Below are 55,974 nucleotides of genomic sequence, written 5' to 3' on the forward strand. Positions count from 1 at the left end.
GATACGCCCGCCGTGACGCTGCGGGTGCCGTTGCAGCAGTGGCCGCTGGTGGTGGCCGACGTGGCCGAGGGCGGCCAGGCCGCCGCCATGCGGCATGTCCGGATCGAAGGCGATGCGGAACTGGCCAATGCGGTGTCGACGCTGGCGCGCAACCTGCGTTGGGACGCGGCCGAAGACCTGTCGCGGGCGCTGCGTGGCGTGATGGGCGGCCCGGTCAGCGACAGCGTGGCCCAGCGCATGGTGGACGGGGCGCGCCAGGTGCATGAAAGTGCCACGCGCGTGGGCCGGGCACTGCTGGACAATGTGACCGAATACCTGCTCGACGAGCAGCCGACCCTCGTGCGCCATGCCGCGCTGGATGGGTTCGGTGCCGACGTGGCGCGTGTGCGGGACGACCTGGCGCGGCTGGAAAAGCGGCTCGAACGCCTGGAACGCACGGGTGGACAGGGGGAGGGGGCTTCGGGCCAGCTTCCGTCGGCCCACCGTTAATCGCCATGTCACTCTTCGCTGCCGCGTCGCGCGGCGCCGTCTTTTGAAAATCCCCGCATGACCCGCCTGCTGCGTCTCTGCAAGATTATTTTCGTCATCCTGTACTATGGGCTCGACGAGCTTGTGCTGTCCGGCTTCAAGAGTCGGCGCATCAAGTTCCTGGTGCGCGTGATCACTATCGGCCGCAAGCTGGAACAGCCGCGCGGCGAGCGCCTGCGCCTGGCGCTGACGACCCTGGGGCCGATTTTCGTCAAGTTCGGCCAGGTGCTGTCTACCCGGCGCGACCTGATGCCACCCGATATCGCCGACGAACTGGCCAAGCTGCAGGACCAGGTGCCGCCGTTCGATTCGGCGGTGGCCGTGAAGATCATCGAGAAGTCGCTGGGCCGGCCGCTGGCACAGCTGTACGAGAACTTCGAACACCAGCCCGTGGCCAGCGCGTCGATTGCGCAGGTTCACTTCGCCACGCTGCGCGGCGGCCCGAACCATGGCCGCGAGGTGGCCGTGAAGGTGCTGCGCCCCGGCATGCTGCCCGTGATCGACAGCGACCTGGCGCTGATGCGCGACATGGCCACGTGGCTGGAGCGCGTGTGGGTCGACGGTCGCCGCCTGAAGCCGCGCGAGGTGGTGGCCGAGTTCGACAAGTACCTGCACGACGAACTGGACCTGATGATCGAAGCGGCCAACGCCAGCCAGCTGCGCCGCAACTTTGCCGACAGCGACCTGCTGTGCGTGCCCGAGGTGTACTGGGACTGGTGTACCAGCACCGTCTTCACGATGGAGCGGATGCACGGCATCCCGATCTCGCGCACCGAATCGCTCAAGGCGGCCGGCGTCGACATGCACAAGCTGGCCGAGGAAGGCGTGGAGATCTTCTTCACGCAGGTGTTCCGCGACGGTTTCTTCCATGCCGACATGCACCCGGGCAACATCCTGGTGTCGGTGCAGCCGGAGACCTTCGGCCGGTATATCGCGCTGGACTTCGGCATCGTCGGCGCGCTGTCCGAGTTCGACAAGAATTACCTGGCGCAGAACTTCATCGCCTTCTTCCGCCGCGACTACCACCGGGTGGCACTGCTGCACGTGGAGTCGGGCTGGGTGCCGCCGGAGACACGCGTCGAGGAACTCGAATCGGCGGTGCGCGCCTGCTGCGAGCCGTATTTCGACAAGCCGCTGCGCGAAATCTCGCTGGGCATGGTGCTGATGCGCCTGTTCCAGACGTCACGCCGGTTCAACGTCGAAATCCAGCCACAGCTGGTGCTGCTGCAGAAGACGCTGCTCAATATCGAAGGCCTGGGCCGCCAGCTGGACCCCGATCTGGACCTCTGGAAGACCGCGAAGCCGTTCCTGGAACGCTGGATGTACGAGCAGGTCGGCTGGCAGGGCGCCTGGGAGCGCGTCAAGGTCGAGGCGCCGCAATGGGCCAAGATGCTGCCTGACTTCCCGCGGCTGGCGCATCAGTTCCTGGAGCGCCGTGCGCTGCTGAACAACGGCGAGCAGGAGCGCCTGCTGACCCAGCTGGTGCACGAGCAGCGCCGTACCAACCGCCGGCTTTCCACCGCGCTGATGCTGATGGGCGGCTTCCTGGCGGGCATCGTGATCGTCCAGGCGCTGGCCTGGGCGGGCTACTGGTAAGGCTGCGCCAGATGCCGTGCGCCCCACGCTGCACCGTGCCGGTGCGAGTGTGGGGATTTGACCGCGCCCCGGGGAATTTTTTTCATTCCGGGGGGTCTGCGTCGCTATAATCCGCGTTTTGATTCGGCTACGACCGCCTATGCCCCCTCCCGGGCGCCAGCGGCCCCGACCGATGAATTGGACTCCGGGCGGAGTCAGCCTGGCATGTTCCAAGGCATCCGGCCGGCATTCGGTTTTTCGCCACCAGGGCATTTCTGGCTATTTGGGATAGGGCAGCGGCATGCTGATCTGGTTCGTCATCATCTATTGGGTTATCTCGGTCGGCATCGGCCTGTGGGCGGCACTGCGCGTCAAGGGCACCGCCGACTTCGCCGTCGCGGGCCGCAGCCTGCCGTTCTACATCGTCACCGCCACGGTGTTTGCCACATGGTTCGGCTCTGAAACCGTGCTCGGCATCCCGGCGGTCTTCCTGAAGGAAGGCCTGTCGGGGGTGGTGTCCGACCCGTTCGGCTCGTCGCTCTGCCTGATCCTCGTCGGTCTGTTCTTCGCCCGGCCGCTGTACCGGATGAACCTGCTGACCATCGGCGACTACTATCACAACCGCTACGGCCGGCTGGCCGAAGTGCTGACCACGCTGTGCATCGTCGTGTCGTACCTGGGCTGGGTGGCGGCGCAGATCAAGGCGTTGGGCCTGGTGTTCTATACCGTGTCGGACGGCGCGCTGTCGCAGGAAGCCGGGATGATGATCGGCGCGGCCAGCGTGCTGGTCTATACGCTGTTCGGCGGTATGTGGTCGGTGGCGGTGACCGACTTCATCCAGATGATCATCATCGTGGTCGGCATGCTCTATATCGGCTACGAGGTCAGCGGCCAGGCTGGCGGCGTGACGGCCGTGGTGTCGCACGCGGCGGCGGCGGGCAAGTTCGAGTTCCTGCCGTCGCTGGATCTGGTGCAGATCATCGGGTTTGCGGCGGCGCTGTTCACCATGATGCTCGGATCGATTCCGCAGCAGGACGTGTTCCAGCGCGTGACCTCGTCGAAAACCGAACAGATCGCCGGCCGCGCGTCGGTCCTGGGCGGCGTGCTGTACTTCTTCTTTGCGTTCATCCCGATGTTCCTGGCCTATTCGGCCACGCTGATCGACCCGCAGATGGTCGAGAAGTACATCCATGCGGATTCGCAGCTGATCCTGCCGCAACTGATCCTGAACCACGCGCCGATGTTCGCGCAGGTGATGTTCTTCGGCGCGCTGCTGTCCGCCATCAAGAGCTGCGCGTCGGCCACGCTGCTGGCGCCGTCGGTGACGTTCGCGGAGAACATCCTGCGCCCGTATTTCCGCCATTTGAGCGACAAGCAGTTCCTGCGCGTGATGCAGGCGGTGGTGCTGGTCTTTACCACGCTGGTGACGCTGTTCGCGCTGAATTCGCACCTGTCGATTTTCCACATGGTGGAAAACGCCTACAAGGTGACGCTCGTGTCGGCGTTCGTGCCGCTGGCGTTCGGCCTGTTCTGGAAGCCGGCCACGCGCCAGGGCGGCCTGCTGGCCATCGTGCTGGGCCTGAGTTCGTGGCTGACCTGCGAGGTGGCGTTTGCCGACGCTACCGTGCCGCCGCAGATGGTGGGCCTGCTGTGCTCGATTGGCGGCATGGTGTTCGGCTCGCTGCTGCCGCAATGGATCAGCGACCGGCCACCCGTCCGCGAAGTGCACATTGCTTAACTTTTAAGCGCCGCGGCGATATCGTGACGATTACGCCCCCGAAAGCCCGCATTTCCAGCCCGTAGACGCCCCGCCGACGGTTTATAATCAACGGCTTTGCACCGCCGCGCGGGTATTTTCGTGCGCAGGCCCTTGTCGATCCGACCGGGCGCAGCCACTTACCTGCTTTACGTTTCAGATTCCACGAAAGAACCATGCCGATCTATGCCTACCGTTGCGACGCCTGCGGCCACGGGCGCGATGTGCTGCAGAAGATGAGCGATGCCCCGCTTACAGACTGCCCATCCTGCGGCACCGCGGGGACCTTCAAGAAACAGCTAACCGCAGCTGGCTTCCAGCTCAAGGGCTCGGGCTGGTACGTGACGGATTTCCGTGGCGGCAGCGGCGGCACCAGCGCACCGGCCAGCGCACCGGCCGGTTCGCCGGCAGCCGATGCCGCGCCGGCTCCCGCGCCTGCGGCACCGGCCACGCCGGCCGCCGGCAGCAACTGAGCGCCGGCAAGCCGTGGCTACCAAGAAAACGTCCGCCATCAAGACCTGGTTCCTGACCGGTCTGCTCGTGCTCGTGCCGCTGGGCATCACGCTGTGGGTGCTCAACCTGATCATCGGCACGATGGACCAGAGCATGGCGCTGCTGCCGCTGGCGTGGCAGCCCGAGAACATCTTCGGGCGCCGCATCCCCGGGCTGGGCGCCATCCTGACCCTGCTGTTCATCCTGCTGGTGGGCGTGCTGGCGCACAACTTCATCGGCCAGCGCCTGGTGCGCTGGTGGGAAGCGTTGTTGGGCCATATCCCGGTGGTGGGGCCGATCTATACCAGCGTGAAGCAGGTGTCGGACACGCTGCTGTCGTCGTCGGGCAACGCGTTCCGCAAGGCGCTGCTGGTGCAGTATCCGCGCGAAGGGTCATGGACGATTGCGTTTCTGACTGGACGTCCGGGCGGCGACGTGCAAAATCACCTGCAGGGCGAATACGTCAGCGTGTACGTGCCGACGACGCCGAACCCCACGTCGGGCTTCTTCCTGATGATGCCGAAGGCAGACACCATCGAGCTCGACATGACCGTTGACGCGGCGCTGAAGTACATCGTGTCGATGGGCGTGGTGGCGCCGACCGAACTGCCGCGCCGCACCGGCGGCGATGCCCGCGCGGACGACGGCGCGCTGGTTGCCGACGAAGTCGCCGACACCCATACCAACTGAATTTGCGCGCGGCTGCCTGGCGGCCGTGCATTACAGGGACTCTCTCCTATGTCTTCCATGCGTACACATTACTGCGGTCTGGTGACCGAACAACTGACCGGCCAGGAAGTGGCCCTGACGGGCTGGGTGCAGCGCCGTCGCGACCATGGCGGCGTGATCTTCGTCGATCTGCGCGACCGCGAAGGCCTGGTGCAGGTGGTGTGCGATCCGGACCGTCCGGAGATGTTCAAGGCCGCGGAAGAGATCCGAAACGAATTCTGCATCCGCGTGGTCGGCAAGGTGCGCCCGCGTCCGGCCGGTACCGAGAACAGCAACCTGACCTCGGGCAAGATCGAGGTGCTGTGCCACGAGCTGACCGTGCTGAACCCGTCGGTCACGCCGCCGTTCCAGCTGGACGACGACAACCTGTCGGAAACCACGCGCCTCACGCACCGCGTGCTGGACCTGCGCCGTCCGCAGATGCAATACAACCTGCGCCTGCGCTACAAGGTTGCCATGGAAGTGCGCAAGTACCTGGACGCACAGGGTTTCATCGACATCGAGACCCCCATGCTGGGCAAGAGCACGCCCGAAGGCGCCCGCGACTACCTGGTGCCGTCGCGCGTGAACCCGGGCCACTTCTTCGCGCTGCCGCAGTCGCCGCAGATCTTCAAGCAGATGCTGATGGTCTCGGGCTTCGACCGCTACTACCAGATCACCAAGTGCTTCCGTGACGAGGACCTGCGCGCCGACCGCCAGCCCGAATTCACCCAGATCGACTGCGAAACGTCGTTCCTGACCGAACAGGAGATCCGTGACCTGTTCGAGGACATGATGCGCACCGTGTTCAAGAACGCCATCGACGTGGACCTGGTCTCCAAGTTCCCGGTGATGGAGTTCCGCGAAGCCATGGCCCGCTTTGGCTCGGACAAGCCCGACCTGCGCGTCAAGCTGGAATTCACCGAGCTGACCGACGTCATGAAGGACGTCGATTTCAAGGTGTTCTCGGGTCCGGCCAACAGCGACAACGGTCGTGTGGTGGGCCTGCGCGTGCCGGGCGGTAGCGCCATCTCGCGCGGCGAGATCGATGCCTACACCCAGTTCGTGGCGATCTACGGTGCCAAGGGCCTGGCCTGGATCAAGGTCAACGAAGTGGCCAAGGGCCGTGATGGCCTGCAGTCGCCGATCGTGAAGAACCTGCACGACGCGTCGATTGCCGAAATCCTGAAGCGCACCGAAGCCAAGGATGGCGACATCATCTTCTTCGGGGCCGACAAGGCCAAGGTGGTCAACGACGCCATCGGCGCGCTGCGCCTGAAGATCGGCCATTCGGAATTCGGCAAGAGCACCGGCCTGTTCGAGGACACCTGGAAGCCGCTGTGGGTGATCGACTTCCCGATGTTCGAGTACGACGAGGAAGATGCCCGCTGGGTGGCCATGCACCATCCGTTCACGAGCCCCAAGGACGAGCACCTGCAGTACCTGGAAACCGACCCGGGCAAGTGCATCGCCAAGGCCTACGACATGGTGCTGAACGGCTGGGAAATGGGCGGCGGATCGGTCCGTATCTACCGCGAGGACGTGCAGAGCAAGGTGTTCCGCGCGCTGAAGATCGGCGACGAGGAAGCCCGTGCCAAGTTCGGCTACCTGCTCGACGCGCTGCAATATGGTGCGCCGCCGCACGGCGGCCTGGCCTTTGGCCTGGACCGTATCGTGACGATGATGGCCGGTGCCGATTCGATCCGCGACGTGATCGCCTTCCCGAAGACGCAACGCGCCCAGGATCTGCTGACGCAGGCCCCGAGCTCGGTCGACGAGAAGCAACTGCGCGAACTGCATATCCGTCTGCGCGCGCAAGAGCCGAAGACGACTGCCTGATCGCCCGACCCGAGACCCGATCATTCCGGTTCCGGTACGAAAGCCGCGCACCAGCGCGGCTTTTTTGTTTTCGGCGCAAGGATGCGTTTCCATTTGTTACCACTCGAAACGAAGCCACCCCGGATGATGTCTTTCTGCCTGATGCGCGCGAAGCCGGCCCACCCGAAAGGCCGGTCGTGACGTGGGAGGACAACACCAGATGCTGCAACTCGATACGGAAACGATCCGGGCCTTCGTGCTGGCCCATGCGGAAACCATCCTGACCTGGCTGGTGGCCGGGCTGCTCATGATGCTGCTGGCGCGCTTCGAGCTGCGCCGCGCCGTGCGCAAGTCGGCGCAGGCCATGTCGGAATCGGTGGCGACCACCGTGGCGGCCTGCGTGCCCGATATCGCGCATGCCGTGCAGAGCGCGCAGCCGCTCTCCGACTACGCCCAGCCCGTGCAGGGCGAAGGCCCCGTTGCCGCGCAGCGTGCCGACGCCCTGCGCAAGCTGGCGCTGGACACCGTGGCAACCGTGATGGCCCGCGGTCGCTGGCTGGAGGATGTCGGCAACCTGCGGCTGGCCGAGGACGCGTTGCTGTCGGGCCGGCGTGCCGGGGGTGCCGACCCGCTGCTCGTGGTGGCGCCGCAACCCGTGGTGCAGGCCTACCTGACCGCCCAGCGCACGTTTGACGACGAAGCGACGCGCCTGCAGACCCACCGGCGCGAGGCGCTCCGCCTGCAGGAAGCCCTGCAGCAGGTGAACGCCGAGGCCGCCCATGTCGAGCAGGAAACGGCCAGCATCGTGTTGCGCTTCGAACAGGTCAATGCCCAGGCCGCGCAAGGCGTGGAGGCGGGCGATTACCAGCGGTTCCTGATCCAGAAATACAACCAGCTCGGCATGCGCGAGAAGGAGATCGGCCAGGAACGCGCGGATCTCGCTGCCCAGGTGCGTGAAAGCACCGATGCGCTGGCCGAACATGCCCATGTGGCGTCCCAGCGTTATACCCAGGCGCTGGCGCCGCTGATGCAGCAACTGCGCGCCGCCTGGGGGCACGGCGATTCGCCCGAGGTCTTCGATACCTGGCTGGGCAGCATGCCCGGCACGGGGCCGGACGGCGTGGCCAGCCCCGTGCCCGGCGGGCACTACCTGACGCCGAGGGCGGCGGGCGAGCAGACCGTCGCGTGATTCCACATCGCGGTATTCAGACAGCGGATGACGCCGAAGGCGGCGCCGCTGCGCTATGCTTGGGGTCTGTTGCTTCCACCGCCCCATGCGCTACAAGATCCCCGAATCGGTGCTGGTCGTCATTCATACGCCAGACCTGCAAGTCCTGTTGATCGAGCGTGCCGACCGGCCAGGCTTCTGGCAATCGGTGACGGGCAGCCTCGATGCCGTCGACGAGCCGCTGATGGCGACCGCCGCCCGCGAAGTTGCCGAGGAAACCGGCATCGTGGCCAGCCACTACCAATTGACCGACTGGCAGCATACGATCGACTACGAAATCTACCCCCAATGGCGTCATCGCTATGCGCCCGGCGTCACCCGCAATACCGAGCACTGGTTCGGCCTGTGTGTACCGGAGCCGCTGCCGGTGACGCTGGCGCCCCGTGAACACCTGCGGTTCGAGTGGCTGCCATGGCAGGCAGCCGCCGAACGCTGTTTTTCCAGCAGCAATGCGGAGGCGGTGCGCCAGCTGGCCTGGCGTATGGCCGGGGCGCAGGGCGTGGAAGCCGGGGCCGTACGTGGAGAGGCGCGATGAAACTGCGCGTCGTGACCTACAACATCCACAAGGGCGTGAAGGGCTTTTCGGGCAAGCCGCGCATCCAGAGCGTGCGCACGGGCCTGCAATCGATGGACGCCGATATCGTGTTCCTGCAGGAAGTGCAGGATCGCAATGACCGCCTGATCGCCGCCGAACTGTTCGACCCCGATCACACCCAGCTCAATTACCTGGCCACCGACGCCTATCCACATTCGGTCTACGGGCGCAACGCCGTGTACGAGCACGGGCACCACGGCAACGCGATCCTGTCGCGGCATCCGATCCTGATGTCGGAAAATCTTGATATTTCGGATCATCGCTTCGAACAGCGCGGGCTGCTGCACGCCGTTGCAGACATCCACGGCGTGGAGGCGCATCTGATCTGCGTGCATTTCGGGCTGTTCGCGCGCAGCCGGGTGCGGCAGGCCAGTGCGCTGGTGGACCGGGTGCGATCCGTGGTGCCCGACCACGCGCCGCTGGTGATCGCTGGCGACTTCAACGACTGGAACCACAAGCTCGATACCCGCATCTGCAACACGCTGAATGCCGTGGAATCGGCCCACGCCAAGAACGGGCGCATTCATACCTTTCCGAGCCATATGCCGTGGTGGCAACTCGACCGCATCTACGTGCGCGGCTTCGATATCGAACGCACGCAGGCGCTGACTGGCCGTGAGTGGGCGCAGCGATCGGATCATGTGCCGCTGATGGCCGAGCTGGCGCATCGCGTGGCGATCCCGGAAGCGTAGGGCGGAAAGACAGCGCAGGGGCCGTTACGACTACTGAATCTGGCGTCAGTGCGATGCCAGGTAGTCGCGGATCCAGCGGTAGATGGCGTCCGCGTCGGCCAGGTCGATCACCGGCAGCGTCGTCTGCCCGGCCACCTGTTCCACCGCATCGGTGGCCACCGCCACCACGCCCGGCACTTCGGTCCAGAGCGGCGCCTTGCCGTTGGCCGGACGATAGATTTCCAGCTTGGGGAAATCGCTCCATTTGTAGCCCTCGACCATGACCAGGTCGGTGTCGGGCGGCAGCACGGCCAGGGCTTCGCCGATTTCCGGGGACGGCTTGTCTTCCGGATAGTGGCGCATCAGCGTCAGGTGGCGGGCACCCACCAGCACGACGTTTTCGCAGCCACCCTGGCGCATGCGCCACGAATCCTTGCCGGGGGTGTCCGGATCGAAACCGTGGTGCGTGTGCTTGATGCCGGCGACGCGCAGGCCGCCAGCCACGAAGCGGGGGATCAACTGGTCCAGCAGCGTCGTCTTGCCGCTGCCCGAAGAACCGGCGATACCGAATACCTTCACAATGCTTTCCCTGTTGGGCGTCACAATGGCCCGACAATAGCAGAGTTCGGCCGGGCCATGTGCAGGAGCCGCCCGTTGCCCGATAATCGAGCCATGTCACGGACTTACGATCGCGCCGAACCCGAATTGCCCCCGACCCCCGAGGTACCCGATGGGCGCCTGGCGCCAGTGGACGCCGCCGCGCCGCCGACGCCCGAGCCCGGCCCGAGCGGGCCCGTCCACGAGTTGCGCAGCGCCGGGGCCCATGCCAAGGCCCGGCTGATGCACTGGGTGCGCCGCCGCGGCAGCCCGGTGCCGGGCAATCGCGTCGAACTTCTCCGTAACGGCCAGGAGTTCTTTCCGGCGCTGATCGCCGCCATCGATGCGGCGCAGGGTCACGTGGTGGTGGAGACCTATATCTACGCCGACGATGCCGTGGGCGCGCGCGTGGGCGACGCGCTGATCGCGGCCGCCCGGCGTGGCGTCGATGTGAGGCTGGTGGTGGACGGGTTTGGCGCCGGCGACATGCCCGCCGCGCTGCTGGATCGCCTTCGTGCAGGCGGCGTCAATGTGGAAATCTACCGGCCGGTGCGCGGATTCAAGTTTGCGCGGCGCCACCTGCGGCGGCTCCATCGCAAGATCGCCGTGATCGACGGCAAGGTGGCGTTCGTCGGCGGCATCAATATCATCGACGACCATAACCACGGGCCGATCGACCTGCCGGAACTGGGGCCGCGCTACGACTTCGCGGTGCGCGTGCGCGGTCCGCTCGTGGCGCAGATTGCGCTGGCATCGGCCCGGCTCTGGTTCCGCATCGCACAACGGCGCGGCCTGCGTGAAACCGCGAACGCGTTTGCCGAAGTGGAGGCGCTGACGCGCGGCGCGCGGCAGGCGCGCAATGACGTCCAGCCTGATGGGGTGCCGGCCGCCTTGCTGCTGCGCGACAACCTGCGCAATCGCCGCACCATCGAACGCGAATACCTGTACGCGCTGGGCTCGGCGCGCCGCGACGTCATCCTGGCTAATGCCTACTTCCTGCCGGGCCACAAGATGCGGCGCGCGCTGCTGGCCTGCCGCGAGCGCGGCGTGCGGGTGCGGCTGCTGCTGCAGGGCATGGTCGAATACCGGCTCCAGCACTACGCCACCCACGCGCTCTACGCGCGACTGCTGGAGGCCGGCGTCGAGATCTACGAGTACGAGGAAAGCTTCCTGCACGCCAAGGTGGCGGTGGTGGACGATACGTGGGCCACGGTGGGGTCGAGCAACATGGACCCTTTCAGCCTGCTCTTGGCCCGCGAGGCGAATGTGGCGGTCTACGACGCCGCATTCGCCAATACGCTGCGGCTCAGGCTGGAGCGCGCCATGGTCCAGCGCAGCGCGCGGGTGATGCCCGAGGTGCATGCCCGGCTGCCGCGTTTGCGGCGCTTTGCCAATTGGGCGGCCTACTACGTGTTGCGTCTCGGCGTCGTCATCGCGGGCGTGACGGGGCGCTACTGAGGCGCCGACCAGGCGCCACACGGTAACATGGTGCCTTGCCGCAGTGCTGCCATACACCGTTTCGCGCGGGCCGCGATTCGATGCGGGTTTTAAGCCGTTGCTGCAATGCGCCGAACGGACGCCGCGGCCGGCCCCATCGGGGCCGCGTGTTTAGAAACACGGGTCTAATTAAATACTTGATGCCAGTCGGCCTCGCCAGAATAATCTGAACGACCGTTCTTTTTTGGCTTAGACTTCGTGCATTTGCGATGGCGGTTTGCTGTCGCGGCGCCTGCCGAAAGCAGCGTCAAGCCAGGAAACAGCATCCGCGGGATGCTGCAGAGAACGGAGAGAAAACCATGCGACACCAGTCAGTTCGTCTTGAATCCGCCGCCGCGCCCACGCCCTTGCGAAAGGGTGAGATGACGCGCGTGGCGATTCTCGATGCCGCACTGGAACTGTCGTCCCGCGACGGGCTGGAAGGGCTGACCATCGGCCTGCTCGCGGAACGCATGCAGATGAGCAAGAGCGGCGTGTTCGCGCATTTTGGTTCGCGCGAAGACCTGCAGGTGGAAGTGGTGCGCGAGTATCACCGGCGGTTCGAGCAGGAGGTGTTCTACCCCTCGCTGCAGGAGCCGCGCGGTCTGCCTCGCCTGTGGTCGATGGTGCGGCGCTGGATGGAAAAGCGCATCCAGGAAGTGACCACGGGTTGCATCTACATCAGCGGTGCGGTCGAGTACGACGACCGCGCGGAAAGCCCGGTGCGTGACGAACTGGTCAAGAGCGTCACGATCTGGCGGGCCGCGCTGTTGCGTGCCATCGACCAGGCCAAGGAAGAGGGGCACCTGCGCGCGGATTGCGATCCGCGCCTGATGCTGTTCGAGATGTACAGCCTTGAACTAGGCTTGCATCATGACGCCCGATTTCTGCGCCTGCCGGACAGTGCCGAACTTGCCATGGTCGCGCTCAACAAACTGATTCAGTCTTACCGTACCTGAGCCGCCCCCGGCAACGGCCGCACGCGTCCCCTCCAGGGCGTGCGGCACGCGCGTGTGGCGGCACCAGGCAAACCTCCAAGGAGTCTTTGATGGGCCAGTACACCGCACCGTTGCGCGACATGCAGTTCGTGCTCCACGAACTGCTCGGCGCAGAAGCCGAACTCAAGGCGATGCCGCAACACGCGGACATCGACGCGGACACCATCAACCAGGTTATCGAAGAAGCCGGCAAGTTCTGCGCGGACGTGGTGTTTCCGCTGAACCAGCCCGGCGACCGCGAAGGCTGCACCTACGTCGGCGACGGCGTGGTGCGCGCACCCAAGGGCTTCAAGGAAGCCTACCAGCAGTATGTCGAGGCCGGCTGGCCCGCGCTGGCCTGCGACCCCGAATTCGGCGGCCAGGGCCTGCCGATCGTCGTCAACAACGCGCTGTACGAGATGCTGAACTCGGCCGGCCAGGCATGGACGATGTACCCGGGCCTGTCGCACGGCGCCTACGAGGCGCTGCACGCGCACGGCACGCCGGAACTGAAGCAGACCTACCTGCCCAAGCTGGTGTCGGGCGTGTGGACGGGCACGATGTGCCTGACCGAGCCGCACTGCGGCACCGACCTGGGCATCCTGCGCTCGAAGGCCGAGCCGCAGGCCGACGGCTCGTACGCCATCACGGGCACCAAGATCTTCATCTCGGCCGGCGAGCACGACCTGGCCGAGAACATCATCCACCTGGTGCTGGCGCGCCTGCCGGACGCCCCGCAAGGCACCAAGGGCATCTCGCTGTTCGTCGTGCCGAAGTTCATCCCCGACGCCAGCGGCAACCCGGGCGAGCGCAACGGTATCAAGTGCGGCTCGATCGAGCACAAGATGGGCATCCACGGCAACGCCACCTGCGTGATGAACCTGGACGGCGCCCGCGGCTGGCTGGTCGGCGAGGCCAACAAGGGCCTCAACGCCATGTTCGTGATGATGAACGCGGCCCGCCTGGGCGTGGGCGCGCAAGGCCTGGGCCTGACCGAAGTGGCCTACCAGAACTCGCTGGCCTACGCCAAGGACCGCCTGCAGATGCGCGCGCTGACCGGCCCGAAGGCGCCCGAGAAGGCGGCCGACCCGATCATCGTGCATCCGGACGTGCGCCGCATGCTGCTCACGCAGAAGGCCTACGCCGAAGGTGGCCGCGCGTTCAGCTACTGGACCGCGCTGCAGATCGACCGCGAACTGTCGCACCCCGACGAATCCGTGCGCAAGGAAGCCGCCGATCTGGTGGCGCTGCTGACGCCGGTGATCAAGGCCTTCCTGACCGACAACGCGTTCACGTCGACCAACGAGGGCATGCAGGTGTTCGGCGGCCACGGCTACATCGCCGAATGGGGCATGGAGCAGTACGTGCGCGACGCGCGCATCAACATGATCTACGAAGGCACCAATACGATCCAGTCGCTGGACCTGCTGGGCCGCAAGATCCTGGGCGACATGGGCGCCAAGCTGAAGGCCTTCGGCAAGATCGTGCAGCAGTTCGTCGAGGAAGAGGGCACCAACGAAGCCATGCAGGAATTCGTGAACCCGCTGGCCGACATCGGCGACAAGGTGCAGAAGCTCACGATGGAAATCGGCATGAAGGCGATGGGCAACCCCGACGAGGTGGGCGCCGCCGCCGTGCCGTACCTGCGCGTAGTGGGCCACCTGGTGTTCTCGTACTTCTGGGCCCGCATGGCCAAGATCGCGCTGGAGAAGCAGGACAGCGGCGACAAGTTCTACGTCAGCAAGCTGGCCACGGCGCGCTTCTACTTTGCCAAGCTGCTGCCCGAAACGGCCGCCGAAATCCGCAAGGCGCGCGCGGGTTCGGCCACGCTGATGGCGCTGGACGCCGATCTGTTCTGATCGGGAGGTGTCTCCCCTCTCCCGCAAGGCGGGAGAGGGCAGCCGACCCAGATAGCACTGGATTTTTCTCTCCTCAAACGCTCACGACTCTAGGAGCGCGCATGTCCAATTTCATCGTCAAGAAAGTCGCCGTGCTAGGTGCCGGCGTCATGGGGGCGCAGATTGCCGCCCACCTGGTCAACGCCCGCGTGCCCGTGGTGCTGTTCGACCTGCCGGCCAAGGAAGGCCCCAAGAATGGCATCGCCATGCGTGCCATCGAGAACCTCAAGAAGCTGTCGCCGGCGCCCCTGGGCATCAAGGACGAAGCGGGCCTGATCCGCGCGGCCAACTACGAGGACGATCTCGAGCTGCTCAAGGAATGCGATGTGGTGATCGAGGCGATCGCCGAACGCATGGACTGGAAGCACGATCTCTACAAGAAGGTGGCGCCGCACCTGGCGCCGAACGCGATCTTCGCGACGAATACCTCGGGCCTGTCGATCACGTCGCTGTCCGACGGCTTCGACGCCGACCTGAAGGCACGCTTCTGCGGCGTGCACTTCTTCAATCCGCCGCGCTACATGCACCTGGTGGAACTGATCCCGACCGCCACCACGAAGCCCGAGATCCTGGACCGCCTGGAGGCCTTCCTGACCACCACGCTCGGCAAGGGCGTGGTGCGTGCCAAGGACACGCCGAACTTCATTGCCAACCGCGTGGGGATCTTCTCGATCCTGGCCGTGTTCGCCGAAGCCGAAAAGTACGGCATTCCGTTCGATATCGTCGATGACCTGACCGGCACCAAGCTGGGCCGTGCCAAGTCCGCCACGTTCCGCACCGCCGACGTGGTGGGCCTGGACACGATGGCCCACGTGATCAAGACCATGCAGGACGGCCTGGGCGGCGACCCGTTCGCGGCCGTCTACAAGACGCCGGCCGTGCTCAAGGGCCTGGTGGATGCCGGCGCGCTGGGCCAGAAGACCGGCGCGGGCTTCTACAAGAAGGAAGGCAAGGTCATCAAGGTGCTGGACGCCAAGACCGGCCAGTACGTGGATTCGGGCAAGAAGGCCGACGAGATCGTCGTGCGCATGCTCAAGAAGGACCCGGCCGAGCGCATCAGGCTGCTGCGCGAATCGACCAACCCGCAGGCGCAGTTCCTGTGGGCCGTGTTCCGCGACGTGTTCCACTACATCGGCGTCTATCTGGAGCAGATCGCCGGCTCGGCCGCCGACATCGACCTGGCGATTCGCTGGGGCTTCGGCTGGAACTCGGGTCCGTTCGAGGACTGGCAGGCCGCCGGCTGGACGCAGGTGGCGCAGTGGGTCAAGGAAGACATCGACGCAGGCAAGGCGCTGGCCAACGTGCCGCTGCCGGCCTGGGTGCTGCAAGGCCCGGTGGCCGACAACGGCGGCGTGCATACGGCACAGGGCTCGTGGTCGCCGGCGACCAGCAGCTTCGTCAAGCGTGCCGCGCTGCCGGTGTACGAGCGCCAGGTGTTCCGTGCCGCCATCAAGGGCACCGATGCGGCCGATCCGCGCCGCGCCGGCAAGACCATCGAAGAGAACGACGGTGCGCGCATCTGGACCAGCGAAGGCGCCGACGATGTGCTGGTCATCTCGTTCAAGAGCAAGATGAACACGATTGGCCCGGACGTGCTCGACACCATCGTGCGCGCCGTGGACCTTGCCGAAGCCGGGTACAAGGGCCTGGTGGTCTGGCAGCCGACGTCGCTCCAGCTGGGCGCGCCGGGCGGTCCGTTCTCGGCCGGTGCCAACCTGGAAGCCGCGATGCCGGCCTTCATGATGGGCGGCGCCAAGGGCATCGAGCCGTTCGTGAAGAAGTTCCAGGACACGATGATGCGCGTGAAGTACGCGGCGGTGCCGGTGGTGCCGGCCGTGTCCGGTATCGCGCTGGGCGGCGGCTGCGAGCTGATGCTGCATTCGGCCAAGCGCGTGGTGGCGATGGAAAGCTACGTGGGCCTGGTCGAAGTCGGCGTGGGCCTGGTGCCGGCCGGCGGCGGCCTGAAGGAAGCCGCGATTGCGGCGGCCAAGGCGGCGCAGGCTGCCGGCAGCACGAACTACCTGAACTTCGTCACCAGCCGTTTCCAGGCGGCGGCGATGGCCAAGGTGTCGACGTCGGCGCTCGATGCGCAGAAGATGGGCTACGTGCAGCCGACCGACACCATCGTCTACAACGTCCACGAACTGCTGTACGTTGCGCAGAGCGAAGTGCGTGCGCTGGCCAATGCCGGCTACCGCGCGCCGCTGCCGGGCCAGCTGATTCCGGTGGCGGGCCGCTCGGGCGTCGCCACGATCCAGGCATCGCTCGTCAACATGCGCGATGGCAATTTCATCTCGGCGCACGATTTCCTGATCGCGTCGCGCATTGCCGAAGTGGTGTGCGGCGGCGACGTGGAGGCGGGCTCGCTGGTCAGCGAAGACTGGCTGCTGGCGCTGGAACGCAAGGCGTTCATCGACCTGCTGGGCAACGGCAAGACGCAGGAGCGCATCATGGGCATGCTGCAGACGGGCAAGCCGGTGCGCAACTAATCCGCCAACGAGGAACCGACATCATGAAACAACTGCAAGACGCCTACATCGTTGCGGCTACCCGTTCGCCGATTGGCAAGGCCCCGAAGGGCGCGTTCAAGAACACCCGCCCCGACGACCTGCTGGCCTCGATCCTGAAGGCCGCGGTGGCCCAGGTGCCGGGCCTGGACCCGGCGCTGATCGAAGACGCCATTGTTGGCTGCGCCATTCCCGAAGCCCAGCAGGGCCTGAACGTGGCGCGTATCGGCGCGCTGCTGTCCGGCCTGCCCAATACGGTGGGCGGCATTACGGTGAACCGCTTCTGCGCCTCGGGCCTGTCGGCCGTGGCGATGGCGGCCGACCGCATCCGCGTGGGCGAATCGGACGTGATGATTGCCGCCGGCGTGGAATCGATGAGCATGGTGCCGATGATGGGCAACTCGCCGTCGATGTCGCCGTCGATCTTCGCGCGCGACGAGAACGTCGGCATTGCCTACGGCATGGGCCTGACCGCCGAGAAGGTGGCCACGCAATGGCAGGTGAGCCGTGAAGACCAGGACGCGTTCGCGCTGGCGTCGCACCAGAAGGCCATCGCCGCGCAGCAGGCTGGCGAATTCAACGACGAAATTACCCCGATCGAGGTAGTCGAGAAGTTTCCGGACCTTGCCACTGGCCAGGTCAGCGTCAAGACGCGTACTATCTCGCTGGACGAAGGTCCGCGCCCGGACACGTCGGTGGAAGGCCTGGCCAAGCTGCGCCCGGTGTTCGCCAACAAGGGCAGCGTGACGGCCGGCAACAGCTCGCAGACGTCGGATGGCGCCGGCGCGCTGATTCTGGTCTCGGAAAAGATCCTCAAGCAGTTCAACCTGGTGCCGCTGGCCCGTTTCGTATCGTTCGCGGTGCGGGGCGTGCCGCCGGAGATCATGGGGATCGGTCCGAAGGCCGCGATTCCGGCCGCGCTGAAGGCCGGTGGCCTGACGCAGGACCAGATCGAGTGGGTCGAGCTGAACGAGGCGTTCGCCGCGCAGTCGCTGGCGGTGATGCGCGACCTGGAACTCGATCCGGCCCGCGTGAACCGCATGGGCGGCGCCATTGCGCTGGGCCATCCGCTTGGCGCGACCGGTGCGATCCGTTCTGCCACCGTGGTGCATGCGCTGCGTCGCCACAACCTGAAGTACGGCATGGTCACCATGTGCGTGGGCACCGGCATGGGGGCCGCAGGAATCTTCGAGCGCGTCTGAACGCGCCGCAGGGACAGCCCGGGGCAGGGCTGTCCCAACCTTCGATCAGATGAAGAAATGTATGGACACGAAGATGCCAACACGTTGACGCACTGACCCGGAGGAGAACAACAACATGCAGGAGACCGCCATTCTGGCCGACGCGGCATGCGACATGCCGCGTTCGATGATGGACGCGCTGGGCGTCCGCACCATCCCGTTCCGCATCCGCGCCGGCGACCGCTTCGTGGTCGATACGCGCGACGAGGCCGCGCTGCCGGACCTCTATCACCAGTACCTGGTCGGCAAGCAGGACCACTACGCCGAATCGATCCCGCTGCTCGAACGCGAGCTGGAAGACCATCTGCTCAAGAACGTCGTGGCTGGCTGCGACCGCGCCATCCTGCTGACCATCGCCAGCAGCCGCAGCAAGCTCTACGCAAATGCCACGGGCGCCGTGGTGGGCACGGTTGCCCGCAGCTTCAAGCTGCGCAAGGACGCCGGCCGCAGCGGACTGTTCGACCTGACCGTGATCGACACCGGCGCCATCGGCCCCGGCCAGGCGCTGATCGTGCGTGAGGCGGCCCGCATGCTGGCCAATGGCGCGAAGGCATCCGAGGTGGTGGATGCCGTGGAGAGCCGTCTGCGCGACGCCGCGCACATGTTCCTGATCCCCGACGAACTGCTGTACATGTACACGCGCGCCAGGCACAAGGGCGAGAACAGCATCACCTGGAGCCGCTACATGCTGGGCAGCGCGTTCAATATCCGCCCGGTGATCCGCATGCACCAGGGCGAGACCGAGGCGATTGCCAAGGTGCGCGGGGCCGAGGACGGCGTGCGCCGCCTGCTGGGCCATGCGGAAGCCTGTATCCGGGCCAGGTGCCTGCTGACGCCCGCCGTGGCCGCCGCCTATGCGGGCGATCTGGACGAGGTGGAATCGTGGCCGGCATGGCAGTCGCTGGCCGAGACCGCCGCGAAGTATGGCGTGGAGCTGATGCTCGCGCCGATGAGCCTGACCGTCGCGCTCAACGTGGGCGCTGGCGCGTTCGGCCTCAGTTATCTTTCCGACATGCCGCCACCGTTTGTGTGAGCGGCAGTCTGCATCACGACCGAGACGAGGAAGACATGAGCATTGCCACCCGCATCGACCAGGGCATCCTGACCATTGGTTTCGATCGCATCGACAAGAAGAACGCCATTACGGCCGCCATGTACCAGACCATGGCCGACGCGCTGCGCGCCGCCGAATCCGATCACGCCGTGCGCGTGATCGTGATCGAGGGCAAGCCTGAGATCTTCACGGCCGGCAACGACCTGGAGGATTTCATGAAGCGTCCGCCGACGCAGGGCAGCGACGGCGTCCAGCCGCCGGTGTTCCAGTTCCTGCACGCCATCAGCCATGCCACCAAGCCCGTGGTGGCGTCGGTCAGTGGCGCGGCGGTGGGCATCGGCACCACGCTGCTGCTGCATTGCGATCTGGTCTACGCGTCGGACACCGCCAAGCTGTCGCTGCCGTTCGCGCAACTGGGCCTGTGCCCCGAGGCGGCGTCGAGCCTGCTGCTGCCCCGCCTGGTCGGCTATCAGCGGGCCGCCGAGAAGCTGCTGCTGGGCGAAGCGTTCAGTGCGCAGGAAGCGTTCGCGATCGGGCTGGTGACGAAGGTGCTGCCCGTGGCGGAGCTGTCGGACTACGTGCGCCAGCAGGCGGCGAAGCTGGCGGCGCTGCCGGCGTCGTCGCTGCGCGAGACCAAGCGGCTGATGAAGGGGGATGATGTGGCGACCATCGAGAGGAAGATGGCCGAGGAGGGCGAGGTGTTCCGCCGCATGCTGGTGGCGCCCGAAGCGAAGGAGGCGTTCACGGCGTTCTTCGAGAAGCGCAAGCCGGATTTCTCGAAGTTCGACTGAGGCGGCTGTCTGGGTCTGCGCCCCTCTCCCGCTCGCGGGAGAGGGCGGGCGAGAGGGAAAGCCGGTTCAGCATGCCACGACCGGCAAGCAGAAACCGATGTCAGGCAAGCAATCAGGCCGGCAACACGCGCGGCTGCCGGCTTTCGTCGGTGGCCACGTATGTCAGCGTGGCTTCCGTCACCTTGACGATCTCGTGGCTGTGGCGCATCCGTTGCGCGTAGACCTCCACGGACACCGTGATCGAGGTGCGGCCCGTCTTGACGATATCCGCATAGAAACTGACCAGGTCGCCCACGAACACCGGGTGCTTGAACAGGAACGAGTTCACCGCCACCGTGGCCACGCGGCCCTGGGCGCGCTCCACCGCCGGGATCGAGCCGGCGATGTCCACCTGTGCCATGATCCAGCCGCCGAACACGTCGCCGTGCACGTTGGCGTCGGCGGGCATCGGCACGACACGCAGGGCCGGGTTCTTGCCGGCTGGCAGTTCGGAGAGGGGGGCGGAAGTGGACATGTCGGCGATCGATGAGAGCGGGAAATACGGGGAATTCATAAGGCAACAGGACGGTGGTCTGCCGGCCGTGGCGATCTCTGCGACAATCGCGGCATTGGCACGAATTCTAACGTATGCGCCGCTATTCCACGACCGCCGAGCCCGCCCCCACGGAGCCGGCCAATGCACTGTTCAAGGGCGCCGGTGCGCCCCGCAGCGACTGGCAGACCGTCCGCAACCTGCTGCCCTACGTCTGGCACTACAAGTGGCGCGTGATGCTGGCGCTGGCCTGCCTGGTGGCCGCCAAGGTGGCCAATCTGGGCGTGCCGGTGCTGATGAAGAAGCTCGTCGACGCCATGGACATCAAGCCGGGCGACGCCACGGCGCTGCTGGTGGTGCCGGTGGGCCTGATCATTGCCTACGGGGTGCTGCGGCTGTCGGGCTCACTGTTCACCGAGTTGCGTGAAATCCTCTTTTCGAAGGTGACGCAAAGCGCGGTCCGGGAGATCGCGCTGCAAGTCTTCCGGCACCTGCACGCGCTGTCGCTGCGGTTCCACCTGGAGCGGCAGACCGGCGGCATGAGCCGCGACATCGAGCGCGGCACCCGTGGCATCCAGTCGCTGATTTCGTACTCGCTGTACAGCATCCTGCCGACGCTGGTGGAGATGTCGCTGGTCATCGGCTTCTTCTTCCTGCATTACGACATCTGGTTCGCGGCCATCACGCTGTGCGCGCTGGTGGGCTACATCGCGTTCACGATCGTCGTGACCGAGTGGCGCACGCACTTCCGGCGCAAGATGAACGAACTGGATTCGCGCGCCAACCAGAAGGCCATCGACTCGCTGCTTAACTTCGAGACGGTCAAGTACTTCGGCAACGAGGAATACGAGGCGCGCCGCTACGACGAGAACCTGCGCACCTATCGCACCGCGGCCATCCGCTCGCAGAACTCGCTGTCGTTTCTGAACTTCGGCCAGCAGGCCATCATCGCCACGGGCCTGATCCTGATCCTGTGGCGCGCCACGGTTGGCGTGGCGGCCGGCAAACTGACGCTGGGCGACCTGGTGCTGGTCAACACGCTGATGATCCAGCTGTACATCCCGCTCAACTTCCTGGGGGTGATCTACCGCGAGATCAAGCAGGCCACCACCGACATGGACCGCATGTTCGTGCTGCTGGGCACCCACCAGGAGGTGGCCGACAGCCCCGACGCGCCGCCGCTGCGCGTCAGCGGCGCCGAGGTGCGCTTTCGCCACGTCGGCTTTGGCTACGAATCGAATCGCGTGATCCTGCACGATGTGGATTTCACGATTGCGGCAGGAACCACCACGGCCGTGGTCGGCCACAGCGGATCGGGCAAGTCCACGCTGGCCCGGCTGCTGTTCCGCTTCTACGACGTGACGCAGGGCGACATCGAGGTGGACGGCCAGGACATCCGCCGCGTGCGCCAGTCCACGTTGCGTGCGTCGATCGGCATCGTCCCGCAGGATACGGTGCTGTTCAACGACAGCATCTACTACAACATCGCCTATGGCCGGCCCGAGGCCACGCGCGAGGAAGTCATCGCCGCCGCCCAGGCTGCCCAGATCGACCATTTCATCCGCGAACTGCCGCAGGGCTACGACACGCCGGTGGGCGAGCGGGGCCTGAAGCTGTCTGGCGGCGAGAAGCAGCGCGTGGCCATCGCCCGCACGCTGCTCAAGAACCCGCCGATCCTGGTGTTCGACGAGGCCACCTCGGCACTGGACTCGCGCACCGAGCAGGCCATCCAGGCCGAACTGATGCGGCTGGCGCAGAACCGCACCACGCTGCTGATCGCGCACCGGCTGTCCACCGTGGTCCACGCCGACCAGATCCTGGTGATGGACCACGGCCGCATCGTCGAGCGCGGCACCCATGCCGACCTGATGCGTGCCAACGGCCGCTACGCCGAGATGTGGCAGATCCAGGCGCGCAACGCCGCCCAGGGTTCGCCCGATGCCGACGCGCGCGACGTCGAGGTGGGCGACGCCACGCAGGACGCCTGACGATTGTCGACAATTGCTGCCGGCAACGCCTGCCGACAGCGGGCCGCGCACAATCATGGTTCGTCAATGCACCGCGCGCACGCCTTGCGCCGGTGCATGACGGGGTGGTGAAAAGCTGGCACGTCCCTTGCGAAAAGCCCTCTCCAGAGAGATCAACTACTGGAGAAGGTTCATGCCGCAAACCCCCTTGCGCCGTCATCTGCTGAAGCTGTGCACCGCGTTGGGCACCACGATGGTGCTGTCGACACTCTGCGCAGGCACCGCGCAGGCGCAGGCCCCCACGAAGATCCGCTTCCAGCTCGACTGGCGCTTCGAAGGCCCGTCGGCGCTGTTCCTGCTGGGCGAGCAGAAGGGCTACTACAAGGCCGAGAAGCTCGACGTGGCCATCGACGCCGGCAACGGGTCGGGCAACGTGGTCAACCGCGTGGCCTCGGGCACGTACGACATGGGCTTTGCCGACCTGGCGTCGGTGATGGAGTTCTACGGCAACAACCCCGACGCGAAGAACCGCCCCGTGGCCGTGATGATGGTCTACAACAACACGCCGGCCGCCGTGCTGGCGCTGAAGAAGTCGGGCATCAAGGCGCCGAAGGACCTGGCCGGCAAGAAGCTCGGCGCCCCGGTGTTCGACGCCGGCCGCCGCGCCTTCCCGATCTTCGCCAAGGCCAACGGCCTGCAGGCCGGGGCGTTCAACTGGCAGGCGATGGACCCCACGCTGCGCGAGACCATGCTGGCGCGCGGCGATCTGGACGCCATCACCGGCTTCTCATTCACGTCGATCCTGAACCTGAACGCGCGCGGCGTGAAGGACGAGGACATCGTGGTGCTGCCGTACCCGCAGTACGGCGTGAAGCTCTACGGCAACGCGGTCATCGCGTCCGAACAGTTCCTGAAGAGCAACCCCGAGGCCGTCAAGGCCTTCCTGCGCGCGTTTGCGAAATCGGCGAAGGACGTGATCGCGCGGCCGGATGACGGCGTCAAGGCCGTCAAGGCGCGCGACGGGATCATCGACGAGAAGCTGGAGCTCCGCCGCCTGAAGATCGCGCTGGACAGCGTGGTGAAGTCGCCCGACGCCAAGGCCGAAGGCTTCGGCCGCGTGAGCAAGCCGCGCCTGTCGCTGATGGCCTCGCAGGTGGCCGACGCGTTCGGCACCAAGGGCCGTATCAATCCCGATGCGCTGTGGACCGACGCCTACCTGCCTTCGGCCGCCGAACTGGACGTATTGCGATGATGGCGCGCGAAGCCCTGATGCCCGCCTCGGGCACGCCGGTCGGCGAGCAGCCCGCCAAGCCATTCGTCGATTTCAATCGCGTCTGGCTGGCCTACGACGACGAACTGGCCCGCCGCGGCGAGTTCGCGGTCGAGGATATCTCGCTGCAGGCGCGCGAAGGCGAATTCATCGCCATCGTCGGGCCGTCGGGCTGCGGAAAGTCCACGTTCATGAAGCTGGCCACCGGGCTGCGGCCGGCCACGCGCGGCGCGGTCAGCATCAACGGTGCCAAGGTGACGGGGCCGCTCAAGCAGGTGGGGATGGCCTTCCAGGCCCCTACGCTGCTGCCGTGGCGCACCACGCTCGACAACGTGATGCTGCCGCTGGAGATCGTCGAGCCGTACCGGTCGACCATGCGCAAGAAGCGCGCCGAATATGTGGAGCGCGCCCGTGCGCTGCTGAAGACGGTGGGCCTGGCCGGCTACGAGGACAAGTATCCGTGGCAGCTGTCGGGCGGCATGCAGCAGCGTGCGTCGATCTGCCGCGCGCTGATCCACGAGCCGCGCATGCTGCTGCTGGACGAGCCGTTCGGCGCGCTCGACGCCTTCACGCGCGAGGAACTCTGGTGCGTGCTGCGCGACCTCTGGCAGGCGCAACGCTTCAACGTGATCCTGGTCACGCACGACCTGCGCGAGGCCGTGTTCCTGGCCGACACCGTCTACGTGATGAGCGCGCGCCCGGGACGGATCGTGCTGCGCCGCGAGATCGACCTGCCACGTCCACGCCCGCTGGACATCACCTATACCGAACCGTTTGCCGAACGCGTGCACGAACTGCGCGAGAAAATCGGCCACAAGCCTGGCAACCACACTGACAACGCGGGACGGCCCTGAACATGACGACGATGTCTTCTCTCCAGGCGAAGCGCGTACAGCGCGTCGCCCCCTGGGTCCTGCTTGGCGCCTGCCTGTTGTTGTGGCAGGGCGCGTGCCTGGTCTTCGACGTATCCGACTTCATCCTGCCCAGCCCGTCTTCGATCGTGGCGTCGCTGTTCGAGTACGCCGGCGTGATCGCCGGACACGCGTGGCGTACGTTCTGGACCACCATGGTCGGCTTCGGCGTGGCCATCGTGGTGGGCGTGGTGCTGGGCATGCTGATGGGCTCGTCGCGGCTGGCCTACGCGGCCACGTACCCGCTGATGACGGCATTCAACGCGCTGCCCAAGGCGGCCTTCGTGCCGATCCTGGTGGTGTGGTTCGGCCTGGGCGCCGGCCCGGCCATCCTGACCGCGTTCCTGATCTCGTTCTTCCCGATCATGGTCAACATCGCCACGGGGCTGGCCACGCTGGAACCGGAACTGGAGGATGTACTACGCGTGCTGGGCGCCAAGCGGCGCGACGTGCTGATCAAGGTGGGCCTGCCGCGCGCGCTGCCGTTCTTCTTCGCGTCGCTCAAGGTAGCCATCACGCTGGCGTTCGTGGGCACCACGGTGTCGGAAATGAACGCGGCCAACGAAGGGATCGGCTACCTGCTGGTGTCGGCCGGATCGGCGATGAAGATGCCCCTGGCGTTTGCCGGCCTGGTGGTGATCGCCGTGATGGCGATGGTCATGTACGAGCTGTTTGCCGTGCTGGAAAAGCGGATGACAGGCTGGGCGCATCGGGGCTGATCGCGGCGCGCCGTCCCGCCGGGCCGGGACGGCAGCAAGACACCGCCATCTTTGGACGGATGGCGATTGTTGGCGCGTGGTCCGATACCTAGAGTTGTGCACGCCGGGGCGACTTGCCCTGGCCGTCCATCAACCAAAAACTCAAGGTTCGACCATGCCAAGAAAGAGCCAGATTTGCCGGCGAGCGGCGGCTTCGTCCGCGGCGCTGGTGTTGCTGCTGTCATCCGCGGCGAATGCCATGGCAGATTCGCCAGAACGCCCTGGCGATTGCAGCGCGATCGAGCGGTGGCAGCAGAAGAGCGAGTATCCGCTGGGAAGCTGCGTGACCTACGGCAGGTACATCTGGGCCAATGACGCCCACGCCGAAGCCGGGCAACGGCCTGGCGCCGATGACCGGCGGTGGTACAAGATCGGCGACAACACGCTGGACGACCTGAACGTGATGGTCGCTCCCAGCGCGGCTGCGCAGCCGACGGTCTTTACCTACACCGCCGAGGCGCCGTGGCATGGCTCGCGCGTCCAGTTCGTCGCCAAGGGCACCCAGCGCAAGCAGGTCGTCGCGGTGCCGCGGGACGGCTATACCGCGCTGAAGGTGCTGGCGAGCATGGAGGGCGACGCCTATGGAAACCGCGTCTATCCGCTATGGCTGCGTGCGCAGCGCAATGTCAGCGGCTCGGGGCAGGAAGGGACGCTGGGCCCGCTGGATGCCGTCGGCGGGCATGCCGGTCGCGGCACGCTGATCGTGTGGTACGACCCGGCCGACAATCCCGGGCTGCAGTCCGGCGGACGATACCGGACCAAGCCGGGCATGCGTCTGGTCATCGACGCCATCGGCACCGATCTGCCGAAGCAACCGAAGATCGGCACGTTCCGGCTCGGTGTCGATGTCGTGCATTCGCCGAAGTAGTCCCAAGGCGCTACGCGTAGTCCAGCGGTAGCGCCGTCGTGTACTTGATCTGCTCCATCGCGAAGCTGGAACTGACATCGGCCAGTTCCACGCCCTGGATCAGCTTCTTGTACACGGCGTCATAGGCGGCGATATCGGGCACCACCACGCGCAGCAGGTAGTCGGTGTCGCCCGCCATGCGGTAGAACTCGGTGACTTCCGGAATCGATGCCACGAGATCGTGGAAGGTCTTCAGCCATTTCACGTTGTGCTGGCTCGTGCGGATCGAGACAAAGACGGTCACGCCCACATTGAGCCGGGCGGCATCGAGCAGTGCCACGCGCTTGCGGATCACGCCGGACTCTTCCAGCTTCTGTACGCGGCGCCAGCAGGGCGTGGAGGTCAGGCCGACGCGTTCACCGATGTCGGCAACGGGTACGGAGGCATCTTCCTGCAGGATGCCCAGGATCTGGCGGTCATAGCGGTCCATCGTTGTCAGGTCAGGTAAGGTGGTTGGGCGCCAGCCGCAGGCCACCCTGCCAGGGCGGATGTCAGCTGACGATGGTATCCACCAGCAGGTTCACGCCGGTGGCAATGCGGTCCTGGTCCACGCCGTAGATGTGCAGTGACACGGCCACCGCGTGGCTGTCGTTGCCCAGCGCGTGGATATGCTGCAGGCCGGCCGGCACGCTGAACGTGTCGCCTGCCTTGCGCGTCGCGGCGCCGGTCTGGCTGGCCGTGCGATTCCCGGGATTCCAGCGGTAATGCCGTTCGGACAGCGTGCCGCGCAGCACCCGGTATGCGCACCAGGTGCGATGGCCGTGCACCGGGCTGTACTGGCCCGGGCGCCAGACCAGCACCATCACCGAAAAACGCTCGTAGGGATCGGCGTAGACCAGATGGCGCGTGTAGTTGTCGGGGCTGCCATCGAGCGCGCCGGGCGGCAGGCTGGCCAGCAGCGTGTCCGCGTCGGGCAGGCTGGCCGCCACGTGCGCGGCGACCATGCGGGCGCTCTGCGAGAGCGTGGCTTCCATGCCCGAGGCCAGCGAGGACAACGGGGACGGCGTGGAGCGGATGCGGGATGCGGCGGCTTCCATGGCGGGCGCGTTCTTCTTGATGTGCGATATGTGCGATAGCGTTCATCTTAAAAGCGCGTCCGGAGCACCAGCATGCGAAATGTCGTCCCAAGTTGCCCTGCATTGTAATTGCATTCCAGCAGATCGCAATTTTGTAGAATGTTTTTTCCGACTGCGCCGGCGTTGCTCCATCAGGCGATAATCCGCGCCATGGAAATCAAATGGCTTGAAGACTTCGTCAGCCTGGCCGAGACGCACAGCTTCTCGCGCTCGGCGGAACTGCGGCATGTCACGCAACCGGCGTTCTCCCGGCGTATCCAGTCGCTGGAGGCCTGGGTGGGCACCGAGCTGATCGACCGGTCGAGCTATCCCACCAGTCTCACCGAGGCTGGCAAGGTGTTCTACGAACAGGCGCTGGCGATGCTGGCGCAGGTCAGCGAAACGCGTGCACTGATGCGCGGCCAGCGGTCGGCCAACGCGCAGGTGCTGGAATTCGCGGTGCCCCACACGCTGTCGCTGACATTCTTCCCGGAATGGCTCAAAGGCGTGGAGCGCAAGCTGGGCACGCTGCCATGCCGCCTGCGTGCGCTGAATGTCCACGATGCGGTGCTGATGCTGGTGGAAGGCGGCTGCGACCTTGTGATGGTGTACCACCATCCGCGTCAGGCCATCCAGCTCGATCCGGCGCACTACGACATGCTGGTACTGGGCACGGAACGGCTGTCGCCGTACAGCGTGCCCGACGCCACGGGCCGCCCGCTGTTTCGGTTGCCGGGCACCGACAAGAAGCCGGTGCCGTTCCTCAGTTACACGCCCAATGCGTTCCTGGGCCGCATGGTGGACATGCTGCTGGCGGAATCCACCGATTCGCTCAAGCTCGACAAATGCTATGAAACCGATATGGCCGAGGCGCTCAAGGTCATGGCGCTGGCGGGCCACGGCATGGCGTTTCTGCCGGAAAGCACGGTGCGCGAGGACGTCGCCGCCGGCCGCCTGGTGCGGGCCGAAGCCGCGCGCGGCCTGCCGCAATCGATCGACATGGAAATCCGGCTCTACCGCGAGCGTCCGTCGGACGGCGGCGAACGGCGCGGCAGCCAGCTCCGGCGCAAGCGCCAGCTGGTGGACAAGGTATGGGCGACCCTGGTTGCCCCGTCAACCGCCGCCTGACAGAGGCCAGGCATCCCGACATCGTTATGCAAGTCTTGCATAACCATCGTGTGGCGGATGAGCAAACGGCATTGGATTCGGGAAAGGGGGCGCCGATATGCTCCGTGTCACCTTCACTCGGAAACCAACGATGTCTTCCGCAGCACCGACGCAAAACGTCTCCAATGCTCACGCCCTGCCTTCGTACCTGAACGCCGACAATCTCGGTCCCTGGGGCATCTACCTGCAGCAAGTCGACCGTGTCACGCCCTACCTGGGCTCGCTGGCACGCTGGGTTGAAACCCTGAAGCGCCCGAAGCGTGCGCTGATCGTCGACGTACCCATCGAACTGGACAACGGCACCATCGCCCACTTCGAGGGCTATCGGGTGCAGCACAACCTGTCGCGTGGCCCGGGCAAGGGCGGCGTGCGCTTTCACCAGGACGTGACGCTGTCCGAGGTGATGGCGCTGTCGGCGTGGATGTCGGTGAAGAACGCGGCCGTGAACGTGCCATACGGCGGCGCCAAGGGCGGCATCCGCGTGGACCCGCGCACGCTGTCGCACGGCGAGCTGGAACGCCTGACGCGCCGCTACACCAGCGAGATCAACCTCATCATCGGCCCGACCAAGGACATTCCGGCGCCGGACGTGAACACCAACGCCCAGGTCATGGCCTGGATGATGGATACCTACTCGATGAATTCTGGCAGCACGGCCACCGGCGTGGTGACCGGCAAGCCGATCTCGCTGGGCGGTTCGCTGGGCCGTCACGAGGCCACCGGCCGTGGCGTGTTCGTGGTCGGTTCCGAGGCCGCCCGCAACCTGGGCATGGACGTCAAGGGTGCACGCGTGGCCGTGCAGGGCTTCGGCAACGTGGGCGCCGTGGCCGCCAAGCTGTTCCATGAGGCCGGCGCCAAGGTGGTGGCGGTGCAGGATCACCGCACGACGCTGTTCGACCCGGCTGGCCTGGATGTGCCGGCGATGATGGAATACGCATCGCATAGCGGCACGATCGAGGGTTATCGTGCCGAAGTCATCAAGGGCGACCAGTTCTGGGAAGTGGATTGCGACATCCTGATCCCGGCCGCGCTGGAAGGCCAGATCACGGCGGAGAACGCACCGAAGATCACGGCGAAGCTGGTGATCGAGGGTGCCAACGGCCCGACCACCCCGCAGGCCGACGACATCCTGCGCGAGCGCAATATTCTGGTCTGCCCGGACGTGATCGCCAATGCCGGCGGCGTGACGGTGTCCTACTTCGAATGGGTGCAGGACTTCTCGAGCTTCTTCTGGACCGAAGAGGAAATCAACGAACGCCTGGTACGAATCATGCAAGAAGCCTTCCGGGCGATCTGGCAGGTTGCCCAGGACAACAAGGTCACGCTGCGTACGGCCGCGTTCATCGTCGCCTGCTCGCGGATCCTGCAGGCGCGCGAAATGCGCGGTCTGTATCCATGATGCAGGCGGGTCAAGGAACGGGACGCCAGGGCTGCTGCAACGCAGCAAATCTTGCACCCATCCTGATTCACTGAGAAACGGCGACCGGACTTGTTCCGGTCGCCGTTTTTCTATTGACGCCGCTTCCGGAAACTTGCAATCCGACGTTGGCAGTCGTGTCTCATTTTGGCGCATTGCCGCGAAACGCTGCCTGAAATGGCACCAGTTAGGGGAAAAACCCGTTGTCTTGGGTGACGAGCTAAGCAATACTGTTTCGCCGGCGGGACTGTCTGTTACAGTCGCGCCTTTCTCTCTTCATGGTCAAGGAGATGTTATGAATGTTGCCAAGTTGGCCGGCCTGATGATTGCGGCAGGCATGCTGTGCGCGAGCGCACAGGCAGCCGAGCCGCTGACGGGTACGCTGCAGAAGATCAAGGATACGGGTGTCATTACGCTGGGTGTGCGGGACTCTTCGATCCCGTTCAACTACAACCTGGGCGGTGTGCGCCAGGTAGGCTATTCCTACGATATCAACATGAAGATCGTGGAAGCCATCAAGGACCAGCTGAAGCTCCCGAACCTGCAGGTCAAGGAAATCCCGATCACCTCGCAGAACCGCATCACGCTGCTGCAGAACGGCACGATCGACATCGAGTGCGGCTCGACGACGAACAACCTCGAGCGCCAGAAGCAGGCCTCGTTCACCACCAGCATCTTCATCATCGGCACGCGCATCATGGTGAAGAAGGACGGCGGCATCAAGGACTGGGCCGACCTGAAGGGCAAGAACGTGGTGACCACGGCCGGTACGACGTCCGAGCGCCTGCTGCGCAAGATGAACGACGACCAGAAGCTGGGCATGAACATCATCAGCACCAAGGACCATGGCCAGTCGTTCCTGACGCTGGAATCGGGCCGTGCCGTGGCGTTCATGATGGACGACGCACTGCTGTACGGCGAGCGCGCCAAGGCCAAGAACCCGAACGACTGGATCGTGGTGGGCAAGCCGCAGTCGCGTGAATCGTACGGCTGCATGATCCGCAAGGACGACGTGCCGTTCAAGAAGCTGGCCGACCATGTGATCACCGGCCTGATGAAGGACGGCTCTATCAACCAGATGTACACCAAGTGGTTCCAGCAACCGGTGCCGCCGAAGGGCCTGAACCTGGACTTCCCGCTGTCCGAAGACATGAAGGCGCTCTTCAAGAACCCGAACGACAAGGCACTCGACTGATCTGCGCGATTGGAGCAGTGCGAAACGGAAGGAGCAGTCCTTCCGTTTCTTTTTGAGGACGCACTATGGATTACATTTTTCACTGGGGAGTCTTCCTCGAGCAGGCCGCCGCCAACGAGACGTACCTGGACTGGATGATTTCCGGTCTCAAGGTGACGATCGCGCTGGGCCTGTCCTCGTGGGTGATCGCGCTCGTCGTCGGCTCCGTGCTCGGTGTGCTGCGCACCGTGCCGAACAAGTGGCTGTCGGGTTTCGCCGCCACCTATGTCGAGATCTTCCGGAACATTCCGCTGCTGGTGCAGCTGTTCATCTGGTACTTCGTCGGTCCCGAGCTGCTGCCCGGCGGCGAGGCCATCAAGCAGATGAACCCGTTCACGCAGCAATTCCTGGCCGCCATGATCTGCCTGGGCACGTTTACCGCCGCCCGGGTTTGCGAACAGGTGCGCTCGGGTATCAATTCGCTGCCGCGCGGTCAGAAGAACGCCGGCCTGGCCATGGGCTTCACCCTGTCGCAAACGTATCGCCACGTGCTGCTGCCGATGGCGTTCCGCGTCATCGTGCCGCCGATCACGTCCGAATTCCTGAACATCTTCAAGAACTCGGCCGTGGCGTCGACGATCGGCCTGCTGGAACTGGCCGCGCAAGGCCGCCAGCTGGTGGACTACACCGCGCGCCCGTATGAATCGTTCATCGCGGTCACGCTGCTGTACGCGCTGATCAACTTCACGGTGATGTTCCTGATGCGCTGGGTGGAACGCCGTACCCGCGTGCCGGGCTTCATCGGCGGCAAGTAAGGAGCTGGAACATGGCATACGAATTCGATTTCAGCTCGATCAATGCATCGACCCTCCACGTGCTTGGCGAGGGCATGATGGTGTCGCTGAAGATCACCGTGACGGCGGTGATCGTCGGCATCGTCTGGGGCACGATCCTGGCGATGATGCGCCTGTCGTCGAGCAAGCCACTGAACTGGTTCGCGCAGGGGTACGTGACGCTGTTCCGGTCCATCCCGCTGGTGATGGTGCTGTTGTGGTTCTTCCTGATCATCCCGCAGCTGCTGCAGAAGGTGTTCAACCTGAACGCAGCGTCCGACCTGCGCATGACGTCCGCGCTGATCGCGTTCTCGCTGTTCGAGGCCGCGTACTACTCGGAAATCATCCGCGCCGGTATCCAGAGCGTGTCGCGCGGACAGATGTTCGCCGCGCAGGCGCTGGGCATGACCTATGGCCAGACCATGCGCCTGGTGGTGCTGCCGCAGGCGTTCCGCAACATGGTGCCGCTGCTGCTGACGCAGGGCATCATCCTGTTCCAGGATACGTCGCTGGTCTACGTGAGCGCGCTGGCTGATTTCTTCGGCCAGGCCTACGGCATTGGCGAGCGTGACGGCCGCATCGTGGAGATGCTGCTGTTCGCCGGCCTCGTGTACTTCATCATTTGTTTCTCCGCTTCGCTGCTGGTCAAGCGTTATCAGAAAAAGGTGGCCGTATGATCGAAATTAATAACGTTTCCAAGTGGTACGGCGCCTTCCAGGTGCTGACGGACTGCACGACCCAGGTTGCCAAGGGTGAAGTGGTGGTGGTGTGCGGCCCGTCGGGCTCGGGCAAGTCGACGCTGATCAAGACCGTGAACGCACTGGAGCCGTTCCAGAAGGGCGACATCCTGGTAGATGGCACGTCGGTGGGCAACCCGAAGACCAACCTGCCCAAGCTGCGCTCGCGCGTGGGCATGGTGTTCCAGAACTTCGAACTGTTCCCGCATCTGTCGATCACCGAGAACCTGACCATCGCCCAGATGAAGGTGCTGGGCCGCTCGAAGGAAGAGGCGACGGCCAAGGGCCTGAAGTACCTGGAGCGCGTGGGTCTGAAGAGCCAGGCATCGAAGTATCCGGGCCAGCTGTCGGGTGGCCAGCAGCAGCGCGTGGCCATCGCCCGTGCGCTGTCGATGGATCCGATCTGCATGCTGTTCGACGAGCCGACGTCGGCGCTTGACCCCGAAATGGTCAACGAAGTGCTGGATGTGATGGTTCAGCTGGCGCAGGAGGGCATGACCATGATGTGCGTGACCCACGAGATGGGCTTCGCCCGCAAGGTGGCCAACCGCGTGATCTTCATGGACGCCGGCAAGATCGTCGAAGACTGTCCGAAGGAAGAGTTCTTCGGCAACATCGACGCCCGCTCGGAGCGCGCCCGCCAGTTCCTGTCGAAGATCCTGCACCACTGAAGCAGACCGCTGGTTTGCTCCCCTCTCCCGCTGCGCGGGAGAGGGGTTGGGGGAGAGGGCGAGGGGGCGCAAAACCGACAGCCTTTTCCGGGGCCCGCGTGCTGGAACAAACCGACGGCTTCGCTCAGCGTGGCTCGTTGTTAGCCCACTCCTCTCCCGCACCCTCTCGCGCCTGAGGGGAGAGGGACCCAAGACCTCACCATCTGTCACCGCTTGGGCGTGTTCGACGGCGTTGGCCATCCAATAACAAGCAGCCCCTCAATCGTGAGGGCAGCTCGCGGACACGGAAGCAGTTCAAGTACACGCCGTATTGGCCGCGTTCTTCGCCTGCACTTCCGGCGGAATTGGCACCGTCCACGTCATGGTGGGCCTGCCGTCCTCGAACATGATCAGCTCACCCGGGGAAAACTGGGTCCACGTCTCGTTGTCGGTCAGCGGCGCGGTGGCAATCACCGCCACGCGGTCGTCAGGCGTGGTGACCTGCGAGAAGTCGATCGACAAGTCGGCATCGATCAGATGGGCCTTCGAAAACGGCCATTGCCGCACGATGTAGTACAGCCGCGTGGAGCAGTGCGCGAACAACGCCTGCCCGTTGCATAGCAAAAAGTTGAAAACGCCATGCAGCGTGATGTCGCGGGTAATGTCGGCCAGGGCATGGCCCAGCTCGTTGAGCGGTGGCTGCGACCCCGGAAATCGCTTTCTGAGCCCCTGCATCAGCGTGCAGAAGGCCAGTTCGCTGTCGGTATCGCCCACGGGCTGGTAGACCCCGGACAGGAACGGCGTGAAGCCCTTCAGGTCGCCGTTGTGGGCAAAGATCCAGTGCCGGCCCCATAGCTCGCGCATGAACGGGTGGCAATTCTCCAGCAGCACCGTTCCCTGCGTGGCCTTGCGGATATGGGAGATGACGTTCTTCGACTTGATCGGGTAGCGTTTGATCAGGTCCGCCACCGGCGACGTACCGGCCGACTGGTTATCGATGAACAGCCGGCAGGCCTTGTCCTCGAAGAACGCCACGCCGAAACCGTCGGCGTGATGGTCTGTCACGCCGCCGCGGGCGGCGAAGCCGGTAAAGGAAAACGTCACGTCGGTGGGCGTGGCGCAGTTCATGCCTAGCAGCTGGCACATGGCGAGGGCACCGTGCGGCAGGGGACTGCCGCTTTGCAATAGAATGCAGACATTATCATGCGCGTGCCCGATGCTGCCAAGCCGGGCGCCTGCGCCCCCCCGCCACCTCGCCCTTCCCAGCCATGAGTCAATACAAGATCGCTGTCATTCCCGGAGACGGAATTGGAACGGAAGTGATGCCGGAAGGCATCCGTGTCATGGACGCCGCGGCGCGGCGCTTCGGCATCGACTTCCAGTGGGACCACTTCGACTTTTCCAGCTACGCCTACTACGAGCGCCACGGCAAGATGCTGCCGGACGACTGGTTCGACACGCTGGTCAAGTACGACGCCATCTACTTCGGCGCAGTGGGCTGGCCGCAGAAGATCGCCGACCATGTGTCGCTGTGGGGCTCGCTGCTGCAGTTCCGGCGCTCGTTCGACCAGTACGTGAACCTGCGGCCCGTGCGCCTCATGCCGGGCATCAAGAGCCCGCTGGCCGACCGCAAGCCCGGCGACATCGACTTCTACGTGGTGCGCGAGAACACCGAGGGCGAATATTCCAGCATCGGCGGGCGCATGTTTCCGAATACCGACCGCGAGATCGTGGTGCAGGAAACGGTGATGAGCCGCCACGGCGTGGACCGCATCCTGAAATTCGCGTTCGAACTGGCGCAAAAACGACCGAAGAAGCATCTGACGTCGGCCACCAAGTCCAATGGCATCTCGATCACGATGCCGTACTGGGACGAGCGCGTGGAGGCGATGGCCGCCAACTACCCCGGCCTGAAGGTCGACAAGTACCACATCGACATCCTGACCGCGCACTTCGTGCAGCACCCGGACTGGTTCGACGTCGTGGTGGCCAGCAACCTGTTCGGCGACATCCTGTCAGACCTGGGCCCGGCCTGCACGGGCACGATTGGCGTGGCGCCGTCGGGCAACATCAATCCGGACAAGGTCTATCCGAGCCTGTTCGAGCCGGTGCACGGCTCGGCGCCCGATATCGCCGGCAAGGGCATCGCCAATCCGATCGGCCAGATCTGGTGCGGCGCGATGATGCTGGAACACCTGGGCCACGCCGAGGCCGGCGCAGCCGTGCTGCAGGCCATCGAAAAGGTGCTGGCGGCCGGGCCGGGACATGCGCCGCTAACGCGCGATATCGGCGGAACCGCCTCCACGGCCGATCTGGGCCAGGCCATCGCGGAGGCACTGTGAACTTCCAGGGCTGCCCCCGCACGTTGCTGCTTGAGAGCTTCCGCGCCGCCGTGGCGGCCGCCGATCCGCTGGAAATCGTCGCCAGCCACCTGCCGCCGCCCCATGCAGGCGGCCGCACGCTGGTGGTGGGTGCCGGCAAGGCGGCCGCGTCGATGGCGCTGGCGGTCGAACGGGCCTACGCCGGCCACGCCGCGCTCGAAGGCGTGGTGGTCACGCGCTACGCGCACGGCCTGCCGACCGCGCATATCCGCGTGATCGAGGCTGGCCATCCGGTGCCCGATGAAGCCGGCGAGCAGGCCGCCGCCGACATCCTGGCGCAGGTGCAGTCGCTGGGCCCCGACGACCGGCTGATCGTGCTGGTATCGGGCGGCGGATCGAGCCTGCTGTCGCTGCCGGCCGAAGGCATTCCGATGGCCGACCTGAAGGCCACCACCCGTGAGTTGCTGCGCTGTGGCGCGCCGATCACCGACATGAATATCGTGCGCAAGCATGTCTCGCGCATCCAGGGCGGACGGCTTGCGCAGGCCAGCCGGGCGCCCGTGACCACGCTGATCGTGTCCGACGTGGCGGGCGACGACCCCAGCGCGATCGCATCGGGGCCGACCGTGCCCGACCCCAGCACCTATGCCGATGCGCTGGCGATCCTCAAGCGTTACGGCGCCACGGTGCCGTCGACCGTCCAGGCGCACCTGGATCGCGGCGCACGCGGCGAGATCGCCGAAACGCCAAAGCCGGGCGATCCACTGTTCGCCAGCGTGGACAATCGCATGATCGCCACGGCCCATGGCAGTCTGGCCGCCGCCGCCGCGCAGTTCCGCCGCCAGGGCATCCAGCCCGTGCTGCTCGGCGATACCGTGACCGGCGAGGCGCAGGAGGTGGCGCGCGTCTACGCGGCACTGGTGCGCGAGATTCGCAAGTACAATGCGCCGTTCTCCGCGCCGGTGGTGCTGATTTCGGGCGGTGAATGCACGGTCACATTGCCCAGTGGTGCGTCGGAACGGGCCCGTGGCGGCCGCTGTTCGGAATTCCTGCTGTCGCTGGCGATCGAACTGGACGGCGCGGCCGATATCCACGCGATCGCGGCCGATACCGATGGGATCGACGGGTCCGAGGACAATGCCGGGGCGCTGCTCGGGCCCGATTCCCTGGCCCGTGCCGAAGCGGCCGGTGTCTCGGCACGGCAGAAGCTCGACACGCACGACGCGTGGGGCTTCTTCGACGCCGTGGGCGACCTCGTGGTGACGGGCCCCACGCGCACCAATGTGAACGATTACCGCGCCATCCTGATTCTCTAAGTTGTGCTTGTCCCCATGACCCAGAAGCTTACGATTACCCGCCCCGACGACTGGCATCTGCACGTGCGCGACGGCGCCGCGCTGTCGGCGGTGCTGCCCGACACGGCGCGCCAGTTCGCGCGCGCCATCATCATGCCGAACCTGAAGCCGCCCGTGACCACGGTCGCGCTGGCGCGTGCCTACCGCGACCGCATCCTGGCCGCGCTGCCGGCCGGTGTGGCGTTCGAGCCGCTGATGACGCTGTACCTGACCGACAACCTGCCGCCCGAGGAAATCGTCGCGGCCAAGGCCAGCGGCTTCGTGCATGCGGTGAAGCTCTACCCGGCAGGTGCCACCACCAACAGCGACGCCGGCGTGACCGATATCCGCCGCTGCTATCCGACGCTGGAAGCCATGCAGCGCGAAGGCATTCCGCTGCTGGTGCACGGCGAAGTGACCGATGGCGACATCGACATCTTCGACCGCGAAGCCGTGTTCATCGACCGTGTGATGAAGCCGCTGCGCCGCGACATGCCCGAGCTGAAGGTGGTTTTCGAGCACATCACCACGCGCGATGCCGCCCAGTACGTGGCCGAGGCCGAAGGCCCCATCGGCGCGACCATCACCGCGCACCATCTGCTCTACAACCGCAACGCCATCTTCACCGGCGGCATCCGTCCGCATTACTACTGCCTGCCGGTGCTCAAGCGCGAAATCCACCGCGACGCGCTGGTCAAGGCAGCGACGTCGGGCAGCGAACGGTTCTTCCTGGGCACCGACAGCGCCCCGCACGCTCGCGGCCTGAAGGAACACGCCTGCGGCTGCGCGGGCTGCTACACGGCACTGCACGCGATGGAGCTGTACGCCGAGGCGTTCGACACGGCCGGAGCGCTGGACAAGCTCGAAGCGTTCGCCAGCTTCAACGGCCCGGCGTTCTACGGCCTGCCGCGCAACACCGGCACGCTGACGCTGACGCGGGAAGACTGGGAACTGCCGGCCGAACTGCCGTACGGCGATACCACGCTGGTGCCGCTGCGCGCCGGCGAAACGCTGCGCTGGAAGGCGAGCTGAGCGGCTTGCTGTCCGCCATCGACTGGACGCGGCCGTGGTTCCGGCCATTTGCGGGTTCCGCCGCGTCCGCCCCGGCCTTCACCGGCGGGGACCTGCGCCAGGCGCTCAACGCGTGCGCCGCGCATCTGCCTCACCTACGGAACGCTCGCGGGTTGCCGCTGCGGTTCGTGCCGCAGGCCGACCTGCCCGAGGGCGTCGCCTACGAGGCCCATATCTACGCCTCTGGCCATGTGCCGACGCGCGATAACCTCCACGATGCGTTCAACGCACTTGTGTGGCTGCATTTCCCCGAAACCAAGCGTCTGCTGAACCGGCTGCAGGCCGAGGCCATCGCGCGCGACGGCGTCGGCCACGTGCGGGGCGGCCTGCGCGATGCAGCGACGCTGTTCGACGAGAACGCGGTCATCTTCGTCAGTCGGGATGCCTCGCTGTCCGACGCGCTGTGCGGGTTTGCGTGGCACGAGCTGTTTGTCTCGCAGCGCCACGCGTGGCATGCGCGATGTACCGTGGTGCCGTTCGGCCATGCGCTGCTGGAAAAACTGGTCCAACCGTACAAGTCGGTCACGGCCCATGCCTGGTGGATTCCGGCCGCGCCCGATACCCCGTTGGACCAGCTCGACCGGCTGCTGGCGGATTCGCTCGCCGGTGCGGCCGACGCCGGTCGCCTTGCCGGCGGCCGCAGTTTCGCGCCATTGCCGGTGTTGGGCATTCCGGGCTGGTGCGATGGCAATGCCGATCCGTCGTTCTACGCCGATACCAGCGTGTTCCGGCCGGGCCGCCGGATAGCGGTGGCGGCCACGCAGGGCTGACCGTCGCCCGCTTCGGTGTTAGACTGCGGCCCGCAAAGCAGGCCAGACAATCGCTGCTTGCCCTCGCAAGGGGGTGAGGGGAGGAAAGTCCGGACTCCACAGGGCAGGGTGTTGGCTAACAGCCATCCACGGCAACGTGCGGAATAGGGCCACAGAGACGAGTCTTGCCGCCGGCTTCGGCTGGCGGGAAGGGTGAAACGCGGTAACCTCCACCTGGAGCAATCCCAAATAGGCAGACGATGAAGCGGCCCGCCGAGTCTGCGGGTAGGGAGCTGGAGCCGTCCGGTAACGGCCGGCCTAGAGGAATGGTTGTCACATGCCGTGTGCCTGCAAAGGCATGCGGTGTGCACAGAATCCGGCTTATCGGCCTGCTTTGCTCTTTCGGATACAAAAACGCCCGGCGCAGGGAGTCCTGCGTCGGGCGTTTTGCTTTCAAGGCGGCTTTCCGGGCGGGCCCGGCTGCCGCGCGGGCCGGTCAGCCTTCGATGATCTCGGTGGTGTGGGTGATCTCAGCGGTCTTGGCCAGCATGATCGACGCCGAGCAGTACTTTTCGTGCGACAGCTCGATGGCGCGCTCCACCTTGGCCGGGTCCAAGTTCTTGCCGGTCACCGTGAAGTGGAAGTTGATCTTCGTGAAGACCTTCGGGTCGGCGTCGGCGCGTTCCGCCTCGAGCTTGACCGAGCAGCCGCGCACGTCCTGCCGGCCGCGCTTGAGGATCAGCACCACGTCATAGGCGGTGCAGCCGCCGGTGCCCAACAGCACCATCTCCATCGGACGCGGTGCCAGGTTGTTGCCACCGCCGTCGGGCGCACCGTCCATCGCCACAAGGTGTCCGCTGCCGGTCTGGGCGATGAAGCTCATGCCCTCCGGGCCCGACCATGTCACTTTGCATTCCATTTTTTTCGTTCCTCGTTACCTGATGGTGTTTTGAAGCGCGCGGCGGCGCGCGTCGTAGTGCTTGCATTCCGCGAGTATAGGGCAATCGCCACATGCGCCCTGGGTGCGGGATTACCCCTAATATTCCGAAGGTTTCCTCTAGTGTGGTGTCCATGCACCACCCCGAGATTCCATTTAACTCATTGATTTTTCAACATATTCACGGATCGTGAGAGCGGCTTTATTCATTTCACATCGTGGTGTTGCATTTCGCAGTGCAAATTTTCTTGCATCCCGGAGGGCCCCATGTATAATTCATTCCATCGAACGACGGCGCTGATGAGCGCGCCAGAGTGCGAAAGCGAAAGCCGGTAACGTACCCGAATCGCTCGCCGCACCGCCCGCCCTGACCGGCCCCGTCGATCGCCCGGTGTCTCCTCCACCCTCCTCCTTTGGTGGATTCAAACCCAAGTCCAATACGACTTGGGTTTTTTTTCGTCGATTGCAAGGTTCAGGGCCGTGGCAGCCGGTCTTTGGGACGCAAGCGGCGCTTTTTCCCGCGGCCTGGTGCTGCCTGCTTGACGAAAAGCCACAACTTTGCTTGTGCGATGGCGAGAACGCCCAGTATAATCGTCGGCTTTCCGGTCATTGCCCCCGGAAAAAGATTCAGGGAGAGCCTGCAGATACAAGCAGGAAGGCCAGGTCCAAAGGGCCGGCCGCTGACAGGACGCTAAAACGGCGACCGTCATCTCGGGCAGTTTTCAAAATCAGGAAAAAATCATGAAGACCTTTTCCGCCAAGCCTGCAGAGGTAAAGCGCGACTGGTACGTGATTGACGCGACGGACAAGGTCCTCGGCCGTGTTGCCAGCGAAGTGGCACGCCGACTGCGCGGCAAGCACAAGCCGGAATTCACTCCTCACGTCGACACCGGTGATTTCATCATCATCGTCAATGCAGCCAAGCTGCGCGTGACGGGTACCAAGGAACAGGACAAGAAGTACTACCGCCACTCGGGTTACCCGGGCGGTATCTACGAAACCACGTTCGGCAAGATGCAGCAACGTTTCCCGGGCCGCGCCCTGGAAAAGGCTGTCAAGGGCATGCTGCCGAAGGGTCCGCTGGGCTACGCGATGATCAAGAAGCTGAAGGTTTATGCCGAAGGCGAGCATCCGCATGGCGCACAGCAGCCCAAGGTGCTGGAAATCTAAAGGGGCCAATATCCATGATCGGTAACTGGAATTACGGTACTGGCCGCCGCAAGAGCGCAGTGGCTCGTGTCTTCATCAAGTCGGGCAAGGGCGACATCATCGTCAATGGCAAGCCCATCAAAGAGTATTTCGCTCGCGAAACCTCGCTGATGATCGTGCGCCAGCCGCTGGAACTGACGGCTCACGCCGAAACGTTCGACATCAAGGTCAACGTGACCGGCGGTGGCGAAACCGGCCAGGCCGGTGCTGTCCGCCACGGCATCACCCGCGCCCTGATCGACTACGATGCAACGCTGAAGTCGGCCCTGTCGAAGGCTGGCTACGTGACGCGTGACGCTCGTGAAGTCGAACGTAAGAAGGTCGGTCTGCACAAGGCACGTCGCCGGAAGCAGTTCTCGAAGCGTTAATTCGCTGTTGTCCCGATCCGGCCTCGCCGGGTCCGGCAGCCCAAAAAACCGCACGATTCGTCGTGCGGTTTTTTTTCGCCTGTTGCCCGTCCACCCGGCCCCGCGACATCGTCTCAACCCTGATGCAAACTTGCCATTTCTTACACTTTTCATTCGCGCGATGATCGCCCGGCGATACAATCACGGGCCTGCGGATCGGGGAGATAGACGATGGGTCACAGGAAAGCCTGGCGGATATCGCGATGGGGGTGAAGTACCGGCCGCTGCGCCCAAGCGGCAGGCTGCGGGCAGGGCGGGCCATTGTCCGGACCTATCGACCGTGGCGAAACTGGCTGCTCGTTGCTGTGCTGGTGGGCGTGGTCGGAGCGGTCGCGGGCCTGTCGGCCTATGAGGCCGGGCGCCGTTCGGCGCCGCTGCCCGCCACCGATGCCGGTCTGGAGGCGGCCCATCAACGGTTGCGACAGCAACTGGCAGAGGTGTCCGCCGAGCGCGACAGCCTCCGGCAGAGCACCAACACGGCCGAGGCCCGGTTGCAGATCGCGCGTACCGCGCAGGAACGCATGGCTGAACAGGTCAAGTCGGCCGAGGCTGAGGTGGCACAGCTGAAAGAGGATCTGGGATTCTTCGAATCCCTGTTGCCGGCTTCGGGGGACACGTCCGGTATCCACGTCCGCAGCTTCCGGGTGGCCATGGATGAAACGCAGCCCCGCGCCCTGCGTTACCGGCTGCTGGTCATGCAGGGTGGGTCGAAGGCCTTTGTCGAGCAGCCCGAGTTCAGAGGTGAAGTGCAATTCACAATCTCGGGAAATCGGCATGGCAAGCCGTTAACGTTGATGTTGCCGCAGCCGGGCGATGCGCCACTGCCGGCAATCCGGCTGACGCATTACCAACGCATCGAAGGCGACCTGGCGATTCCGCAGGACGCCGAAGTCCGCGCCGTATCGGTCCGCATCGTCCAGAACGGCCAGGTCCGGACGACGCAGACGGCCACGCCGTAGTCAGCGCAAAGAGGAGTACAACATGCTGTTTTCGAAGAAGAAAGGCTTGTCCATCGACACGCTGGTGGGGCAGGACGCCGCCATCGAAGGCGATGTGACCTTTTCCGGGGGATTGCGTCTGGACGGTCGCGTGCGTGGCAACGTCGTGGCCGCCGAGGGCAAGTCGAGCATGCTGGTGATCAGCGAGAAGGGCGTGGTCGAGGGCGAGGTGCGCGTGGACCACCTGATCCTGAACGGCACGGTGACCGGGCCGGTCCATGCCGCCGAACTCCTGGAGTTGCAGCCGCATGCGCGCGTCTATGGTGAAGTGCGCTATGCGGCTCTTGAAATGCATCAGGGAGCGATTGTCGAAGGCCGGCTGGTGCCGTTGGTGCAAGCTGAAATTCGTGCCTTGCCGAACCATGTACCGCCCGCCGAGGTCAAGCCAGCGCGGGCCGAGACAGTGGAAGTGACGCCGGAAGCCAATGCGGCGGAAGACAAGACGGCTGACGACGATGCGGCTGAAGCCAAGGCGAGCGAAGGCAAGGCGGTCCAAGGCGCCAGCGTGCCGGCCTGAGGTGACGCACTCGCCCAGAGACCCTTGAAAACACAGGGCTTCGGCACGATTTGTGAGTAGCCCGTAGAATACGGGCGTATCTAACCAGGAGAATTCCCCATGAACGCAGTCGCAGAGGCACCTGTTACCGAGGAAATGCCGGCACCGTTCGTCTTTACCGACAGCGCCGCCGACAAGGTCAAGCAGCTGATCGAGGAAGAGGGCAATGCCGAGCTGAAGCTGCGCGTGTTCGTGCAGGGCGGCGGTTGCTCCGGCTTCCAGTACGGCTTCACGTTCGATGAAGACGTCAATGAAGACGACACGACGCTGGTCAAGAATGGCGTCACCCTGTTGATCGATTCGATGAGCTACCAATACCTGGTGGGCGCCGAGATCGACTACAAGGAAGACATCAACGGCGCACAGTTCGTGATCAAGAACCCGAACGCCTCGACCACCTGCGGTTGCGGCTCGTCGTTCTCGGTCTGATCGGCATCGCCCAGGAAAAAGCGCACTACGGTGCGCTTTTTTTATTCCCGAAAGCGCGGCCAGGCCGCCAGTCAGCGCGGATAGACCGCGCCCAATACGCGCGGCCCCGCCGCACCCGTGACCGTCGGGACGTTTCCGGGCGCCCTGCGCACGCACTGCCGCGCCAGCCACGCAAAGGCGATGGCTTCCACCTGCGATACCGGCACCCCGAAATCCTCGGTCGTCTGCACGGCAATGCCCGGCAGCAGCTGGCCGAGCGTCGCCATCAGAGAGTCATTGCGCGCGCCGCCGCCGCAAACGATCAGGCGCCGGGCGTTGCCGGCATGCGTCCGCACGTCCTGGGCGATGGCCGTGGCCGTCAGCGCGGCCAGGGTCGCCTGAACATCGGCGGGTGCGATCTGTCGGGGCAGTCCGTTCAGCACCGCTTGCAGCCATTCGGGATGGAACAGGTCGCGCCCCGTGCTCTTGGGCGGCGGCGCGCGGAAGTAGGGCTCCGCCAGCAGGCGTGACAGCAGGTCGGCATCGACGCTGCCGCTGGCGCCCCAGGCACCGCGATCGTCGAACGGCTGGCCGCGATGCTGCTGCACCCAGTGGTCCAGCAGTGCGTTGCCGGGGCCACAGTCGAAGCCCGTCACCGGGTGGCCGGAATGGGCGGCCGGCAGGATGCTGATATTGGAGATGCCGCCGATATTGCAGACCACGCGCGTTTCATCGCGCGCGCCGAATAGCGCCGCGTGGACGGCCGGTACAAGCGGCGCGCCCTGGCCGCCGGCGGCGATGTCGCGGCTGCGGAAGTCGGCCACCACATCGATATCGGTCAGCTCGGCCAGCAGGGCCGGATGCTGGGTCTGTCGCGTGTAGCCCGTCCCGTCATACAGGCCGGGACGATGGCGGATGGTCTGACCATGTGCGCCGATGGCGGTCACGTGCCCCGGCGCGACATTTGCCAGGTGCAACAGGCTTGCCACGCACTCGGCATACACGCGCGCCAGTCCGTTGGCGGCCAGGGCCTCGCGATGGATCTCGTCGTCGCCGGGCTGCTGGAGCGCGCCGAACGCTTCGCGCAAGGCAGGCGGAAACGGCGCGTGCGCGGCGGCCAGCACCACGGGGTGCGCGCCGGAAAAATCCACCAGCACGCCGTCCGCGCCGTCCATGCTGGTGCCCGACATCAGGCCGATATAGCAATCGCTGGGCACCGGGGACATGGACATGGATCAGTTGCTGGCGGTCAGGACGTTATAGGTGCGCAGCATGTTGATGCGGCTCAGCATGGCGCTCGAATAGTTCAGGAATTCGGCGCGCGACTTGCCGGTGAGCGTCGGCGCTTCCATCAGCGTCGTCGTCAGCGGGTTCTGCGGCACATCGTTATAGCGGAATTCGTAATGCAGGTGCGGCCCGGTGGCCCAGCCCGTGGAACCCACGTAGCCGATCACCTGGCCCTGGCTCACGTGCTGGCCCTCGCGGATGCCCGCAAAGCCGGACAGGTGGGCGTAATACGTCGAATACCCCCCGGCGTGCTGCAGCACGATGATGTTGCCGTAGCCGTTCTGCTGCCCGACAAAGTCCACCGTGCCTTCGCCCGACGCCAGCACCTTGGTGCCCTGCGGCGCGGCGAAGTCCACGCCCTTGTGCTGCGCCCACTTGTGGTGGAGCGGATGGTCGCGGCCGCCGAAGCCCGACGACACGCGCGAGAACTCCACTGGCGAGCGCAGGAACGGGCGCTTCATGCTGCGGCCGTCGAACGTGTAGTAGGCACCCGGCTCGCCGTCCTGCGGCGCGTACCAGAGCGCCTGGTACAAAGTGTTGCGATTGATCAGCTCGATCGCCACCACGCGGCCATTGCGCACGAAGGCGCCGTCGCGGAAGCCGGCTTCGTAGACGATGCGGAAGCGGTCGCCGCGCGCTATGTCATGGTGGAAGTCGATCACGCCCGAGAAGATCGAGATCATCTGGCTGACCACTTCGTCGGGCACGTTGGCCGCGTCCATCGACTTGAAGAAGCCGTTGGTGTCGATGGCGCCCGACGCCATTTCGTAGTGCAGGTCGTTCTCGACCGTGGCGATGCGGGCCTTGTACGTGTAGTCGCCGCCTTCCCTGGCCGGCGCCACGCGCTCGATCACCAGTTCGCGCGAGGCCGCGGCGTCACCGCCCAGGTTGGCCTGCAGCGACACCAGCAGGTTGCTGTCGTCGATCTCGGCCTGCACGGTCTGGCCGGGATTCAGGCTGAACAGGCCCCGGGCGGTGGAATTCTTGAGGATGAAGGACTGCGCGTCCGGATCGTCCACGCCAAGGCGGCGCAGCAGCGTGGCGATGGTATCGCCGCGCTGCATGCGTTCCTGGCGCACGTAGACGTTGTTGCCGTCGACTTCGGTCAACTGTTCAAGCTGCTCGCGCACGTCGGGCATGCGCAGCGGCTGCAGCACGCGCGGCGCGAGCGGATCGTCGTAGGCGTTGCGGGGGGCAACGCCCATTGCAGCCGCCATGCCGAGCGTGAAGACCGTGCCGACGGCAACGGTCAACTGCTTGCGGCGGCGCGTATGCTGGGGATTCGTAGGGTCAACAAGGACCACCAGCTCACGCGCGAAAACTTCGCGGAGACTAGACCACATCACGTAGAATTCAAGCTTTCGGTATTGCCAGGGCCGCTGCCGCGACGATATCTCTCGTCTGCCTTCCTCCCTCGAGGTGCGGTGCGGGCGTTGTCTGATTGCCGCCTGGAGCGGCGGTTTGCCGACGGATGGCCCGTCTGGCACGAAGCGCGGATTATACCAGAACCGCTCTGGTCGTCCGTCGCAGTTTCCTTATAGATTTCAAAGACTTACGTCATGAGTGAAGTGTCCTCGGCCGCCGCGCCCAATTATCCACTTACGCCGTCGGTGATGCGCGCCCTGGAGATCACCAAGCGCGGCTGCGACGAGCTCCTGGTTGAAGGCGAGTGGCTCCAGAAGCTCGCACGCAGCGAAGCCACCGGCGTGCCGCTGCGCATCAAGCTGGGTCTGGACCCCACGGCACCCGACATCCACCTCGGGCATACCGTGGTGCTGAACAAGCTCCGCCAGCTCCAGGACCTGGGCCACCAGGTGATCTTCCTGATTGGCGACTTCACGTCGACGATTGGCGATCCGTCCGGCCGCAATTCGACCCGCCCGCCGCTCACCCGCGAGCAGATCGAGGCCAACGCCCAGACCTACTACAAGCAGGCGAGCCTGGTGCTCGATCCGGCGAAGACCGAAATCCGCTACAACAGCGAGTGGTGCGATCCGCTCGGCGCGCGCGGCATGATCCAGCTGGCAGCCAAATACACGGTGGCCCGGATGATGGAGCGCGACGACTTCACCAAACGGTTCCGGACTGGGATTCCGATTTCGGTCCATGAGTTCCTTTATCCACTCATGCAGGGCTACGATTCGGTGGCGCTGAAGTCCGATCTCGAACTTGGCGGCACGGACCAGAAGTTCAACCTGCTGGTGGGTCGCGAGCTGCAGAAGGAATATGGCCAGGAGTCGCAGTGCATCCTGACCATGCCGCTGCTGGTGGGTCTGGACGGCGTCGAGAAGATGTCGAAGTCCAAGAACAACTACATCGGCGTGACCGAAGCCCCGAACGACATGTTCGGCAAGCTGATGAGCATCTCGGACGACCTGATGTGGCAGTACTTCACGCTGCTGTCGTTCCGTCCGATGAGCGAGATCGACCTGATGAAGGAAGAAATCGCCGCGGGCCGCAACCCGCGTGACTGCAAGGTGTTGCTGGCGCAGGAAATCGTCGCGCGCTTCCACAGCCAGGCCGCTGCCGAAGCCGCGCTCGAGGCCTTCAACCACCGTGCCCGTGGCGGCATTCCCGACGACATCCCCGCCGTGACGCTGGAAGGCGCCCCGCTGGGCATCGGCCAGCTGCTCAAGCTGGCCAACCTGGTGCCATCCACGTCCGAGGCCAACCGCAATATCGAGCAGGGCGGCGTGAAGATCGATGGCGAGACCGTCAGCGACAAGGCGGTCAAGGTCGCTGCAGGCACGTATGTCGTGCAGGTGGGCAAGCGCCGTTTTGCGCGCGTGACGCTGTCCTGACGCGGCGATGATCGCCCTGATCCAGCGCGTATCGCAGGCGCGCGTGACCGTGGATGGCCGCACCACCGGCGAAATCGGCGCCGGCCTGCTGGCGCTGGTCTGCGCCGAGCGCGGCGACACCGAGGCACAGGCCGAACGGTTGCTGGCCAAGCTGCTGTCGTACCGGGTGTTTTCCGATGCCGAGGGCAAGATGAACCTGCCCGTGCAGAACATCGACGGCCAGGGCACGGCGGGCGGCTTGCTGGTGGTGTCCCAGTTCACGCTGGCCGCCGATACCAACAGCGGCACGCGCCCCAGCTTCACCCCGGCGGCGGCACCGGAAGACGGCCGCCGCCTCTATGATCATTTCGTGACCCGCGCGCGCGCCGCGCATCCGTCGGTCCAGACCGGCGAGTTCGGCGCCATGATGCAGGTCAGCCTGACCAACGATGGCCCCGTGACGTTCTGGCTGCGCGTGCCCCCGGCCGGAACTGCCTGACATATCGAAGGAGATCTTCATGAAACTCTGGAGCAAGGCTTTTGCCGACAACGCGCCGATTCCCGGCGAGTTTGCCTTCTGCGTGCCCGATGCCGCCAGCCATGTGGCGTTGTCGGCGAACCGCAACCCGGACCTGCACTGGGAAGACTTTCCGGCCGGCACCCGGTCGTTTGCGCTGATCGTCCACGACCCCGATGTGCCCAGCAAGGGCGACGACGTGAACCAGGAGGGCCGCGAGGTGCCGGCGTCGCTGCCGCGCGTGGACTTTTTCCACTGGGTGCTGGTCGATATTCCGCCCGGGCTGAGCACGATCTCGGCCGGCACGCATAGCGACGGCGTGATCGCGCGCGGCAAGCCGGGCCCCGAGGCGCTGGTGGGCACCGCCACGGCCGGCGGCCTGCGCCACGGCCTGAACGACTACACGGGCTGGTTCGCCAACGACCCTGACATGAAGGGCGACTACTTCGGCTACGACGGCCCGTGCCCGCCGTGGAACGATGCCATCGTGCACCGCTACGTGTTCACCGTGTATGCGCTCGACATCGACCGTGTGCCGGTGGAGGGCAAGTTCACCGGCGCCGACGTGCGCCGGGCGATCGACGGCCACGTGCTGGCGCAGGCCAGCTACACCGGCACCTACACGCTGAACCCGAAGCTGGTGAAGTAAGCAGGCAGTCGCCGCGCCACACACCGCCCAAATCCGTCGCCCCCAAGGAACTGGCATGTTGCAAAGTAACGGCCCGCAGTCGCTGGCCTACACCCACCTGATCGTGATCCGCCATGGCGAGACGGCCTGGAACCGCGAAAGGCGGCTGCAGGGCCAGATCGACATTCCGCTCAATGACACGGGCCGTGCCCAGGCCCGTGCGCTGGCCGAAGCGCTGACCGGCGAGCCGATCGATGCGGTGTACACCAGCGATCTGGGGCGTGCGTTCGAAACGGCCACGCCGCTGGCGCATGCGCTGGGTTTGTCCGTGCGCGCCGAGCCGCGCCTGCGCGAACGCTGCTACGGCGAGCTCGAAGGCATGACCTACGCGGAAGTGGCGGAAAAGCGGCCCGACGACTTTGCCCGCTGGCAGGCGCGCGTGCCCGACTATGCGCCACCGGCCGGTGAGTCGCTGCGTGAATTCCACGAGCGGGCGGTGGAGGTGGCGCTGTCGCTGTCGCGCCGCCATCCGGGCGAACGGATCGCGCTGGTGGCCCACGGCGGTGTGCTCGATTGCCTCTATCGCGAGGCCACCGGCATGACGCTGGAGGCGCCGCGCTCGCACGAGCTGCTGAACGCCAGCGTCAACCGGCTGCGGTGCGACAGCGCCAACCTGACGCTGCTGCAATGGGCCGATGTCAGCCATCTCGAGGCGCTGACGCTGGACGAGGTCGATCGCCGCGTACCGTGAGACGCGGCGCGCGCCGTCAGGGCCGAACGCCTACACCCGCAGCCGGAACGGCGTGAAATTGGTGTTCCGGTCGTACCAGTCCTCGTTCTCCGCCCGTTTCAGGAATCCCACCACCTTGTAGGTCACGGGGGTCATCACGACTTCCCAGCCGGTCTTCAGGATGTACTGCGCGATGGCCACCTGGATGACCTTTTCCAGCGGCCAGATGCCGTAGAACGCAATCACGTAGAACAGCGATGAATCGACGAGCTCGCCCGCCAGGGTCGAGCCGATCGTCCGCGTCCAGAGCCAGCGGCCGCCGGTCCAGAGCTTCATCTTGGCCAGGGTGTAGCTATTGGCGAAACTGCCACAGCAGAACGCGATCAGGGACCCCAGCGCAATGCGCCAGGTGTTGCCGAACACGTCTTCCAGGCTTTTCTGGTAATCGATCATGAACGGCGCCACGGGCATGCGCAGCACGACGAAGGCCATGAACGTGGCAAACGCCAGCGCGGCGAAGCCGGCCCAGACCACGCGCCGGTCGCGGCCGTAGCCGTAGACCTCGGTGAGCACGTCGCCAAAGATGTACGAGACCGGGAAGAACAGCACGCCCGCGCCGAACGTGACCGGACCGATCACCGGCAGCGTGACCTGCGCCGCCTTGGCCGCACCGATCAGGTTCGAGCACAGCAGCACCGTGACAAAGGCCACCATCACGAGGTCGTAGTAGCGATAGACACGCCCGGAATGGCCGGGGGCGGCGGTGGCGGCAAGCGGTTCTTGCATGGGTGGCATCCGGGGGCGGGCAGCGCAGGGGCGGCGTGATTCGCGCGATTATGCCAGTGGCGACGCGTGCGCGTGGCGCGCCCATGAAAAAGCCCGGCCGAAGCCGGGCGTTTCCATCCGCTGTCCCGCCTTGCCGCCCTGACAGGGCGGGGCCGGAGCCGGGCGTCAGATGTCGAGCTTGCTGATCTTCGCGCCGTTCAGCGACACATCGACCATCGCCCCGGCGTTGGTCTGGACGAAGGCAATGACAGGCTGCTGCGCCGTCACGGTATCGATGGTGCCGTTGGCGCCCACCTTGGCCAGTGCCACGCTGGCATCGGCGCCGACGGTCCAGCCCTTCGACTGCACGAACTTGTTGTACGCCTCGGGCGTCATGAACATGATGATGACCGAGCGGGACTGGCCCCCGGCGGTCAGGCCGATGGAGCCTGCAATCGTCCGGTAGTAGCCCTGCGTGACGCCCTTGCTGCGCAGCGCGCCATCGCCATACTCGCCGCCGATCACCAGGCCGCCTGACAGCACGCGCGGGAACACGAGGATGCCTTGCGCACGATTGCCCAGTTCCTGGGCGCTCTTCACCGAAGAATAGAGCCGGTTCAGCGCGCCATCGGCGCCGGCGTCGATTTCCCGGCGCTGGGCCGCGGCATCGGTGCCCGCGCTGGTGCCCGTCGTCGTGCAACCGGCAGCAAATGCTGCCGTGGCGACCAGCAGGCCCGACCCGGCGACCCGGGTGACAAACTGACGTCGATCCATTTGTTGTTCTCCTGGAGGGGAAAGGTACTGCGTCAGAGGCGATGCGGCAGGGTTGCCGGACCGGTCAGCCAGCGGTTGGTGCCTTGACCGTGATCGCCACGACTTCCTTGATCACGAACTTGGCCATCTGGCCCTTCTTGATACTGGCGAGATCGATATTCGGGTCCTGGACCTTCACGGTGCGCAGAGTCTCACGCGGGCCGCGGAACGTGACTGTGCGCTTGGCAACATCCACATTGGTGACTTGTGCGGTAATGGTGGTCGTGATTTCGCGCATGACGCCGGGCTTGCCGCCCTCGGGCGCGTGCGAGATGCGCTCGACCTGCTCCATCAGCGCGGTGTCCTTGCTGCCGATGGGCTCCAGCCCGGCCACCACGGCCGCGCCGCGCGTCAGTGTGACGATGTCGCCCTTTTTGACGTTGCCGATGTTCTTGGCTTCGTCACCGGCGATGATTTCGACCAGATTGCCGCCCGGGCCCTTGACCAGCACGGCCTTCGAGTCGGGATCGACATTGACGACCCGGCCGCTGACCACCGCTTCCTCGGCCACGCCGATGGGCGCGGGGGTCGACGGTTTCTGGGCCTGGGCGGCGCCGCCCCAGGCGAACATCAGGCAGGCGGCAATGGAAAGGGCGTGCTGGGCTCTGATTTTCATGGCTGTCCTTGTTGGCGCGCGTGCGCATTTTGTAAAAAGGATGGAGCCATTGTGGACAACTGGCCATAAGCCATCAATCCACTTCGAAAAAACTTGCAGGGGTTGCCGAAAACGTTTAATTGGCGCCCGGCCGCACGCGCAGCCGGTTGTGGCCCGGGTCAGGTGGCCGCGCGAACGGGCGGCAAGGGCGGTTGTTGCGCCGCCGCTGCAACGGGGCCGTGGTGCATGTCAGAGGAGGGTGCCGTCGCCGTCGCCGCGGTCGCTCTGCGGCGACGCCAGTCCGAAATGGCGATAGGCGGCGGCGGTGGCCACCCGGCCGCGCGGGGTCCGCTGCAGGTAGCCCTGCTGGATCATGTAGGGCTCCAGCACGTCCTCGATCGTGTCGCGGGCTTCGCCGATGGCGGCTGCCAGGTTGTCCACGCCCACCGGTCCGCCATCGAACTTGTGCAGCACGGCCTCCAGCAGCTTGCGGTCCATCAGGTCGAAGCCGACGCTGTCCACGTCGAGCATCGCCAGCGCCGCGTCGGCCAGTTCGCGCGTGATCGTGCCGTCGCTCTTGACCTCGGCGAAGTCGCGCACCCGGCGCAGCAGCCGGTTGGCGATACGCGGGGTGCCACGCGCGCGCCGTGCGATTTCGAGCGCGCCGCCTGCATCGATGGTGGCGTTGAGCAGTTGTGCCGACCGCGTGACGATGCGCGCCAGTTCGTCGGCCGTATAGAACTCCAGCCGTGCCACGATGCCGAAGCGGTCGCGCAGCGGGTTGGTCAGCATGCCGGCGCGCGTGGTGGCGCCCACCAGCGTGAACGGCTGCAGGTCGAGCTTGACCGAACGCGCGGCCGGGCCCTCGCCGATCATGATGTCGATCTGGTAGTCCTCCAGCGCCGGGTACAGGATTTCCTCCACCACGGGCGACAGGCGGTGGATTTCGTCGATGAACAGGACGTCGTGGGCTTCGAGGTTGGTCAGCAGCGCGGCCAGGTCGCCGGGCCGCTCCAGCACGGGCCCCGACGTCTGGCGCAGGTTCACACCCATTTCGCGCGCGATGATGTGGGCCAGCGTGGTCTTGCCCAGGCCCGGCGGGCCGAACAGCAGCACGTGGTCCAGCGCCTCGCGGCGCTTGCGGGCCGCGTGCATGAAGATGTCGAGCTGGCCACGCACCTTTTCCTGCCCGACGTATTCGTCAAGCAGCTTCGGGCGCAGCGCGCGTTCGAAGGCTTCTTCCTGGGTGGAGGCGGGGGTGGCGGAGATTACGCGCTCCGGCGGGCGGTCGCCGGTGAGCTTGTCGGTTTCGATCATGGCAGTGGAAGGCAATATGGCGCCATTCTACGCTGCCAGTGCGCACGCCCCGCCAGCACGCAGCGTCATCCCGCGCCGGCAGCGTTATCCCTTTGACAGCGCCTTGAGCGCGAGCTTGATGCCCTCGGACACGCCCGTGCCCGCCGGCACCTGCTTGATCGCCTGCGCGGCTTCCTTTTCCGAATACCCCAGCGCCAGCAGCGCGTTAAGCACATCGACGGCGCTGTCTGGCACGGGCGCGGCACCGGGCACATGGCCCAGGTCGGCGCCCAGCTTGCCCTTCAACTCCAGCAGCAGGCGCTCGGCGGTCTTCTTGCCAATGCCGGGGATTTTCGTCAGCCGGCCGGCTTCCTGCATGGTCACGGCCTGCGCCAGTTCCGGGACGGACAGGCCGGACAGCACGGCCAGTGCCATGCGCGCGCCGATGCCGGTGATCTTGATCAGCTCCCGGAAGGTGTTGCGCTCGGTGGCGGTGCCGAAGCCGAACAGCAGGTGGGCGTCCTCGCGGATGATCTGCTGCGTCAGCAGCACCACGGGGTGACCCGTGGCAGGCAGGTTGTAGAAGGTGCTCATCGGCACATCGATCTCGTAGCCGACGCCGTGGCAGTCGACCAGCAGATGCGGGGGATTCTTTTCAAGCAGGGTGCCGGCGATGCGTCCGATCATGATGGATGGGGTCAGGTGCGAATTCTGGCCGCAAGTGTAGCGCGGCCCTTGGGGTTACTGGCCGGCCGGCGTGGCCACGGCGCGACGCCCCAGTGCGGGGTCGTCCGTGAAGAAGCCGTCGATGCCGGCCGCCAGGAAGGCCTGCACTTCGCGCACCATGCCGTCCGGGTTGCGGGTGGCATCGTCGCCCGGCGCGCGCAGCGTCTTCGGCAGGAAGCTGTTCTCGGGACGGAACGTGTACGGATGCACCAACAGGCCGGCGGCATGGGCGTTGGCCACCAGCGGCGTAGGCGCCGCCAGCCGGCCGTGGGCGTCGCGCGGAATCACCAGGCTCTTCTCGGGGCCGATGCCGTTGGCGTAGGTGGCCACCTCGCGCAGCCCCAGCGGCATCAGCATCGACGCATAGGTGCGGCTGTCGCCCGCCAGCCGCCAGTCGGCCGGACGCTGCCGGGCGCTGCCGATCAGCTGGACGATTTTCACGTTCGGCATGGTGCTGCCCAGCAACCGCTTCATGGTCCGCAGCGGGCCCACTTCGAACGACTGCACGTAGACCGGGGCGGTCTTCGCATAGGCATTGCCCTTCAGCGTGGCGACGAGCTTTTCTTCGAGCGGCAGGCCGATGCCGCGGAAGTAGCTCGGATGCTTCAGTTCGGGATAAATGCCCACCGGGCTGCCGCGGCGGCCCGACGCCTGCGCTGCCAGCTTCAGGATTTCGTCGAAGGTGGGGATTTCGAACTGGTCATTGAGCTTGGCGTTGTAGGGCCGCAGCCTGGGGATGCGCTCGCGGGCGCGCAGCGTCTTGAGTTCAGCCAGCGTGAAGTCCTCGGTGAACCAGCCGTCGATGCGCTCGCCGTCGATGACCTTGATGCGGCGTCGCCCGGCAAACTCGGGCACCTGGGCCACGTTGGTGGTGCCGGTGATGTCGTTCTCGTGGCGCGCCACCAGCACGCCATCCTTCGTGGACACGAGGTCGGGTTCGATGATGTCGGCGCCGTCGTCGATGGCCTTCTGGTACGACGCCAGCGTGTGCTCGGGCCGCAGGGCGCTGGCGCCGCGATGACCGATGACCAGCGCCGGGGCGGCGGGCGCGGGGGCCGGGGCGGCCGGTGCGGGTGCCGTGGCCGGCGGCGTCGCGGTGGCAACCGGAGCGCGCGGCGCCGTGACGCAGCCGGCGACCAGCGTCGCCGTGGCGGCAGCCAGTGAAAATCGGAAAACGAGGGATTGCGGCATCTGGGCCGTTCCTGGGCGGGGGCTCGAACGCCGATTCTAAGCGACGCAGGCGTCAGGCCCGTCGCATGGACCGGTCAGTCGCCGGGCAGATGTGTCAGCCGATCAGGCGGCCGCGCCGCACGCGCAGCCCCTTGCGCGCCAGTTCCGGCGCCATCGTGGCCAGCGTGCCAAGGGTGTCGCCCCCGTTGGCATGGCAGATCGCCACGCCCAGCGCGTCGGCGGCATCGCTGCTGGGGCGGCCGGACAGCGCCAGCAGGCGCATCACCATCTCCTGCACCTGGTCCTTGTTGGCGCGCCCGTAACCGACCACGGCCACCTTCAGCTGCAGTGCCGTGTATTCGAACACGGGCAGGCCCTGGCCCACCAGGCCGCAGATGGCGGCGCCGCGTGCCTGGCCCAGCAGCAGGGTCGATTGCGGATTGACGTTGACGAAGACCTTCTCGATGGCCGCGCAATCGGGCGCATAGGTGCGCGCGACTTCGGCAATCCCGTCATAGAGCGTCTTCAGGCGCTGGGGCAGGCTTTCGTCGCCATTACTGCGGATCGTGCCGGAGGCCACATAGGCGAGCTTGTTGCCGTGCTTTTCGAGCACGCCGAAGCCGGTGGTCCGCAGACCGGGATCGATGCCGAGAATGCGCATGAAGCGGGGAGGGGGAAACAGATGGGCGTAGTGTACGCTGCCCACGCCTGCAATGCTGCAGGTTTGCGCCCCTCTCCCGCACAGCGGGGAGAGGGGCCGCCTACGCTTAGTGGCGGAAGTGGCGCGTGCCGGTCAGCACCATGGCGATACCGCGCTCGTCGGCGGCGGCGATCACTTCGTCATCGCGCATCGAGCCGCCCGGCTGGATCACCACGGTGGCGCCAGCGTCAACCACCACGTCCAGGCCGTCGCGGAACGGGAAGAACGCGTCCGAAGCCACGGCCGAACCGGCCAGCGTCAGGCCGGCGTTCTGGGCCTTGATGCTGGCGATGCGGGCCGAATCCACACGGCTCATCTGGCCGGCACCGACGCCCAGCGTCATGCCGTTGGCGCAGAACACGATGGCATTCGACTTCACGAACTTGGCCACGCGCCAGGCGAACATCAGGTCGTCCATTTCCTTCGGGGTCGGATGACGGCGCGTCACCACGCGCAGTTCGCCCGGCTGCACGTTGCGGGCGTCCGGGCCCTGCACCAGCAGGCCGCCGCCCACGCGCTTGAGGTCATACTGGTTGACGCCCTTGCCCAGCGGGATTTCCAGCAGGCGCACGTTCTGCTTGGCTGCAAACACGTTGCGCGCGGCGGTGCTGAACGACGGGGCGATCAGCACTTCCACGAACTGCTTGGCCACGGCCTGGGCTGCGGCCTCGTCCAGCTCGACGTTGA

General features: G+C 65.6%; 56 protein-coding genes and 1 other RNA gene (2 of these 57 running past the window's edge). 41 read left to right on the forward strand and 16 right to left on the reverse strand.

What is annotated here, in order from left to right; genetic code table 11:
- The 9 genes from D9X30_RS10460 to D9X30_RS10500 all read left to right on the forward strand — a co-directional run.
- A protein-coding gene (locus tag D9X30_RS10460; protein ID WP_153946528.1) for a ubiquinone biosynthesis accessory factor UbiJ crosses the window boundary here: on the forward strand, positions 1-489 show its 3' portion. 189 nt of this gene lie to the left of the window's left edge; the window shows 489 of its 678 coding nt (coding positions 190-678); its start codon lies off the left edge, out of view; it ends in the stop codon at positions 487-489.
- 57 nt (positions 490-546) lie between these two features.
- Complete coding sequence (gene ubiB / locus D9X30_RS10465; RefSeq protein WP_153946529.1) at positions 547-2,124, forward strand: ubiquinone biosynthesis regulatory protein kinase UbiB; 1,578 nt, start codon at positions 547-549, stop codon at positions 2,122-2,124.
- Between the two features lie 280 nt (positions 2,125-2,404).
- Complete coding sequence (locus D9X30_RS10470; RefSeq protein WP_153946530.1) at positions 2,405-3,841, forward strand: high affinity choline transporter 1; 1,437 nt, start codon at positions 2,405-2,407, stop codon at positions 3,839-3,841.
- Positions 3,842-4,035: 194 nt separating this feature from the next.
- Positions 4,036-4,332: an FmdB family zinc ribbon protein gene (locus D9X30_RS10475; RefSeq protein WP_153946531.1), complete on the forward strand. Its 297-nt coding sequence runs from the start codon at positions 4,036-4,038 to the stop codon at positions 4,330-4,332.
- Positions 4,333-4,345: 13 nt separating this feature from the next.
- The gene (locus D9X30_RS10480) at positions 4,346-5,041 is read left to right on the forward strand and encodes a DUF502 domain-containing protein (RefSeq protein WP_249640935.1); all 696 of its coding nucleotides are present in this window, start codon (positions 4,346-4,348) and stop codon (positions 5,039-5,041) included.
- Between the two features lie 48 nt (positions 5,042-5,089).
- Positions 5,090-6,898 carry an aspartate--tRNA ligase gene (gene aspS, locus D9X30_RS10485; RefSeq protein WP_092595400.1) on the forward strand — a complete coding sequence of 603 codons (1,809 nt, stop codon included), beginning with the start codon at positions 5,090-5,092 and terminating at the stop codon, positions 6,896-6,898.
- Between the two features lie 202 nt (positions 6,899-7,100).
- Entirely contained in the window at positions 7,101-8,066 is a 966-nt protein-coding gene (locus D9X30_RS10490) for a hypothetical protein (protein WP_153946802.1), read from the forward strand.
- 85 nt (positions 8,067-8,151) lie between these two features.
- On the forward strand, positions 8,152-8,640 hold the full coding sequence (gene nudB, locus D9X30_RS10495; RefSeq protein WP_153946532.1) for a dihydroneopterin triphosphate diphosphatase: 489 nt from the start codon (positions 8,152-8,154) through the stop codon (positions 8,638-8,640).
- Positions 8,637-9,392, forward strand: coding sequence for an endonuclease/exonuclease/phosphatase family protein (locus D9X30_RS10500; RefSeq protein ID WP_153946533.1), 756 nt, complete (start codon positions 8,637-8,639; stop codon positions 9,390-9,392). Before nudB ends, D9X30_RS10500 begins: the two co-directional genes overlap by 4 nt.
- Positions 9,393-9,437: 45 nt before the next feature.
- Here the strand turns inward: D9X30_RS10500 and mobB are convergent, their stop codons facing one another.
- Positions 9,438-9,950, reverse strand: coding sequence for a molybdopterin-guanine dinucleotide biosynthesis protein B (gene mobB / locus D9X30_RS10505; protein ID WP_249640936.1), 513 nt, complete (start codon positions 9,948-9,950; stop codon positions 9,438-9,440).
- Between the two features lie 93 nt (positions 9,951-10,043).
- On the opposite strand from mobB, the gene clsB reads away from it, so the two are divergent.
- The 7 genes from clsB to D9X30_RS10540 all read left to right on the forward strand — a co-directional run bounded on the left by clsB (position 10,044) and on the right by D9X30_RS10540 (position 19,912).
- Positions 10,044-11,426: a cardiolipin synthase ClsB gene (clsB, locus tag D9X30_RS10510; RefSeq protein ID WP_153946534.1), complete on the forward strand. Its 1,383-nt coding sequence runs from the start codon at positions 10,044-10,046 to the stop codon at positions 11,424-11,426.
- A gap of 386 nt (positions 11,427-11,812) precedes the next feature.
- Entirely contained in the window at positions 11,813-12,403 is a 591-nt protein-coding gene (locus D9X30_RS10515) for a TetR/AcrR family transcriptional regulator (RefSeq protein WP_092595388.1), read from the forward strand.
- An 89-nt stretch (positions 12,404-12,492) separates the two neighbouring features.
- Positions 12,493-14,280, forward strand: a complete 1,788-nt coding sequence (locus D9X30_RS10520; protein WP_153946535.1) for an acyl-CoA dehydrogenase C-terminal domain-containing protein — start codon at positions 12,493-12,495, stop codon at positions 14,278-14,280.
- Between the two features lie 101 nt (positions 14,281-14,381).
- The gene (locus tag D9X30_RS10525) at positions 14,382-16,808 is read left to right on the forward strand and encodes a 3-hydroxyacyl-CoA dehydrogenase/enoyl-CoA hydratase family protein (RefSeq protein WP_153946536.1); all 2,427 of its coding nucleotides are present in this window, start codon (positions 14,382-14,384) and stop codon (positions 16,806-16,808) included.
- A gap of 20 nt (positions 16,809-16,828) precedes the next feature.
- Positions 16,829-18,028 (forward strand): acetyl-CoA C-acyltransferase, encoded by a 1,200-nt coding sequence (locus D9X30_RS10530; protein WP_249640953.1) that lies wholly within the window; start codon positions 16,829-16,831, stop codon positions 18,026-18,028.
- Positions 18,029-18,143: 115 nt separating this feature from the next.
- Positions 18,144-19,100 carry a DegV family protein gene (locus D9X30_RS10535; protein ID WP_153946538.1) on the forward strand — a complete coding sequence of 319 codons (957 nt, stop codon included), beginning with the start codon at positions 18,144-18,146 and terminating at the stop codon, positions 19,098-19,100.
- A gap of 35 nt (positions 19,101-19,135) precedes the next feature.
- On the forward strand, positions 19,136-19,912 hold the full coding sequence (locus D9X30_RS10540; RefSeq protein ID WP_153946539.1) for an enoyl-CoA hydratase: 777 nt from the start codon (positions 19,136-19,138) through the stop codon (positions 19,910-19,912).
- Positions 19,913-20,024: 112 nt separating this feature from the next.
- Here the strand turns inward: D9X30_RS10540 and D9X30_RS10545 are convergent, their stop codons facing one another.
- A complete protein-coding gene (locus D9X30_RS10545; RefSeq protein WP_101680068.1) occupies positions 20,025-20,426 on the reverse strand; it encodes an acyl-CoA thioesterase in 402 nt (133 codons plus the stop codon).
- Positions 20,427-20,539: 113 nt separating this feature from the next.
- Between D9X30_RS10545 and D9X30_RS10550 the strand changes: the two genes are divergently transcribed.
- From D9X30_RS10550 to D9X30_RS10570, 5 genes are all read left to right on the forward strand, one after another.
- The gene (locus D9X30_RS10550; RefSeq protein WP_153946540.1) at positions 20,540-22,432 is read left to right on the forward strand and encodes an ABCB family ABC transporter ATP-binding protein/permease; all 1,893 of its coding nucleotides are present in this window, start codon (positions 20,540-20,542) and stop codon (positions 22,430-22,432) included.
- 172 nt (positions 22,433-22,604) lie between these two features.
- Positions 22,605-23,663: an ABC transporter substrate-binding protein gene (locus D9X30_RS10555; RefSeq protein ID WP_153946541.1), complete on the forward strand. Its 1,059-nt coding sequence runs from the start codon at positions 22,605-22,607 to the stop codon at positions 23,661-23,663.
- Positions 23,660-24,535 carry an ABC transporter ATP-binding protein gene (locus tag D9X30_RS10560; RefSeq protein WP_153946542.1) on the forward strand — a complete coding sequence of 292 codons (876 nt, stop codon included), beginning with the start codon at positions 23,660-23,662 and terminating at the stop codon, positions 24,533-24,535. Before D9X30_RS10555 ends, D9X30_RS10560 begins: the two co-directional genes overlap by 4 nt.
- Positions 24,536-24,537: 2 nt before the next feature.
- A complete protein-coding gene (locus tag D9X30_RS10565; protein ID WP_153946543.1) occupies positions 24,538-25,311 on the forward strand; it encodes an ABC transporter permease in 774 nt (257 codons plus the stop codon).
- A 238-nt stretch (positions 25,312-25,549) separates the two neighbouring features.
- Positions 25,550-26,218, forward strand: coding sequence for a hypothetical protein (locus D9X30_RS10570; RefSeq protein ID WP_153946544.1), 669 nt, complete (start codon positions 25,550-25,552; stop codon positions 26,216-26,218).
- A 10-nt stretch (positions 26,219-26,228) separates the two neighbouring features.
- Here D9X30_RS10570 and D9X30_RS10575 read toward each other — a convergent pair whose 3' ends face one another.
- Positions 26,229-26,687: an Lrp/AsnC family transcriptional regulator gene (locus D9X30_RS10575; protein WP_092595370.1), complete on the reverse strand. Its 459-nt coding sequence runs from the start codon at positions 26,685-26,687 to the stop codon at positions 26,229-26,231.
- A 61-nt stretch (positions 26,688-26,748) separates the two neighbouring features.
- Positions 26,749-27,294: a cysteine dioxygenase family protein gene (locus tag D9X30_RS10580; RefSeq protein WP_153946545.1), complete on the reverse strand. Its 546-nt coding sequence runs from the start codon at positions 27,292-27,294 to the stop codon at positions 26,749-26,751.
- Positions 27,295-27,483: 189 nt separating this feature from the next.
- On the opposite strand from D9X30_RS10580, the gene D9X30_RS10585 reads away from it, so the two are divergent.
- The 6 genes from D9X30_RS10585 (at position 27,484) to D9X30_RS10610 (ending at position 33,311) form a co-directional block, all read left to right on the forward strand.
- Entirely contained in the window at positions 27,484-28,440 is a 957-nt protein-coding gene (locus tag D9X30_RS10585; protein WP_153946546.1) for a LysR family transcriptional regulator, read from the forward strand.
- Between the two features lie 130 nt (positions 28,441-28,570).
- Complete coding sequence (locus D9X30_RS10590; protein ID WP_066739501.1) at positions 28,571-29,878, forward strand: Glu/Leu/Phe/Val family dehydrogenase; 1,308 nt, start codon at positions 28,571-28,573, stop codon at positions 29,876-29,878.
- Between the two features lie 313 nt (positions 29,879-30,191).
- The gene (locus D9X30_RS10595; RefSeq protein WP_153946547.1) at positions 30,192-31,091 is read left to right on the forward strand and encodes a glutamate/aspartate ABC transporter substrate-binding protein; all 900 of its coding nucleotides are present in this window, start codon (positions 30,192-30,194) and stop codon (positions 31,089-31,091) included.
- A gap of 65 nt (positions 31,092-31,156) precedes the next feature.
- On the forward strand, positions 31,157-31,885 hold the full coding sequence (locus D9X30_RS10600; protein WP_153946548.1) for an amino acid ABC transporter permease: 729 nt from the start codon (positions 31,157-31,159) through the stop codon (positions 31,883-31,885).
- Positions 31,886-31,896: 11 nt separating this feature from the next.
- Entirely contained in the window at positions 31,897-32,580 is a 684-nt protein-coding gene (gltK, locus tag D9X30_RS10605) for a glutamate/aspartate ABC transporter permease GltK (RefSeq protein WP_153946549.1), read from the forward strand.
- On the forward strand, positions 32,577-33,311 hold the full coding sequence (locus tag D9X30_RS10610; protein WP_153946550.1) for an amino acid ABC transporter ATP-binding protein: 735 nt from the start codon (positions 32,577-32,579) through the stop codon (positions 33,309-33,311). Before gltK ends, D9X30_RS10610 begins: the two co-directional genes overlap by 4 nt.
- Positions 33,312-33,605: 294 nt before the next feature.
- Here D9X30_RS10610 and D9X30_RS10615 read toward each other — a convergent pair whose 3' ends face one another.
- Entirely contained in the window at positions 33,606-34,436 is an 831-nt protein-coding gene (locus D9X30_RS10615; protein ID WP_153946551.1) for a class II glutamine amidotransferase, read from the reverse strand.
- Positions 34,437-34,558: 122 nt separating this feature from the next.
- Here D9X30_RS10615 and D9X30_RS10620 point away from each other — a divergent pair, with 122 nt between their 5' ends.
- The 5 genes from D9X30_RS10620 (at position 34,559) to rnpB (ending at position 39,165) form a co-directional block, all read left to right on the forward strand.
- Positions 34,559-35,632, forward strand: coding sequence for a tartrate dehydrogenase (locus D9X30_RS10620; RefSeq protein ID WP_153946552.1), 1,074 nt, complete (start codon positions 34,559-34,561; stop codon positions 35,630-35,632).
- Entirely contained in the window at positions 35,629-36,927 is a 1,299-nt protein-coding gene (locus D9X30_RS10625; RefSeq protein ID WP_249640937.1) for a glycerate kinase type-2 family protein, read from the forward strand. The genes D9X30_RS10620 and D9X30_RS10625 overlap by 4 nt, the downstream gene beginning before the upstream one ends.
- A gap of 15 nt (positions 36,928-36,942) precedes the next feature.
- The gene (gene pyrC / locus D9X30_RS10630) at positions 36,943-37,977 is read left to right on the forward strand and encodes a dihydroorotase (RefSeq protein ID WP_153946553.1); all 1,035 of its coding nucleotides are present in this window, start codon (positions 36,943-36,945) and stop codon (positions 37,975-37,977) included.
- Between the two features lie 5 nt (positions 37,978-37,982).
- On the forward strand, positions 37,983-38,786 hold the full coding sequence (locus D9X30_RS10635; RefSeq protein ID WP_153946554.1) for a DUF3025 domain-containing protein: 804 nt from the start codon (positions 37,983-37,985) through the stop codon (positions 38,784-38,786).
- A gap of 34 nt (positions 38,787-38,820) precedes the next feature.
- Positions 38,821-39,165, forward strand: an RNA gene (gene rnpB / locus D9X30_RS10640) — RNase P RNA component class A.
- A gap of 96 nt (positions 39,166-39,261) precedes the next feature.
- On the opposite strand, the gene D9X30_RS10645 is transcribed toward rnpB, so the two are convergent.
- Positions 39,262-39,684 (reverse strand): OsmC family protein, encoded by a 423-nt coding sequence (locus D9X30_RS10645; protein WP_153946555.1) that lies wholly within the window; start codon positions 39,682-39,684, stop codon positions 39,262-39,264.
- Positions 39,685-40,443: 759 nt separating this feature from the next.
- On the opposite strand from D9X30_RS10645, the gene rplM reads away from it, so the two are divergent.
- The 5 genes from rplM to erpA all read left to right on the forward strand — a co-directional run bounded on the left by rplM (position 40,444) and on the right by erpA (position 43,301).
- Entirely contained in the window at positions 40,444-40,872 is a 429-nt protein-coding gene (gene rplM / locus D9X30_RS10650; RefSeq protein ID WP_124682435.1) for a 50S ribosomal protein L13, read from the forward strand.
- A 14-nt stretch (positions 40,873-40,886) separates the two neighbouring features.
- Entirely contained in the window at positions 40,887-41,279 is a 393-nt protein-coding gene (gene rpsI, locus D9X30_RS10655; RefSeq protein ID WP_066739492.1) for a 30S ribosomal protein S9, read from the forward strand.
- Between the two features lie 242 nt (positions 41,280-41,521).
- Positions 41,522-42,277: a DUF6776 family protein gene (locus D9X30_RS10660; protein WP_153946556.1), complete on the forward strand. Its 756-nt coding sequence runs from the start codon at positions 41,522-41,524 to the stop codon at positions 42,275-42,277.
- Positions 42,278-42,299: 22 nt separating this feature from the next.
- Positions 42,300-42,833 (forward strand): bactofilin family protein, encoded by a 534-nt coding sequence (locus D9X30_RS10665; protein ID WP_153946557.1) that lies wholly within the window; start codon positions 42,300-42,302, stop codon positions 42,831-42,833.
- A gap of 99 nt (positions 42,834-42,932) precedes the next feature.
- Positions 42,933-43,301, forward strand: coding sequence for an iron-sulfur cluster insertion protein ErpA (erpA, locus tag D9X30_RS10670; RefSeq protein WP_066739489.1), 369 nt, complete (start codon positions 42,933-42,935; stop codon positions 43,299-43,301).
- 71 nt (positions 43,302-43,372) lie between these two features.
- On the opposite strand, the gene D9X30_RS10675 is transcribed toward erpA, so the two are convergent.
- Complete coding sequence (locus D9X30_RS10675) at positions 43,373-44,512, reverse strand: anhydro-N-acetylmuramic acid kinase (protein ID WP_153946558.1); 1,140 nt, start codon at positions 44,510-44,512, stop codon at positions 43,373-43,375.
- 3 nt (positions 44,513-44,515) lie between these two features.
- Positions 44,516-45,910: a M23 family metallopeptidase gene (locus tag D9X30_RS10680; RefSeq protein ID WP_153946559.1), complete on the reverse strand. Its 1,395-nt coding sequence runs from the start codon at positions 45,908-45,910 to the stop codon at positions 44,516-44,518.
- A gap of 216 nt (positions 45,911-46,126) precedes the next feature.
- Here D9X30_RS10680 and tyrS point away from each other — a divergent pair, with 216 nt between their 5' ends.
- The 4 genes from tyrS to D9X30_RS10700 are packed head-to-tail and all read left to right on the forward strand — an operon-like array spanning position 46,127 to position 49,243.
- Complete coding sequence (gene tyrS / locus D9X30_RS10685) at positions 46,127-47,368, forward strand: tyrosine--tRNA ligase (protein WP_153946560.1); 1,242 nt, start codon at positions 46,127-46,129, stop codon at positions 47,366-47,368.
- A gap of 7 nt (positions 47,369-47,375) precedes the next feature.
- Entirely contained in the window at positions 47,376-47,846 is a 471-nt protein-coding gene (gene dtd / locus D9X30_RS10690) for a D-aminoacyl-tRNA deacylase (RefSeq protein WP_066739485.1), read from the forward strand.
- Between the two features lie 19 nt (positions 47,847-47,865).
- Positions 47,866-48,513, forward strand: a complete 648-nt coding sequence (locus D9X30_RS10695) for a YbhB/YbcL family Raf kinase inhibitor-like protein (protein WP_153946561.1) — start codon at positions 47,866-47,868, stop codon at positions 48,511-48,513.
- Positions 48,514-48,568: 55 nt separating this feature from the next.
- Positions 48,569-49,243 (forward strand): histidine phosphatase family protein, encoded by a 675-nt coding sequence (locus D9X30_RS10700; RefSeq protein WP_153946562.1) that lies wholly within the window; start codon positions 48,569-48,571, stop codon positions 49,241-49,243.
- 30 nt (positions 49,244-49,273) lie between these two features.
- On the opposite strand, the gene D9X30_RS10705 is transcribed toward D9X30_RS10700, so the two are convergent.
- The 8 genes from D9X30_RS10705 to purH form a co-directional block, all read right to left on the reverse strand.
- Entirely contained in the window at positions 49,274-50,008 is a 735-nt protein-coding gene (locus D9X30_RS10705; protein WP_153946563.1) for a queuosine precursor transporter, read from the reverse strand.
- A 165-nt stretch (positions 50,009-50,173) separates the two neighbouring features.
- Positions 50,174-50,761, reverse strand: coding sequence for a BPSL1445 family SYLF domain-containing lipoprotein (locus tag D9X30_RS10710; RefSeq protein ID WP_153946564.1), 588 nt, complete (start codon positions 50,759-50,761; stop codon positions 50,174-50,176).
- Between the two features lie 64 nt (positions 50,762-50,825).
- Positions 50,826-51,416, reverse strand: a complete 591-nt coding sequence (locus D9X30_RS10715) for a hypothetical protein (RefSeq protein ID WP_153946565.1) — start codon at positions 51,414-51,416, stop codon at positions 50,826-50,828.
- Positions 51,417-51,644: 228 nt separating this feature from the next.
- Positions 51,645-52,712, reverse strand: coding sequence for a Holliday junction branch migration DNA helicase RuvB (gene ruvB, locus D9X30_RS10720; protein WP_153946566.1), 1,068 nt, complete (start codon positions 52,710-52,712; stop codon positions 51,645-51,647).
- A gap of 84 nt (positions 52,713-52,796) precedes the next feature.
- A complete protein-coding gene (ruvA, locus tag D9X30_RS10725) occupies positions 52,797-53,378 on the reverse strand; it encodes a Holliday junction branch migration protein RuvA (RefSeq protein WP_153946567.1) in 582 nt (193 codons plus the stop codon).
- Between the two features lie 54 nt (positions 53,379-53,432).
- Positions 53,433-54,608 (reverse strand): glycerophosphodiester phosphodiesterase, encoded by a 1,176-nt coding sequence (locus tag D9X30_RS10730; RefSeq protein WP_153946568.1) that lies wholly within the window; start codon positions 54,606-54,608, stop codon positions 53,433-53,435.
- A gap of 94 nt (positions 54,609-54,702) precedes the next feature.
- Positions 54,703-55,248, reverse strand: a complete 546-nt coding sequence (gene ruvC / locus D9X30_RS10735; RefSeq protein ID WP_153946805.1) for a crossover junction endodeoxyribonuclease RuvC — start codon at positions 55,246-55,248, stop codon at positions 54,703-54,705.
- Between the two features lie 106 nt (positions 55,249-55,354).
- Positions 55,355-55,974: the end of a bifunctional phosphoribosylaminoimidazolecarboxamide formyltransferase/IMP cyclohydrolase gene (gene purH / locus D9X30_RS10740; RefSeq protein WP_153946569.1), read on the reverse strand. Its footprint extends 955 nt past the window's final position; only the last 620 of its 1,575 coding nucleotides appear in the window; its start codon lies off the right edge, out of view; it ends in the stop codon at positions 55,355-55,357.

The organism is Cupriavidus sp. U2, from assembly GCF_009663685.2.
GTDB lineage: Bacteria > Pseudomonadota > Gammaproteobacteria > Burkholderiales > Burkholderiaceae > Cupriavidus > Cupriavidus necator_C.

Coding starts and splice junctions, on each gene's coding strand:
- ubiB (WP_153946529.1), top strand. CDS start 547: ATGACCCGCCTGCTGCGTCTCTGCAAGATTATTTTCGTCATCCTGTAC.
- D9X30_RS10470 (WP_153946530.1), top strand. CDS start 2,405: ATGCTGATCTGGTTCGTCATCATCTATTGGGTTATCTCGGTCGGCATC.
- D9X30_RS10475 (WP_153946531.1), top strand. CDS start 4,036: ATGCCGATCTATGCCTACCGTTGCGACGCCTGCGGCCACGGGCGCGAT.
- aspS (WP_092595400.1), top strand. CDS start 5,090: ATGTCTTCCATGCGTACACATTACTGCGGTCTGGTGACCGAACAACTG.
- nudB (WP_153946532.1), top strand. CDS start 8,152: ATGCGCTACAAGATCCCCGAATCGGTGCTGGTCGTCATTCATACGCCA.
- D9X30_RS10500 (WP_153946533.1), top strand. CDS start 8,637: ATGAAACTGCGCGTCGTGACCTACAACATCCACAAGGGCGTGAAGGGC.
- clsB (WP_153946534.1), top strand. CDS start 10,044: ATGTCACGGACTTACGATCGCGCCGAACCCGAATTGCCCCCGACCCCC.
- D9X30_RS10520 (WP_153946535.1), top strand. CDS start 12,493: ATGGGCCAGTACACCGCACCGTTGCGCGACATGCAGTTCGTGCTCCAC.
- D9X30_RS10525 (WP_153946536.1), top strand. CDS start 14,382: ATGTCCAATTTCATCGTCAAGAAAGTCGCCGTGCTAGGTGCCGGCGTC.
- D9X30_RS10535 (WP_153946538.1), top strand. CDS start 18,144: ATGCAGGAGACCGCCATTCTGGCCGACGCGGCATGCGACATGCCGCGT.
- D9X30_RS10540 (WP_153946539.1), top strand. CDS start 19,136: ATGAGCATTGCCACCCGCATCGACCAGGGCATCCTGACCATTGGTTTC.
- D9X30_RS10545 (WP_101680068.1), bottom strand. CDS start 20,426: ATGTCCACTTCCGCCCCCCTCTCCGAACTGCCAGCCGGCAAGAACCCG.
- D9X30_RS10550 (WP_153946540.1), top strand. CDS start 20,540: ATGCGCCGCTATTCCACGACCGCCGAGCCCGCCCCCACGGAGCCGGCC.
- D9X30_RS10555 (WP_153946541.1), top strand. CDS start 22,605: ATGCCGCAAACCCCCTTGCGCCGTCATCTGCTGAAGCTGTGCACCGCG.
- D9X30_RS10560 (WP_153946542.1), top strand. CDS start 23,660: ATGATGGCGCGCGAAGCCCTGATGCCCGCCTCGGGCACGCCGGTCGGC.
- D9X30_RS10565 (WP_153946543.1), top strand. CDS start 24,538: ATGACGACGATGTCTTCTCTCCAGGCGAAGCGCGTACAGCGCGTCGCC.
- D9X30_RS10570 (WP_153946544.1), top strand. CDS start 25,550: ATGGCAGATTCGCCAGAACGCCCTGGCGATTGCAGCGCGATCGAGCGG.
- D9X30_RS10575 (WP_092595370.1), bottom strand. CDS start 26,687: ATGGACCGCTATGACCGCCAGATCCTGGGCATCCTGCAGGAAGATGCC.
- D9X30_RS10580 (WP_153946545.1), bottom strand. CDS start 27,294: ATGGAAGCCGCCGCATCCCGCATCCGCTCCACGCCGTCCCCGTTGTCC.
- D9X30_RS10585 (WP_153946546.1), top strand. CDS start 27,484: ATGGAAATCAAATGGCTTGAAGACTTCGTCAGCCTGGCCGAGACGCAC.
- D9X30_RS10590 (WP_066739501.1), top strand. CDS start 28,571: ATGTCTTCCGCAGCACCGACGCAAAACGTCTCCAATGCTCACGCCCTG.
- D9X30_RS10595 (WP_153946547.1), top strand. CDS start 30,192: ATGAATGTTGCCAAGTTGGCCGGCCTGATGATTGCGGCAGGCATGCTG.
- D9X30_RS10600 (WP_153946548.1), top strand. CDS start 31,157: ATGGATTACATTTTTCACTGGGGAGTCTTCCTCGAGCAGGCCGCCGCC.
- gltK (WP_153946549.1), top strand. CDS start 31,897: ATGGCATACGAATTCGATTTCAGCTCGATCAATGCATCGACCCTCCAC.
- D9X30_RS10610 (WP_153946550.1), top strand. CDS start 32,577: ATGATCGAAATTAATAACGTTTCCAAGTGGTACGGCGCCTTCCAGGTG.
- D9X30_RS10615 (WP_153946551.1), bottom strand. CDS start 34,436: ATGTGCCAGCTGCTAGGCATGAACTGCGCCACGCCCACCGACGTGACG.
- D9X30_RS10620 (WP_153946552.1), top strand. CDS start 34,559: ATGAGTCAATACAAGATCGCTGTCATTCCCGGAGACGGAATTGGAACG.
- pyrC (WP_153946553.1), top strand. CDS start 36,943: ATGACCCAGAAGCTTACGATTACCCGCCCCGACGACTGGCATCTGCAC.
- D9X30_RS10645 (WP_153946555.1), bottom strand. CDS start 39,684: ATGGAATGCAAAGTGACATGGTCGGGCCCGGAGGGCATGAGCTTCATC.
- rplM (WP_124682435.1), top strand. CDS start 40,444: ATGAAGACCTTTTCCGCCAAGCCTGCAGAGGTAAAGCGCGACTGGTAC.
- rpsI (WP_066739492.1), top strand. CDS start 40,887: ATGATCGGTAACTGGAATTACGGTACTGGCCGCCGCAAGAGCGCAGTG.
- D9X30_RS10660 (WP_153946556.1), top strand. CDS start 41,522: ATGGGGGTGAAGTACCGGCCGCTGCGCCCAAGCGGCAGGCTGCGGGCA.
- D9X30_RS10665 (WP_153946557.1), top strand. CDS start 42,300: ATGCTGTTTTCGAAGAAGAAAGGCTTGTCCATCGACACGCTGGTGGGG.
- erpA (WP_066739489.1), top strand. CDS start 42,933: ATGAACGCAGTCGCAGAGGCACCTGTTACCGAGGAAATGCCGGCACCG.
- D9X30_RS10675 (WP_153946558.1), bottom strand. CDS start 44,512: ATGTCCATGTCCCCGGTGCCCAGCGATTGCTATATCGGCCTGATGTCG.
- D9X30_RS10680 (WP_153946559.1), bottom strand. CDS start 45,910: ATGTGGTCTAGTCTCCGCGAAGTTTTCGCGCGTGAGCTGGTGGTCCTT.
- tyrS (WP_153946560.1), top strand. CDS start 46,127: ATGAGTGAAGTGTCCTCGGCCGCCGCGCCCAATTATCCACTTACGCCG.
- dtd (WP_066739485.1), top strand. CDS start 47,376: ATGATCGCCCTGATCCAGCGCGTATCGCAGGCGCGCGTGACCGTGGAT.
- D9X30_RS10695 (WP_153946561.1), top strand. CDS start 47,866: ATGAAACTCTGGAGCAAGGCTTTTGCCGACAACGCGCCGATTCCCGGC.
- D9X30_RS10700 (WP_153946562.1), top strand. CDS start 48,569: ATGTTGCAAAGTAACGGCCCGCAGTCGCTGGCCTACACCCACCTGATC.
- D9X30_RS10705 (WP_153946563.1), bottom strand. CDS start 50,008: ATGCAAGAACCGCTTGCCGCCACCGCCGCCCCCGGCCATTCCGGGCGT.
- D9X30_RS10710 (WP_153946564.1), bottom strand. CDS start 50,761: ATGGATCGACGTCAGTTTGTCACCCGGGTCGCCGGGTCGGGCCTGCTG.
- D9X30_RS10715 (WP_153946565.1), bottom strand. CDS start 51,416: ATGAAAATCAGAGCCCAGCACGCCCTTTCCATTGCCGCCTGCCTGATG.
- ruvB (WP_153946566.1), bottom strand. CDS start 52,712: ATGATCGAAACCGACAAGCTCACCGGCGACCGCCCGCCGGAGCGCGTA.
- ruvA (WP_153946567.1), bottom strand. CDS start 53,378: ATGATCGGACGCATCGCCGGCACCCTGCTTGAAAAGAATCCCCCGCAT.
- D9X30_RS10730 (WP_153946568.1), bottom strand. CDS start 54,608: ATGCCGCAATCCCTCGTTTTCCGATTTTCACTGGCTGCCGCCACGGCG.
- ruvC (WP_153946805.1), bottom strand. CDS start 55,248: ATGCGCATTCTCGGCATCGATCCCGGTCTGCGGACCACCGGCTTCGGC.